The following is a 55,529-nucleotide window of genomic DNA, read 5'->3' on the forward strand; positions in this document are numbered from 1 at the left end:
TCGATGAAGAGCGCGATCGTCTCGGCGTCCGGCGCGAGCATGGGATCGGCGGTCGGGGCTGCATCGTTGAAGTCCCGCCAGGCATCGATGCGCACGACGTTGCCGGTCGAGGCGTCGTCCCCGCTCATCCTGGCAACCTCCAGCAGCGTTCGGCCCAAGGGCAGAAGCGGCATTCGTGATGGGCGGGATCATGCGCGACACGCGGCAACAGCTCGTGGACGTCGGTGGCGCGCAGGATGCGCACGGCACGATCGCTCGCGGCTTGCGCGCGAGCAGCGTCGAAGGGCACGAGTTCATGGTGAAGCTCGGCCGTGTCTTTGTTGATCGCAGTGAAGAGCGCCGGATGCTCCGAGACGCCCGGCAGCGCCGGTTCCATATAGGCTTGGTAGAGCGCGATCTGGACGGCATAGATCGGCTTCGCCAGGACGACGCCCTTGGCGACGGTCTCCCGCCACGCCTTGGCGTTCATGGTCTTGCATTCCCAGATCGCCGGGGCCTGAAGAGCCGGGAAGCCCGGTGCGCCGAAAACGACGCCGTCGACGTGACCGCGGATTCGGCCGCTCGCCACCGAAAAACCGATCTGCCCGCCGTCCTTCGTGCGGGTGACGAGATCGAGACCGGCCGCGTGCAGCCAACGGATCGCCACATCTTCGAGCACATGACCGATCTCGAAGATCCTGAGCGTCCGACCATCGAGGTCCGCCCCCGCATCGCGCGGCGTGTCCGTGAATTCGAACTGCAGCGCGCGATCGCAGGGGACGCCGAGACGGGAAGCGCCGAGATAGGTGCGCGCCGATGTCGCCCCGCGCTCGGCTGCGAGCGCGGCATCGATGCGCTGGTTCAGGTGATCGGCGATGCTGGCGCGATGGTTGAAGTTGAGCATCAGAACGGAATCTCCGTGCTCGCACGCGCAGCGCTCGCCGCCATCGCTTCCTGGAAGGCGCCGACGGCCGCTTCGATCAGCGTGAGCACCTGCGCTTCCGATAGGCCGGCGAGTGGCGTCGCCCAGCCGATCTCCTCCATGAGTTCGGCGACGGGTTTCAGCGCCGCGCGCATGGCCGCGCGTTCCTGTTCGGTGAGGTCAACCACGGAACGCCTCCGTGCCGACGAGGACCAGAAGGCCTGACAGGTGATCGAGCAGAACCAGCGATCCGGGCGCGGCCGACTGGAACGGAAGGGCTCGCGCCAGCCAAAGCCACGCGCCGGTCGCCAGCAGACGGCGCAGGGGATCCCGCGCGGGTGCCAGAGCCGCTCGCGGGTCGAGGGGAGCGTCGACGTCATGGAGCTGGTCCGCCATCACGCGGCCCTCGCCAGAGCGTTGCGGTCGGCGCCGAACACGAGCCTGCGGATTGCAGCCTTGTTGAACTGGAAGGCGATCAGCGCCGAGGCCTGGTAGCGGGTGAGCCCGAAATCCTGCCGATACTCCGCCGGCAGAAGCGCGAGCTGCCTGTCGGTAGGCGGCTGCGAAAGCCAGCGGCGGGTCTTGTGCGCGCTCTCGTCGCTCTCGTGCTCGTTGAGCCAGTCATCGGCCGCCGCGAGGCACACCATGCGCTCGCCCGCGCCGACGAGCGTGGTCGGCTGTCCTTGCCGACCGCCAACCGCATACCAGCGCCCGTTGAGGAAGAAGACGCCTGCCCAGGCGGTGAAGCCGGTGGCGACCAGAGCAGCGTCGTCCCCGAAGAGATCACACCACTTGAAGCTCGACCGTTTGAGCAGATCGATCTCGCTCATCACGAAATCGCCGAGGGGCTGCGGCTCATCACCCCCGTCGTCGCAGGCGAAGGCGTGACCGCAAAGCGGGCATTCCCGCGACGAGAGGGGAATGATCGCCTCGCAGGACGGGCAGGTTTTGGTTGGCGCGTCCCCGGACAGCTCGCGCCCGTCGAGATCGACGTCCTGCTCCAGCGAGCCGTGCAGGAGCGTCGAGGTCCCGAAATCCAACACGATGCAGTCGGTCTTGAGGATGTCCGGATGCTCCTGCGGGTTCGCCGTCCTGAGACCCCGGCCAACCATCTGGACCATGGTCGAGCGATAGGAGCTGGGGCGCAGCAGCACGACGCAGGAGGTCGGCGGGTGGTCCCAGCCCTCGGTGAGCACGGCCACGTTGACGACGACGCGCGCCCGGCCGTCCGCAAAATCGGCGAGCGCGGCCTTGCGTGCGGCATCCGGCATTTCGCCGGTCACGAGCACCGTCGGCACGTCGGCCTGGCGGAAGGCCTGCGCCACCGCGGTCGCATGGGCGACATCGGCGCAGAAGACCACCGTCTGCCGGTCGCCGGCCCTGTCGCGCCAGTGCTGGATCACCGCCTCGGTCACCGGCGTGCGGTTCATCACCTTGGCGACCTCGGTCATGTCGAAGTCGTCGGCGGTCTTGCGCACCTTGCCGAGGTCGGACTGCACGCCGACGTCGATCACGAAGGTCCGCGGCGGCACGAGATGTCCTGAGGCGATCAACTCGCCGATGCGAATCTGATCGGCGACGTTCGAAAAGACCGGGCGCAGCCCCTTGCGATCGCCCCGGTTCGGCGTCGCGGTGACGCCGTAGATGAATGCCTTCGGATTGCGCTCGCGGACCCGGTCGATGATGCGACGATAGCTGTCGGCTGCGGCGTGATGCGCCTCGTCGATGACGAGGAGGTCGAGCGCCGGGATCTGGCCGAGATTGGTTTCCCGCGCGAGCGTTGGCGCCATGGCGAAGGTCGCTCGCCCGCTCCAGGACTTTTCCTTCGCATCGACCACTGAGGTTGAGATTTCCGGATTGACGCGGGCGAATTTGGCGCGGTTCTGCGCGGTCAGCTCGTCGCGATGGGCAAGCATGCAGGCCTTGGCGTCACTGTCCTTCAGGATCTCGCCGGCGACGCCGGAGAGCATGATCGTCTTGCCGGCGCCCGTGGGCGCCACGCCGATCGTGTTGCCATGGAACCGGAGCGCCGAGATGCTGCGGTCCACGAAGAGTTTCTGACGGGGGCGAAGCAGCATGGCATCGCCTCACTGTGCCCAGGAGGGACGCATGCCGGCGGCCGGAGCAGCGGCAGGCTGAGCCGGCGCCTGCGCGCCAGCCGAGCCCTGGAAGCCGAACGACTGGGTCACCGGCCCCATCGCCGCGGCATATTCCTTGTGGTCGGGCGTGACGGCGGTGCGGATTTCGTTCTTCGGATCGCCGTTGGTGTCCGTGCCGATGTCGATCTTAGCGACGAACTCGATGCCATCGAGATCGGCGAAGCCACGGATGCGCCGGGCAGCTTGCGCCTGCGGCGAGACATCCTTGTCGGAGATGCCGCGCGCGGAATTGAGGATCGCGCGGATCAGCGCCCGGCCCATATTGCCCCAGTCGGGACCCTTCGGGCTGTAAAGACCGATCAGCGAGAAGATCTTGCGCCGCGCATACGGGCCTTCAAGGACCGTGAACTCGGCGTTGAGATAGACCGCGCCGGTCGAGCCGCGCGTCGCATATCCGCCGGTCCAGCCCTGGCCGGGATCGTCATAACCGCCGGGGCGGATCGAGAGGCGCACCTTGGCGATGGCGCCTTTCGGGATGACGTTCGTCGGCGTCTTGGCGTCGTTGAAATCGCTCCAATTGGACATGGGGGATCACTCCGTGGTCGTGTCGTTCGAAGAGGTGTCGGGATGGGGGTGGCCCGGCAGGCGGCCGGAGAAGTCGAGGGGCTGGCGTGCAGGCCCGCGGATTTTCGCCATCAGGCGGCCGAGATGCGGTTCCTCGATCATGTCGAGCCGGCCGCTACGGTCCTTTGCCGGGAAGCCGAACGGGTTCAGCGTCTGGCAGATGAAGGCGCGCCGTTTGGTGCCGTCTTCAGCCTTCACCTCCGCCATCGTCAGGACCTCGTCGACGATGCCGGGCAGTTCGAGGCCGGTCTTCGAGCCATCGATCTGGGGCGAGAAGACGCGACGATTGAAGTCGTCGAGACGCTCGTCGAGGATCCCGACGAACCAGACGTTCTTTGCCCGGGCGTGCTGAAGCTGGGTGAGCCAGGCGATCATCTCGCGGCCATGCAGGCCGTAGGCGCCGCGCACGTCGGGCTTGCCGGTCTTCTCCGAAATGGCCTCGGGCTGGCCGCGACACCACTGGAAGCAGAGCCGGCCGGCGACTGTGATCGAGTCGACGAAGATCGTCTCGTAGCGATCGAGGGCGCTCGGCGGGCCGAAGCGTTCAGCCACAGCAGCGAAATGCGCCTCGCCATAGGCTTGGTCCGCGCGCAATGCCGGATTCGGCCCGCCGATGAACACGGCGAGATCGCGGCATTCAGCCCAGGTGCGCGGCCGGAGCGCATCGCCAGTCCAGCCTTCGATGGCGAGATCGCCCGCCTCGAGGTCGATGAAGAGCGTCGTCTGCGGATCGAGGCTCCAGAGCAGCGAGGTCTTGCCGATGCCGGACTTGCCGAAAATGCAGCCCTTGACGCCACGCGCCTCGGCGAGCCGCTGATCCGCGGTGATGATGGGGAGCGCCATGATCAGCGCTCCTTCGTCGCACGGGTCGCGACATCGACGGCGCGATCTGCCCCGAGACCGCCGGCATCCCGCGCGATCTGGCTGAGCTTGCGCAGCGCGTACATCTGATCGATGAGCGCGTTGGACGCAGCCTCCAGCCCACGCAGGGCGAAAGCGATGTCGTCGAGGGTCACCTCGGTGATCGGCTTGGCGTCGATCGCATCCTGGCCCGGCACCGCCGGGACACGGATGGCATCGGGAAGCGTGGCGAGTCCGCAATGCGCATCGCGCAGCGTTTCGAGCGCGGACAGAGATTCTTCGGGCTTGGTCTTGCCGAACGAAAACATCGATTGGTCCTTTCAGTCGCGGAGAAGTCGGAAGGTCGGTTTGCCGGTCTTGAGCGTTCGAGCCGGCTCGAAGGCGCGACGGATCGCGTCCGGCCAGGCGCCGTAGGCGCGCTCGGAAACTTCGAGCCTGATCTCGATGTATTGGGTGGGATCTTCGCCGGAGGCGCGGATCGTCTCGACGAGGGCGGCGAGCCGGCCCTGGTCCCACTCGACCTTCTTCGGCAGGTCGGCCACGATGATGACCGCGCCGTCGCTGAAGCGGACAGTGCCGGTGTCCTTGCCCAGCGTGGCGCGCGCCTGGCGAGCACGCTCGCCGAACTTCAGGGCAATGGCGCCGTCGAGCCAGTCCTTGAGCGTTTTCGCGTTTTTCAGCGCGGCGTCGGCATCCTGCTGCAGGATGGCGAGGACATCGGCCGGCAGAACGGCGATCTCGCCGACCGGCATGGTGCGGATCGCGTCGAGCGTGATGGTGCTGGAAATCATGGCCAGCGCGCCCCCGCCGCCATTTTCGCGGCCGGCTTGTTGGCCGTGCTCGCGCGGATCTGTTCCTTCTCGTATTCCTCGACGTCTTCGAGCCGATAAACGACCCGGCCGCCGATCTTGATGTAGCGGGGTCCTTCCCCCGACCACCGCCACCGTTCGAGGGTGCGGTGGCTGATGTTCCAGCGAGCGGCGAGCTCGATCTGGTTCAAATGCCTGACCGACATCTGCGTCTCCTTCGGTTTCAATCGAAAACCTGCGGAGAGGATGGCGCGGGCGTGGGGAGGAGCCGGGGAGGAGAAAGGAGGGAGCCAGCGGAGGAATCGCAGCTCCGCGGGCTGAAATGAAAAAACCGCCCGAAGGCGGTTTGGACGTGGATCAGGTGGGTATCAAAGATCGATCCGGCACCGTCCGCGCTCTTCCTTGATGAATTCGCGCCAATCGGTGCGTCCCTTGAACGCCTTTCCGAGCGTTCGAACCTGGTCGCCGGAGTCCGCGGCCTCCAGGACGGCAGCGGTCAGACATTCGGGCTCGCCTCGCTGCCATGCCTCGAAGAGGTATCGAATGATCGCGCGCTGTTTCGTGCCGGTGAACGCGTAGGTCTTGCCCCTGACGGTGATCGAACCGCCGTCCGCAGCCATGGACACCGGTTGGCCGTCATCTCGCCGGTGCGACAGGCGCGCAGCCAGGATCTGCGGATCGATGCGGAGCTCTTGGCTTGCGTCGATGACCGATTGCACGGCGATGATCTCGTGCCCACTCACATAATCTTTGGGCAACTTCGCTTCGGGCGTCAGCGACAATACGAGTCGCACGCCCGGAGCCGGTCGCTGCCTAGTCTGTTCAAGAAAAGAAGCCCAGGCCGTCGGCTCCGACAGCCGACGTCCGACCCAAACGGGCACGCGAGCTGCGCGCCCCGGCAGACGCGCGGCGCCGACTTCCCAGATCAATCCGGGCACCAGAGACACAGGGCGTGAGGCGAGAGCACAATCGAGCCCTTCTAGCAGCTTTGGCAGGAGAGCTTCGAAGTCCAGAGCAAAGACAGTCTGTTCGCCGGGTGCCGCCGTCACCCAGCCTGCCTGCGGGCTGAAATAGCCGAACGAACGACCGTCAGGTGATCGCACGAGCGAAATCGGCGAATCGTCATGGTCAGCCATGGACGTCACCGCCGCCTCGTCTCCCACCCGGGTCAGCACACCGAGCGCCTGAAGCTGCGCTCCGACTGCCGGATAATGATTCGTCAGGGCAGCAGCGGTGATGCGCGCATCACGGGTCTGAGCAATCGCGCAGACGAGGGCCAGCGCTTCCTGATCAGAGCTTCGAGGCGATCGCATCATCGGCGAGGATCCCCCAGCGGCGGAGATATTTTTCGCCGATCAGTTGCTCTTCCTCGGTCTGGTCCTTGAGATTGCAGCCGTGCGGCATGGTGATCGTCAGAGGGAGAGTCCGGCCGCGTCTCGCGTCGCCCTTCGGATGGAACTTGATGGTCAGCTTGGCCTGTGTGGCAACCCACCCGCCGTCGATCGGATTGCCCGGCCCGAGCCTCTCCTCCGCCATGCTCCAGATCGTGCGGCCCGCTTTGGCCATGCACTCCAGCGTGACGCGCTCGCCAACAGCGTCGAGCGGCATCAGCCGCAACAGGCGGACGTCTACCCGTTCGATGCCATCATCAAGGTCGGTCGGAAAATCGAATGGCGACAGCAGCACGTCGAGATCGTAGCGACGAACCGGGACCTTCTCGTTCTGGAAATCGACGCCGAGGAGATCGCGCGCCAGGAACAGCGCCATTTCGGCGCGGCTCTCCCGGTCACTCGCGACGACCTCGATGACTCCAGACGCCGGCTCATAGGTCATTGCCGCCTCGAACACCGGACGATAGGCGCGCCGGATAAGTATGCCGCCGTCATCGAAGGCAAGCTGGTCATCCGGCAGGCCTTCCCGGTAGACGGTGATCTGCACAAGGTCGCAGTCTTCTCCCTCAAATGTGGGGCGCACGCGCTCAAAAATATCGACATGGACGTTCGCAGACGCAAAGCGCGTGCGGAGCGACGCCTTGAAAGCCTCGATGGAAATCGGATCGCGACGAACTGTCCCGCCAGCCTCGATGATGAAGCCATCCCAGCTCCGACCACGCCGCTTCTCGTCCGTGAACCGGACTTCCTCGGCGTGACGGAACAGCACCGGGTGATTCAGAAACAGCCAGAGTGAACGAGCATGGCCATTCGCGAGAACGTCGAGGAGCGCTCGATCATCAATCACGCTGTAGAGCGCGGTCTGGCCGGCATCGTCCGCGAGCGCGCCGACGCGCTCGGCATCGTTGATGACGCGGGCGCGGGCCTGCTCATCCATTTCGTCGACCGCCTTGAGCGCGCCGCGAACCACTTCAGGTTCTGCCGCGGACCAGTCGATCGACACGGAACCCAGGATCCCGACCTGAGAAAAATAGGCCTGCAGCGACGAAGCAGGCGTGTTGCGAATGAAGCTCGTCACTGAGGCCATGCCCTATCTCCTTAACCCTTGATGTTGCGCGGGTCGTTCCCGTGCGAATCGGACTGGCCGATGCGGCCGTCGCGGTTGTGGATCTTGAATTCCGTGCCGGCGTTGCGGCTGATCTCGCGGCCGCGGTCGACCGCCTCCTGCTTGGCGTCGAAGTGCCCGCTGGCGCGATCAGCACCGCCGCGGCGGACGTCCCAGCCTCCACCCGAGTTCGGAACAACGTGATGGGTCCCAGACCCCTTACCCTTGGCCATGTTGGTCTCCTGTGTTTCGCAATTGCGAGAAGTTAAGTTCGTTATCACGAACTTCTGCGCAAGATAGGTGTTGCGAGTATGGCGTGTCAAGGACTAGGGGTATCGCGAAAACGAACCACGCACAGGCAGGAGAATGTTCAATGCCAACCCCCTTGGGTGAACGAGTTCGAGAGCAACGGCGCAAACGTGGCCTTACACTCGAGGCGCTGGCCGAAAAGGTCGGGTCCAGCAAAAGCTACATGTGGGAGATAGAGAACAAAGAGGTTGCGCGCCCTTCGGCGGAGAAGCTCGCACAAATAGCTGCGGCGCTGGAAACCACGGTTGAGTATCTGCTGGAAGGCGACGGCGCCAACGAAGCGGAGGACGCTACAGACATCGCCTTCTACCGCAAGTATAAGAAGCTCGATGCACCCGTGAAGGAACGGCTGCGCAAGATGCTCGATATCTTGGATGACGATTGATGGTCGAAGGGGCTGCGAAGTCACCAAGGAAAGAAGCCATCCGGCTTTCCAAGCTGCTGGAGATCAGCCTCGGAGCCGACCGCTTTCCCGTCGACGTCGCCAGCCTCGCAAGAGAAATTTCGCGCAACTACGGCGATCCTATCGACAAGATTGTCGGCGATGAACTGCCAGGGTTCGAGGGCATGCTTCGGCCGCACAAGAAGCGCCCAGCCTGGCACATCGTCTATTCGACCAATCCGCAATATCGCGGGCGCGAGCGTTTCACGATCGCGCATGAGTTCGGGCATTATATGCTCCACCGGCCCGAACTGTCGGCGGCGGATTATCGGGACGGCTTGCTGACGAAGGAATGCGGCTTCGAGTGCTTGCCACTGCAGTCGAACGAGTGGAAGCAGGCCGAACGGGAGCGCGAGGAAGAAGCCGACACATTCGCCTCATATCTTCTGATGCCGATCGACGACTATCGTGTGCAGGTCGGCCGGAATGAAATGTCGCGCGAGCTTCTCGCACACATCACGCGCAGATATGGCGTTTCTCTCTTGGCCGCGGTCCGGAAGTGGATCGAATTCACCGACACGCGCGCCGCCATGGTGGTGGCCTACGACGGCTACGCCCGTTGGGGGCGCGCGAGCGACACCGCGCTCAAGACCGGGATCTTCATTCCGTCGGGCATGCCGATTCCGGAGGCCTCCGTCGCGGGAATGGGACCGTCGGCATTGAAAGACCAGGATCGAGCAGTGCAGTTGCCCGCGGGCATCTGGACATTTCGCCGGGGTTCAGAGCCGGTGCGGGAACTCACGATTTTTTCCGAGCGCCTGGGACTGTCCGTCACACTGCTGATGTTTGATCGGGCCCCTTTTGGCGTTTCGCTCGCCGAAGAGCATATTCCGGACACCTACGACCAGTTTGTCCAGAGCGGACAGGTGTGATTCGTCTCCGCATTGGGTGAGCGATTCGCTCGCGTGGTGGTTTCCAAACGGATTGAAGCCGAGACTACGCCTCTCCGGCCTTTCGAATGTTTTTGATCGGGCACGCAGAAACTTGATAACAATCTGATTTTGCTTGTTTTATTTGGATGCTTGCCTAGCGTTTCCTTCATGCGAAACGCTTTCGATCTTGGTCCCCTGGGGGCTGGCCCCAACGCCCTGCGCCCCGACCTGATGAGCGATGCCGAGCGGCTTCAGGAGGCCGGTGAGATCCTCGCGCGCGGCGTGGTCCGGCTTCGGCGGCGATGCGAGGGACGCCCCACACCTTTATCTCGCGAGCCCGGAGAGAGTTGGCTGGACTTGTCCGCCAGCCAACGCGGTCATGCCGAAGACGAAGTCGACGGAGACCGACAATGAATGATCCCGTGCTGGCGCGAGTCGCCGCTATCAAAACCATGCCGACGCCCGCCCTGAAAGCGATGTGGCGCGATCTCTATGGAACGGAAGCGCCGCCCTACAATCGGCGCTTCCTTGAAAGCCGGTTGGCCTATCGCGTCCAGGAACTCGCCTATGGTGGGCTGAAGCCAGAAACCGTGAAGCGGCTCGACGCGCTCGCCCGCGGCGTCGAGGATATCAACCCGAAGACCCGCCGCATTCGCACCGATCGGAAGCCAATCGCAGGGACGCGGCTGCTGCGCGAATTCAACGGCGTCGAACACGTCGTGACGGTCACCCTCGAGGGGTACGAGTATCAGGGCAGGCCCTACAAATCACTCTCGGCGATCGCGCGCGCCATCACCGGCGTCAAATGGAACGGCTGGGTCTTCTTCGGACTGAAAAGCCCGAGGAGCGGCGCATGACCCGTACAACGCCCGCCATCAAACATCCCGCGACAAAGGTCACGCCGAAAATCCGGTGCGCGATCTACACGCGCAAATCGTCGGAGGAAGGGCTCGACATGGAGTTCAACAGCCTCGACGCCCAGCGCGAGGCATGCGCCGCCTACATCATGAGCCAGAAGCCGGAGGGCTGGGTTCTGGTGCCCGATCACTATGATGACGGCGGGATCTCGGGTGGAACGCTGGAGCGCCCGGCGCTGAAGCGCCTCATCGCCGACATCGAATTCGGCAAGGTCGACGTCGTGGTCGTCTACAAGATCGACCGTCTGTCCCGCTCATTGATGGATTTCGCCAAGCTCGTCGAGGTGTTCGAGCGTCACAGCGTCACCTTCGTCAGCGTCACGCAGTCGTTCAACACGACAACGTCGATGGGGCGGCTGACACTCAACATCCTGCTCTCCTTTGCCCAGTTCGAGCGTGAGGTGATCGGCGAGCGCATCCGCGACAAGGTCGCGGCCTCGCGCAAGAAGGGCATGTGGATGGGCGGCTATGTGCCCCTCGGCTATCGGGTCGAGAACCGCAAGCTTGTGATCAGCGGGGAGGAGGCGGTCACCGTTCGCCGCATCTTCGAGGGCTTCGTGAAGCTCGGATCGATCAAGCTGCTCATGCGGGAACTCGAGGAAGCCGATATCCGTAGCCGGCGTGGCAACCCGCTCGACAAGGGCGCGCTCTACAAGCTGCTGAACAATCGGGTCTATATCGGCGATGCGGTCCACAAGGGTGTTGCCTATCCCGGCGAGCACGAGGCCATCATCGACATCGCTCTCTGGAACCGCGCTCACGGCATTATGGGCGAAAGCCCGCGCACACGCGCCAATAAAACTCGTCTGTCCGGGCCGGCGCTTCTGCGCGGCCTGATCTTCTCCCCAAATGGGGACGCCATGTCGCCGAGTCACACCCGAAAAGGGGATCGGCTCTACCGTTACTACGTCACCCAGTCTGTGTTGAAGCGCGGGCCGGAAACCTGCCCGGTCCGGCGTGTTCCTGCCGCCGAGATCGAGGCGACGGTGGTCGAGCAGCTTCGTGGAATTCTGCGCGCGCCGGAACTGATCGTCCGGACATGGATGACAGCAACGGTACATGACGACCGCATCACAGAATCGGAGGTGCGCGAGGCCTTCGAGCGGCTCGATCCCGTATGGGACGAGCTGTTCCCTGCCGAGCAGGCGCGTCTCGTCCAGCTTTTGATCGAGCGGGTCGATATAAAACTCGACGGCATTGCAATCCAGCTCCGCATCGGAGGTCTCACTGCACTGCTCGCCGAGCTTCAATCGATCACCGGACGGCAGGAGGCAGCCTGATGGCGAAAGGCACGATCCTTCACGACACGGACACGCTTACCGTCACCGTGCCGATGACCTTCAAGAAGCGTGGTGGGCGAAAGCTCGTCATCGCTCCAAACGGCGCCGATGCCTGGGCGCCGCCGCGGGCACGCATCGACAATACGATGGTGAAGGCGCTCGCTCGCGCCCATCGATGGAAGAAGCTGCTTGACACCGGCGACTATCCGACTGTCCAGGACCTCGCCGGGGCCGAGAAGATCAACCCGTCCTATATCGCCCGCATCCTGCGTCTGACCCTGCTCGCTCCCGACATCGTCGAGGCCATCCTCAACGGGCGGCAGCCGGCGGGGCTTCAGTTGGACGACCTGCTCGCGCCGTTCCCAGTGGAGTGGGAGAGGCAGAAAGAGCGTTTCATGCGCCTCGACACCCACAAAGGTCGTGGAGGACGCTAGCCTTCTCAGGCGCATTCTGGCATCCTTTACCAACCCTTGACCTGAGGCTTGGCGGATGCCCGATGAAATTCTGACATTGCCGGAAGTGGCTGTCCTGCTGAAGGTCGCGGAGAAGACCGTCTACACGATGGCTCAACGCGCCGAAATTCCGGCGTTCAAGGTGAGAGGGCAGTGGAGGTTCAAGCGGGTGGATCTCGATAGCTGGATCGAGGCGCAGAAGGCCTCACTAAATCCAGCAACGGCTCAGAATGAGACGCCGCCTTCCGATGCGGCGGCGACGGAGCGTGGTGGCGGGAGGCAGGATGATCACTGACTTCCACGCAAAGTATATTGCCCACGAACTCACTAAACGATGTGCTCCTGATAGTTCCGAGCGTTTGGCGGGCGCGGTCGCTGGCGCCCAGGTCGATTTGAATCCGCATCAGGTTGATGCGGCTCTGTTTGCCTTCGCGTCGCCCCTTTCAAAGGGTGCGCTGCTTGCCGATGAAGTCGGCCTTGGAAAGACGATCGAAGCCGGGCTTGTCATCTCCCAACGATGGGCGGAGCGGAAGCGCCGTATTCTGGTGATCGCGCCATCGAATTTGCGCAAGCAATGGCATCAGGAGTTGAACGAAAAGTTCCTGCTTCCTTGTATTATACTGGAATCGAAATCCTACAACCAATCCATCCGCGAGGGGAGCTTCCAGCCATTCGACGTCAAGGATGCGATCGTAATTTGCTCATATCAGTTCGCTCGGTCGAAAGCATCGGACGTCCATAGGGTCCCCTGGGACTTGGTCGTCATCGACGAGGCTCACAGACTTAGAAATGTGTACAAGCCATCGAATGTGATTGCGAATACACTAAAAAATGCACTCGCCCAGAAAAATAAACTGCTCCTGACCGCAACTCCGCTCCAGAACTCACTCTTGGAGCTGTATGGCCTCGTCAGTTTCATTGATGAGCACGCTTTCGGCGATGTCAAAAGTTTCCGCGAGCAATTCGCAAACCCGGGTGACAAACGCAATTTCGAGGCGCTGAAGGAGCGTCTGAAGCCCATTTGCCACCGCACCCTTAGGCGCCAGGTAACCGCATACATCCCCTACACACGCCGTCTTCCCCTGGTCGAGGAATTCACACCGGCCGACGGTGAGGACCGCCTCTATCAGCTCGTCTCCGACTATCTGCAGCGTGACAATCTGCAGGCCTTGCCGTCCGGGCAACGCTCGCTGATGACGCTCGTTTTGCGGAAGCTCCTGGCATCCTCGACATTTGCGATCGCCGGCGCCTTGAACTCGATTTCGCAACGGCTGAAGGCGAAGTTGGACGCTCATCCGGTTGCGACACCTTTGGAGGATGAGCTTTCCGAGGATTTCGAGGCTCTCGAAACGACAGCGGAGGAATGGCCCGAGGATGCGGATGACGAACCGCTGACCGATGCCGACCGGAAAGCCATCGAAGCGGAAATTGCTGATCTCGAATCCTTCGCCAAATTGGCGACTTCGATCGAGCACAACGCCAAAGGCAAGGCTCTGTTGAAGGCGCTGGATGTGGCGTTTGCAAAGGCGCGCGAACTCGGTGGCGCCGAGAAGGCAATCATCTTCACCGAGTCGCGGAAAACACAGGAATACCTTCAGCGGGTTCTCGCCAGCAGCCCCTATGCGGGCGGCATCGTCTTGTTCAACGGCACGAACACCGATCCCCTATCCCGCGAAATCTATGCGCGCTGGGTCGAGAAGCATGCCGGATCGGACCGGGTCACGGGGTCGAGAACCGCAGACATGAGGTCTGCGCTGGTCGACTATTTCCGCGACGAGGGCCAGATCATGATCGCGACGGAGGCCGGCGCCGAGGGCATCAACCTCCAATTCTGCTCGCTCGTCGTGAACTACGACCTGCCGTGGAATCCACAGCGCGTGGAGCAGCGCATCGGCCGCTGCCATCGCTACGGCCAGAAGCACGACGTGGTCGTCGTCAACTTCATCAATCGGAAAAACGAGGCGGATCAGCGCGTCTATCAACTCCTGTCCGAGAAATTTCGTCTCTTCGAAGGGGTGTTCGGCGCCAGCGACGAGGTCTTGGGCGCGATAGAGTCCGGCGTCGATTTCGAGAAGAGAATTGCCGGCATCTACCAGGAGTGCCGTCAACCCGAACAAATCCGGGCGGCCTTCGACCAGTTGCAATTGGAGCTAAGCCTCGAAATCGATGAGGCGATGAGCCAGACGCGGCAGAAGCTTCTCGAAAAATTCGATGATGAGGTCCGGGAGAAACTCCGGATTCGAGACGAGGACGCGAAGGTTCATCTCGATCGTCATGAGCAGTGGTTGATGCGTCTGACGCGCCACGAACTCGACGGGCTGGCGGTGTTTCACAACAGTTCGTCGTTTACCTTGCCCACACGGCCTCAATGGGCGAATGGCACCGCCATTCCGCTCGGGCTTTATGAGCTGCCGCGACGGTCCGGCGAGGCGCACACCTATCGGCTCAATCACCCCCTCGGTGAAGCCGTTGTCGCGCGCGCGAAGGAACGCCCGCTCACCCCGGCAGAGGTGCATTTCGACTACGCCAATCATTCTGGCAAGATCAGCATTCTGGAGCCGCTCATTGGCAAGGCCGGCTGGCTGGTCGCCTCGCTGATGACGGCCGAAGCTCTCGACGAGGCGGAGGACCACATCCTCCTGGCAGGGATCATGGACGAAGGGGAGCTGCTGACCCGCGAAGTTTGCGATCGACTCCTGACGATTCATGGCGCGTGTGGACGGGAGGTCACCCCCGATCCCGGCGCCATGACGCGTCTCGAAAAGTCCTTGAGCGAAAGCCAAGCGCTGGTCCGGAGGGCCGTATCGGAGCGAAACGCACGGTTCTTCGAAGCCGAAGCCGATAAGCTCGATGGCTGGGCGGACGACCTGAAGGTTGGGCTGGAGCGCGAGATCAAGGAAATCGACAGGCTCATCAAGGAAGCTCGCCGCGCTGCCACAACCGCGTTGACCCTCGAAGAAAAGCTCGCGGGGCAGAAACAGATCAAAACACTCGAAGCGACGCGCAATCAGAAGCGCCGAACGCTCTTCGACGCGCAAGACCAGATCGACCGGCAGCGGGCAGAACTGATCGCCCAGATCGAATCCAAGCTCGAACAGAAGGTCGAGGTCTCGCCCCTTTTCACCATCCGTTGGACATTGGGTTGAGCCATGCCCAGCGCCGCGGAGAAAATCGCTCACATCGAAGCTGCGCTCCGGCGCCGGTTCTTCCCGTTGGTGCCAGAGCGCGCCCAGCGTTGGACAGCGGAGCAACACGATGTTGATCGTTGCTCGCGTTCGCTAGCTGCCTATTCGCTCTGCGGGGCATGCGGGATATCTGATGCCGTTGCCGCAGGTGCACTGGTCGACGGAGGAGATGATGGCGGTATAGACGCTCTCCATTTCGATCGGGCAGGCCAGCGGCTGCTTGTGGTTCAATCCAAGTACAAACGGCCGAACAACGCCGAGAACCCTCAAGGCACAGGGCCCAATCAGGCGGAGACGCTCAAATTCATCAATGGCACGAAAGCGCTCATCGAACGGCGCTTCGACGGGTTCAATGCTGCACTCAGGAATCGGCTGGACGAGATCGAGGAAGCGCTGGACACGCCGGGCGTGAAGATCTGCCTTGTTCTTCCATTCCTTGGCGAAGCGCTGGACGTCCATGCGAAGGCGGACCTCGACGCCTTCGTCACCCAGTGCAACAGCCTTTCGGACTGCATGAGTGCCACCGTTGTCGGCATCACGCAGACCTATGACTGGATGGTTGCAGAGCAGGCAAACCAAGCCGTTGACGTCCGTCTTACGTTGGAAAAATGGTCGAGCGTGTCCGCGCCGCGTAAAGCGGTCTATGGACTGGTGAAGGGCCAGGACCTTGCGGCTCTTGTCACCGAGCATGGAACCGCGCTTTTTGAGCGCAACATCCGGCACTATCTTGGTTCGGTCGGCGTGAATGTCGCGATCGAGGAAACCGTGCGGCGTCGGCCGGAGGAGTTCTTCTACCTGAACAACGGCATCACGGCTGTCACGTCTGCCATAACGCAGGCGCCGGGCTCACCTGATCGCTGTGTGTTCGGGTTGACAGCTTTCTCCATCGTCAATGGCGCCCAGACCGCTGGCTCCATCACGACGGCGTCGCTCGCAGCAGCAATCTCTGAAAACGCGAAGCTACACATCACGATCATCGAGGTTCCGGATCCGGCTGATGATTTCGCCGTGCGCGTGACGCGAGCACGAAACTACCAAAATCAAGTGCGGGGGGTCGACTTCGCAGCACTCGATCCCAATCAGGAGCGTATTCGGCAGGAACTCGCTGCCGTCGGCATTCGCTACCACTATCGGCCGTCTGCAGAATCTCGGATCAGGCAGGACGATGCATTCACGCTTGAAGAGGCGGCGCTCGCGCTGGCCTGCCTCGCGTTCGTCGTTACGGACGGGCAGCGAAGGGGCCACAGGGGGGCGAACGCGGTCGACCTCGTCGTCATCGCTAAGCGCGAGATCGGGCGCCTTTGGGAGCAGGAAGGCGCGATCTACTCCCAGCTCTTCCCGGCATCGATATCCGGCGTGCGGATTTGCCGGCTCGTTCGCATTTATCAGTTCATCGACCGCATTCTGGCCGGGAGTGAACGGGCGGAGACGGCTTACGACCGCCGGATGTTCTTCCGCCACGGCCGCTACTTCATCATGGCGTTCGTCGCCCATCGCCTGCCGAGGCTCGTCGGCAAGGCTGCGCCCGTTCTCACCGCCGAGGAGGAAAGCGAGATATCGCAGGAGATCAATCACCTCTCGGAGGTGATTTTCGCGACCTCGAAGGCCATGCAGGTCGATCGCGGCTTTCTGGCCATCTTCCGAAATCTCACCGATGCGCTGCCGCTCGCAGAGAAGGTCCTCCTTCGTCTGGCCGAGCTGGATGCCGCTCAAAATACACCGGCACCTGCCAGCGCGGCCGCGCCGGCGATCGCCGCAGCCGTAACGGACCAACCATGACGAAAAAAAAGCAAAAACTCGAACTCACCTGGGTAGGCAAGGAGAACCGACCGCGGCTGGAGCCGCGCATTCTCCTGGAGGATCCGGAAAAATCCTATCACGCCAAGCATCGCGTGAGCGACGAGGACATTTTCGACAATCGTCTGATCTTTGGCGACAACCTGCTCGCGCTGAAGGCGCTGGAGCAGGAGTTCGCCGGAATGGTGAAATGCGTCTTCATCGATCCGCCCTACAACACCGGAAGTGCCTTTGAGCACTATAATGACGGGGTAGAGCACTCGATCTGGCTTGAATTGATGCGTGACCGTTTGGAGATCATTCGGCGTTTGCTGGCCGATGACGGCTCGCTTTGGATCACTATAGACGACAACGAAGCTCACTACCTCAAAGTAGTCCTTGACGAAATATTCGGAAGAAATTCATTCATCGCGAACATCGTTTGGCAGAAACGAACCTCAAGAGAGAATAGAGCCGCGATTGGCTCCGCTCACGATCATATTCTTGTGTATTCTCCTCAAGGTCCTCAGAGGTGGAAGGATACGCGCAACCGTCTGGGCGATGAAGGAGGATACACTAATACTGACAACGACCCAAATGGGCCTTGGCGCTCTATTCCGTTTAGCGCTCAAGGTTATCGCGCCAATCAAATGTATGACATCGTGACGCCCTCCGGCGTTGTTGTTCAGCCGCCTACAGGACGGTGTTGGGGAGCGACGGAGCCTGTTTTCCTTCGATATCTATCGGAAGGGCGAGTTTATTTTCCGAATAATGGTTCAGGCAGACCACGCATCAAACAATACAAAGGGGAAGAGGTAGGTTTAGCGCCATGGACATGGTGGGATGCTGCGCTTGCAGGGGATAATCAAGCGGCAAAGAAGGAAATCTTATCCTTATTCGGCGCAGATATATTCGACACGCCCAAGCCAGAGAAGCTCCTCCACGTCATTCTACACATCGCCACCAATCCCGGTGACCTGGTCCTCGACTCCTTCGCTGGCTCCGGCACCACCGGCGCGGTCGCCCACAAGATGGGACGTCGCTGGATCATGGTGGAGCTGGGCGAGCACGCCCACACCCACATCATCCCGCGCCTGACGAAGGTCATCGACGGCGAGGACAAGGGTGGCGTGACCGAAGTGACCGGCTGGCAGGGCGGCGGCGGTTTCCGTTATTTCAAGCTCGCGCCGTCCCTCCTGGAGGTGGACAAGTGGGGACGCGAGGTCATCAGCAAGGCCTATAATGCCGAAATGCTGGCGGAGGCGCTGTGCAAAATCGAGGGCTTCAACTACGCGCCGAGCGACACCGTCTATTGGCAGCAGGGCACTTCCACCGAGCGCGACTTCATCTATGTCACGACCCAGACGCTCTCTCCGGAGCAGCTTGATGCCTTGAGCGAAGAGGTAGGGCCGGACCGCACGCTGCTCGTGCTCTGCTCAGCCTTCCGCGGCAATGCGTCAGCTTGGCCCAATCTGACGGTCAAGAAGATTCCGAACCACATTCGCGAGCGCTGCGAATGGGGGCATGACGACTACAGTCTCAATGTCGAGAACCTGCCCAAGGTGCCGCAGGCTGAAAGAATTTCGCCTACCGCGCCGAAGGCTGCCGACAAGGCATCGCCTCGTTCCGCCTCCCAGCCGGGCCTGTTCGATCTCGCGGGAGACGACCAATGAACCGTCACGTCAACGCCATCGCCGGCCGTCTCAGCCTTCGCGCTCCGCAGCGGCAATCGCTCGAAATCCTCGACCGCGTCACCGAACTCGTGCCGCCGCGCAAGGGCGCCGATCTCGAAGAGGCGCTTGCGGCGATCCGAACCGAATTCCCGAGCGTCACGGATTTCGAGCGCGACTTCCCGAGCCTGTGTTTCGCGCTCGCGACCGGCGTCGGCAAGACCCGGCTCATGGGCGCTTTCATCGCCTATCTGCACCTCGCGCACGGCCTCAACAATTTCTTCGTGCTCGCGCCGAACCTGACGATCTACAACAAGCTGATCACCGACTTCACACCCAACACGCCGAAATATGTGCTGAAAGGCATCGCAGAGTTCGCGATCTCGCCGCCGGTCATCACCACCGGCGACAATTTCGAGCGGCAGATCGCCAGCGGCGGCAATCTGTTTCCGGTCACCATCAACATCTTCAACATCTCCAAGATCAATTCCGAAGTGCGCGGCGGCCGAAGCCCGCGCATCCGCAGCTTCAGGGAGGAGATCGGGGATAGCTATTTCGACTACCTCGCGGCGCAGAAGGACCTCGTCCTAATCATGGACGAATCCCATCGCTATCGTGCGACCGCCGGTGTCCGCGCCATCAACGAGCTGAAACCGGTGGTGGGATTGGAGCTGACGGCCACGCCGTTCGTCGAGACGACGCGCGGCCCGGTGCCCTTCCAGAACGTGATCTTCGACTATCCGCTTGGCCGCGCCATGGCCGACGGCTTCGTCAAGGAGCCGGCCGTCGTCACCCGCGAGAATTTCGTCTCCGCGGGCAAATCGCCGGAGCAGTTGCAGCAGATCAAGCTGGAGGACGGCGTTCGCCTGCATGAAAGCGTCAAGGTCGAACTGGAGACCTATGCGCGCCAGGTCGGCGAGCGAATCGTCAAGCCCTTCATGCTCGTGATCGCCCGCGATACCACGCATGCCGGGGAGCTGATGGCGCTGATCAAATCCAACGCCTTCTTCGAGGGGCGCTATGCGGACAAGGTCATCCAGGTCGATTCCAGCGTGAAGGAAGAGGAGACGGTCGAGAAGCTCTTGAAGGTCGAGAGCCCCGACGAGCCGACCGAGATCGTCATTCACGTCAATATGCTGAAAGAGGGCTGGGACGTCACCAATCTCTACACCATCGTGCCGTTGCGCGCCGCCAACGCACGCACACTCATCGAGCAGTCGATCGGGCGCGGCTTGCGGCTTCCCTATGGCCGACGGACGGGTGTCACCGCCGTCGACCGGCTGAACATCGTGGCCCACGATCGCTTCCAGGAGATCGTCGATGAGGCACGTAAGCCGGACTCGGCGATTCGTCTGCAACAGGTCATCCTCACCGGGGGGCAGTTGCAGCAGAAGACCGTCACGGTCGAATCGCGGCCCCAGCTCGCCGCCAAGCTCGGTCTGCCTTCGGACGCGCCTGCCAATGGGACTTCCGGCTTCGAGGAAGCGCCGGCCGTGTTTACGCCGGAAGAGCAGCAGGTCGCCCGCATCGCCTATGATGTGATCCGGAAGCTGGAGACCGAGCCCTCGCGCTTACCCAGCGTCGCGCATCTGCAAAAGCCGGAGGTGCAGGCCGCCGTTCTACGGGAGGTCCAAAGCCAGTATCGCCCAGCCCAGTTGGAGTTGGACGGAATTGCCAAGCAGCCTGATCTCACGGCCATTGTCGCCAGGACGGTCGAGCTGGTTGTTCAGCAGACGATCGACATCCCCCGCATTCTTGTCATCCCGAAAGGCGAGGTGAAGTCCGGCTTCCGACCCTTCACGCTCGATCTGTCGGGAATGCGCTACGAGGTCCCCAACGAAACGCTGTGGGCCGCACACTTGCGAACGGGGCAAGTCGATCGGATCGGCCTTGGGGCGGGGAACATCGATGAGCAGCGATTGGAAGATTATGTCGTCAGCGGCCTCATCGACTTTGATGACGTGGCCTACGACGAGCATGCCGACCTGCTTTACGACCTTGCGGCCCAGGTGACGGACCACCTCCTGGCGACGCACCCGGAAGACGGCGTTCGGAAGATTCTGAGGCTGCATCAGAAGGAGATTGCTCGCTTTGTGCATGCACAGATGCAGAGCCACTTCTGGCAGGACACTAAGGTCGAGTACGACGTCGTCGTCACGCGCGGCTTCACCGAGTTGCGGAAAAGCGCCTACACCGCGAATGCCGGCGAAGCGCCGCTCGATTTCCGTCAATCACCGGCAGACAAGGCCAACATGGCGCGATATTTGTTCGGCGGTTTCCAGAAATGCTTGTATCCAAATCAGAAATTTCAGTCGGATGCGGAGCGCAAGCTCGCGGTTATTCTCGATCGAGAAGCGCAGAAATGGTTCAAGCCGGCACGCGGGCAGTTCCAGCTCTTCTATCGAAGCGGCGCCGATCTCCAAGAGTATCAGCCGGATTTCGTAGCCGAGACGGCGGACAGCATTTTGATGCTCGAACCCAAGGCCTCTAACCAGATGAACGATCCAGAGGTCTTGGCCAAACGCGATGCGGCTCTTGAGTGGTGCCGACACGCGACCGGCCATGCGTCAAGTTACGGCGGCAAGCCCTGGCGCTACGCTCTCATCCCCCACGACGCGATCGCCGAGAACATGACGCTCGTCGGCCTTCTTCAGCAATTTGAGAGGTGAGATGAGCATCCCTGACTATCAGTCTCTGATGCTTCCGGTGCTGCAAGTCGCATCGAAGGGAGAGACATCGGTGCCGCTGGCGGAGGCCGATATCGCCGCGATGTTCGCTCTCTCCCAGGAAGAGCGCGAGCAGATGCTCCCGAGCGGAAAACAGCGCGTCCTTCACAACCGCATCCATTGGGCAAAATTCTACCTGACGAAGGCCGGGTATCTGGAATCGCCCAAACGCGGCCGATTTGTCATCACTCCGGCCGGAACGGCTCTGCTGGCCAACCCGCCCGCAAAGCTCGACACTCAATACCTCCTGTCCGTTCCAGCATTCCGGGAATTCTACCGTGCCAATCAGCCGGATGAGGCTGCCGGGACGGTAGCGCAGAATGCCGCTCCTGCAGCAACCCCAGAGGAAGTGATCGAGGCAGCGTTCAATGCCACGCAATCAGCGCTTCGGGCGGAACTTCTGGAGCGCATCTTGCAGAATGGCCCGGGCTTTTTCGAGGGCTTGATTGTCGATCTGTTGGTTGCAATGGGCTACGGAGGCTCTCATCGAAACGCTGCCGCCCAGCTCGGACGAACTGGTGACGGTGGCGTCGATGGCGTCATCAATGAGGACGTTCTGGGCCTGGATCGCGTTTATGTGCAGGCCAAACGCTATGGTCCCGGTTCATCCGTTGGTCGACCGGACGTCCAGGCGTTTACCGGTAGCCTCGTAGGGCTTGGTGCAACGAAAGGCGTGTTCGTCACCACTTCGACATTCTCGCCGCAGGCAGTCGAATTTGCCGCCCGGATTCCGCAACGTGTGATCCTGATCGACGGAAAGAGGCTCACCGAACTCATGATCGAGCATGGCGTCGGCGTCCGGCCGAGTCGCATATTGGAGTTCAATCGTATCGACGAGGATTTTTTTGTCGAGGAATGACCGGCATTGTTCGCATGAACGAATAAGGTATCAGGGCGACTGAAATTTGTGCCTTTTCAAGGCTTTGAGCCTCGTATCCCAGCGCCAGAAGTCCACAGGTGCGGAGAAAAACCGGTCGTATGGAGAACGCAGTCCTCCGACGTGCCGCCAGGCAGTGCATAGGTGCAACACTCAAGGTCTTGGAACTGTTTGAGAAATTCCGCCCAATCTCGTCACTGAGAGACACTTCGTCTGGCGGTAATGGCGGAGAGGGTGGGATTCGAACCCACGGTACGCTTGCACGCACAACGGTTTTCGAGACCGCCCCGATCGACCACTCCGGCACCTCTCCGCGCACGAGGCGCGGAAGTCCGTCCGCGCCGTGGAGCGGGGGCTCAATAGCCGAGGTCCGCCGCCCGCACAAGTACCGAGCCGCGCGCCCGGCCACATTCTCCCCGCCCGTACCGCCCGGCCCGCCGGAAGCGCGCGGCAGGGGCGACGGGGAGGAAAGCGACCCGACGCCACGGGGCCGGGCGGCGGGAACCCGCCGGAAATCACGCTTTGCCAGGCTTTTTCTTGACACCGACCCCACCGGCCGCTATGAGCCGGGCGCTGCGTGATGGGTGCCCTGCCTCCGTCGCGCGGCGATCAAACCCAACCGACCGAAAGAAGCCGGTCCGAGCCGAGCGCATGGCGCGAGGCCAGAGACCGGGCTCGAACGAAAGGACAGAACATGTTCGCGGTCATCAAGACGGGTGGCAAGCAGTATCGCGTTGCTCCCGATCAAGTCGTCACCGTCGGCAAGATCGAGGCCGAGGCCGGGTCGTCCGTGACCCTCCCGGTGCTCATGCTGGGCGGCGACAACCCGAAGGTCGGCGCCCCGCTCGTGGACGGCGCCTCCGTCACCGTCGAGGTGGTCAAGCACACCCGCGGCGACAAGGTCATCGCGTTCAAGAAGCGCCGTCGTCAGAATTCGCGTCGCAAGATCGGTCACCGCCAGGACTTCACCGTCGTCCGCGTGACCTCGATCGCCGGCGCCTGAGACCGCCAGCAGGTAAGAACAGGAGAGCACCATGGCTCACAAGAAAGCAGGCGGTTCCTCCCGCAACGGTCGCGACTCGGACGGCCGTCGTCTGGGCGTGAAGAAGTTCGGCAGCGAGAAGGTCGTGGCCGGCAACATTATCGTTCGTCAGCGCGGGACGCAGTGGCATCCCGGCGTCAATGTCGGCATGGGCAAGGACCATACCCTCTTTGCGCTTACCGACGGCCGAGTCGAGTTCCGCACGAAAGCCAACTCCCGAACCTACGTATCCGTCGTCCCGGCCGCCGAGGCCGCCGAATAAGCCGGTGAGATTTCTTGAAATCCCGCCGGTCTCGCCCGACCGGTAGGATTTCTGGAATGCCCATGAGGGCGTCCCGGGTACCCGACAGGGGAGGCGAGGAAACCGCCTCCCCTTCGTCGTTCAGGCCCCCAGGAGACCCTCCATGACCATCGTCGAAGCGCCCCCCGGGTCCGCTCTTGCCGAGAGCAGTATCGCCGTCCTCGAAACCGGCCGCCTCATCCTGCGCGTGCCGCGGATCGAGGACATGACGTGGATCGCCGAGCTCGCCGACAACCGCAAGGTTGCCGAGATGACGGCGAACATTCCCCATCCCTACGGCATGGCGGACGCGGCGGCCTTCGTCGCCAACCTGCCGGGCGGCCCGCAGGCGGCGACCTTCGCCATCTTCCTCAAGAACGACGCCACGCTGCGCGGCGAGGGGGAATCGAGCTTCGGCCCGCCCATTCCCGTCGGCATGTGCGGCTTCGTGCGCCGCGACGAGGATGCGCCGGAGATCGGCTACTGGCTCGGCGAGCCCTACTGGGACCACGGCATCGCCACCGAGGCGACGCGGGCGCTGGTCGACCACGCCTTCGGCGACCGCAAGCTCGAGGCGCTCATCGCCTCTGCCCGCGTCGTCAATCCGGCCTCGCGCCGGGTGCTGGAGAAGTGCGGCTTCCAGTGGACCGGCGTCGGGCTCGCCCGGGTCCGGGCCATCGGCGCCTCGGTGCCGGTCGACCGCTTCCGGCTGGAGCGCCGCCTGTGGACCTCGCTGCGGGCCTGGGGCGCCACCCAGCCGCCGCGCCGGCACGACATCGACACCACCCGGCACTGATCGGTGATCTTGTGCCGGTGATTTTTGCTATCCTGAACGGGCTCCCGCACGGGCGGGGGCCCAAGCTTGAGCGTCCGACCGATGAAATTCCTCGACCAGGCCAAGATCTATGTCCGCTCCGGTGACGGCGGGGCGGGCTGCCTCTCGTTCCGGCGCGAGAAGTTCATCGAGTTCGGCGGGCCGGACGGCGGCGACGGCGGGCGCGGCGGCGATGTGTGGATCGAGTGCGTCGACGGCCTCAACACGCTCATCGACTACCGCTACCAGCAGCACTTCAAGGCCAAGAAGGGCGGCTTCGGCATGGGTGCCAACCGCTCCGGCGCCAAGGGCGACGACGTGGTGCTGAGGGTGCCGGCCGGCACCGAGGTGCTGGACGAGGACGACGAGACCGTGCTCGCCGACCTCACCGAGGTCGGCCAGAAGGTCCGGCTGCTCTCGGGCGGCAATGGCGGCTTCGGCAACGCGCATTTCAAGACCTCGACCAACCAGGCCCCGCGCCGCGCCAACCCCGGCCTGCCGGGCGAGGAGCGCTGGATCTGGCTGCGGCTGAAGCTCATCGCCGATGCCGGCCTGGTCGGGCTGCCGAACGCCGGCAAGTCCACCTTCCTCGCCGCCACCACGGCCGCCAAGCCGAAGGTCGCCGACTACCCCTTCACCACGCTGCATCCTGGGCTCGGCGTGGTGAAGGTGGACGGGCGCGAATTCGTGCTGGCGGACATTCCCGGCCTCATCGAGGGCGCGCATGAGGGCGTGGGGCTGGGCGACCGCTTCCTCGCCCATATCGAGCGCTGCCGCGTGCTGCTGCACCTCGTCGACGGCACCAGCGAGCATGCCGGCCAGACCTACAAGACCGTGCGCGCCGAGCTGGAAGCCTATGGCCACGAGCTGGCCGAGAAGCCCGAGATCGTCGCGCTGTCGAAGATCGATTCGCTCGACGAGGAGACGCTGAAGACCCAGCTCGCCCGGCTGCAGCGCGCGGCGAAGAAGAAGCCGCTGGCGCTTTCCGCCCAGTCGGGCGAGGGCGTGCGCGAGGCGCTGCGCGCGCTGATGGCGATCATCGACGAGGGCCGCGCCGAGGAAGTCGCGAAGGAAGTCGCCGAACCCTGGCGGCCGTGAGGTCGCGTCGCAAGGGAGCCTGTTCTTCCCGGCGCCGAACGGTGGACGCCCCGGCGGGGATAGCGGCCGCCTGCTCCCTCTCCCCGTGGGGGGAGAGGGTCGGGGTGAGGGGACTGGCTGAACGGCTCCCGGCACAGGCGAAGGCGTGGATGCCCGGGCCGGGCCCGGGCATGACGGGGCTTTGCTTCACATCCCAGCCGCGACGCGCGCCCGCATCCACGGCCTTGCGCCGGGCGCATCGCCCAAAGGCGGCACGATGCTCCGCCAGCTCTGCTGCGTGAAATTCCCGCGCGCGCGGCGGCAAATCGGCGTATGAAGCGCGCCAGCGCCCCATGGCCCTCTCCCCTTCCGCAACCCGAAGCCGCCGCCCGATGAACCGCCCCGCCTCGCCGCTCGAAGCCGCCCTGCACGCCGCCGCCGATGCCGCCGGCGCGCCGGCGCCGCAGCTTTCCTCCTTCCGCCGCATCGTGGTGAAGGTCGGCTCGGCGCTGCTGGTGGATTCCACGCGCGGGGCGCTGCGCCATGCGTGGCTGGCGGCGCTGGCCGAGGACGTGGCGAACCTGCACCGCGAGGGCAAGCAGGTGCTGGTGGTCTCCTCCGGCGCCATCGCGCTGGGGCGCAACGTGCTGAAGCTGCCGAAGCGGCCGCTGAAGCTGGAGGAAAGCCAGGCCGCCGCCGCCGTGGGGCAGATCGCCCTCGGCCGCGCCTGGTCGGAGGCGCTGGCGCATGAGGGCGTCACCGCCGGGCAGATCCTCATCACGCTCGGCGACACCGAGGAGCGCCGGCGCTATCTCAACGCCCGCTCCACCATCGCCAAGCTGCTGGAGCTGAAGGTCGTTCCCGTCATCAACGAGAACGACACGGTGGCGACCTCGGAGATCCGCTACGGCGACAATGACCGGCTCGCCGCCCGCGTCGCCGGCATGACCAGCGCGGACCTGCTCGTGCTGCTCTCCGACATTGACGGGCTCTACACCGCCCCGCCGAACGACGACCCCTCGGCCGACTTCATCCCCGTGGTGCCGCGCATCTCGGCGGAGATCGAGGCGATGGCCGGCGGCGCCGGCACGGAGCTGTCGCGCGGCGGCATGAAGACCAAGATCGAGGCGGCCAAGATCGCCACCACGGCGGGCGCGCACATGGTGATCGCCTCCGGCAAGGTGAAGAACCCGATCCGCGCCGTCGAGACGGGAGCCCGCTGCACCTGGTTCCTCGCCCCGGCCAACCCGGTGGCCTCGCGCAAGCGGTGGATCGCCGGGGCGCTGGAGCCGCGCGGCGTGCTGCACCTCGACGCCGGCGCGGTCGCCGCGCTGCGCCGTGGCTCCTCGCTGCTGCCGGCGGGGGTGAAGCGGGTGGAAGGCGATTTCCAGCGCGGCGACGCCGTGGTGCTGCGCGGCCCCGACGGCGCCGAGATCGGCCGCGGGCTCGTGGCCTACGACCACGACTACGCGGAGAAGATCAAGGGCCGCTCATCCGACGAGATCGCCGAACTGATCGGCTTCGAGGGACGGACGGCGATGGTGCACCGGGACGATCTGGTGATCGCGGGTGGGGGTGGCTAGTCGCGCCCGCACCGATTAGCTTACGTATAAACCGGTCGCGGGCTATACGGCAAGGATGGCAATCGCTCGCTTATGATAAAAAGAAAGCCCCGCCGTCTCACTGGACGGCAGGGTCGAATTAGTTGAGAATTCTGTGAGTTGGTGGGTGACTACAACAACCGGGTCGCCTGCCACACGACGCACCTCCTTATCTCCATCGGGCTAAACGATGGATTCGAGAGAGACGGCGCCGGTTAGGGGTCGCTGTCCTGCGAGCAAAGCTAAGCAGCGACCCCGACTATCTTAGTCTGGCTCAGCACGCCGTCCGGCGGAGCATGTGAGCCCTTTCCATCCAAGATCATGCGACTCTCCAAGCGGCGCGCGAATGCCGCCGAGGGGTACCATGGATGAGCGCCTCGACTTGGTCAAGCCTAGTCTGCCGAGCGGCGTTAAAATTTAACGTGCCTGACGTCTAATATGGTGATATTTATACGAATGTCTTCCGTACCAGGCGCGCGGGGCGAAGAGAGCTCAAATGGAACAACGTGTTAGAAGCCCGAGGTATCCGTCCATCAGTCTCGACTCGGCTGAGTCGCTGATTCAGAAGCTATTTAACGGCGACGGCATGAACACCGTGGACCGTGAGGTTGCAGTGGAGCATATGGGGTATAAGAGCCTCAATGGCGCATCAGCTCAGATTCTTGGATCTCTTGCTCAATACGGACTTCTGGAGAATATGGGTAAGGGGCAGGTGAGGCTTACCTCCCTTGCTCTAGATATAATTTTACCAGAGAACAGCGACAAAAGGGCGGAGGCGCTACGCCAAGCGGCGTTTACTCCTAAGCTTTTCGCGGAGCTTGCTGAGCGGTTCGCGACTTCGACTCCTTCGGAATCCAATCTGCGAGCATATCTGGTTAGGCAACAGTTCCAGCCGTCAGCGCTCAAAGCCGTAACCTCTGCCTATCTGCAGACATGCGACTACCTAGAACATGAGTCGCTGTCGTCCGCGCGCGCGACTGGAACCGCTCTTGCTGTTTCTGCCGCGAACTCGCGAACGGCTGAGCCAACTGATGAAGGGCAGATGCCGCGCCCTGTTAGCAAAGCCTCACCTGTAGGAATAGGGGAGCCAATGGGGGAGGGCCGACGAGAGGTTTTCGGTCTTGAGGAAGGAGAAGTTGTGATGACGCTTCCGGCTAGACTTTCTCTAGACAGCATCGATGAAATTGAGGCCTGGCTATCAATCGTTACGAAGAAGCTTAGGCGCATTGCGATGTCAGCAAGTTCCGCCAAACCAGGTAGCTCTCATTCAAGCGGCGACATCTTCAGCTAAGGCCAAGCCCTTCCCACCATCGTGACCCCACCTCTCGCCGTCCTTCCCTATCCTCCCCTGCATGCACCGCCGTTCCCTGCTTGCCGCTCCGCTCCTGCTGCTGACCCCGCGCCTCGGCTTCACGCAAGGTGCGGCGGCTGAGAACCCCTCCGCGACCGCTCCGCCCGCCGGAGCGCCTGAAGCCCAAGCTGCCCCGGCGGATGCCCTCGCCCCCATCCTCGACCGCGCCGCCGCGCTCGAACCGCTGCGCACCGTGCTCGTCATCAAGGACGGGCGCCGGCTCATCGCGCGGGGCTATCGCGGGGCCTCGGTGGAACGCCCGGCCAACATCAAGTCGGCCTCCAAGAGCATCCTCGCCATGCTGGTCGGCATCGCCATCGACAGGGGCGTGCTGGAGGGGACGGACCAGAAGATCGCCCCGCTGCTGAAGGCCGACCTGCCGGATAATCCCGATCCGCGCCTCCACGCGATCACGCTCGGCAACCTGCTCTCCATGCAGGCGGGGCTGGAGCGGACCTCCGGGCCCTATTACGGCCAGTGGATCGCCTCGCGGAACTGGGTGCGGGCGGCGCTGGCGCGGCCTTTCGTCGACGAGCCGGGCGGGCAGATGCTCTATTCCACCGGCTCGACGCATCTCGTCTCGGCCATCCTCACCCGCGCGACGAAGCGCTCGACGCTGGCTCTGGCGCGCGACTGGCTCGGTCCCATCGAGGGATTTTCCATCGCGAGCTGGGAGCGCGACCCGCAGGGCCTCTATTTCGGCGGCAACCAGATGGCGATGACGCCCGCCTCGCTGCTCGCCTTCGCCGAATGCACCCGCAATGGCGGGCGCAACCGCGCCGGCCGCCAGGTGATCCCGCAAGAGTGGATCGCGCAATGCTGGCAGGTGCGCACCCGCTCGCGCTTCACCGGCGACGGCTACGGCTATGGCTGGTTCACCCGCGACATCGCCGGGGTGACGACGCATTACGGCTGGGGCTATGGCGGGCAGATGCTGTATGTGGTGCCGGCGCGGGGGATGTCGCTGGTCATGACCTCCGACGCCGGCGCGCCCGCCGGCCGCACCGGCCACCGCGACGAGCTGCACCGCCTCGCCGGGGAGATCGTCGCCGCGCTCGGCTGAGCAGGGGCGGCGGGGGCTGCCGAGGCGCGAATGAAAGCCGGCGGCTTTCGTGGGAGAGCGAACCGCGCCCGATCCGCGTGCATCGCGGCGATGCAGCGTGATCAAAACGGCGCCAGAGGACGGCGCGCGAACCCTTTCCGCGCCTGGAGCCGGGCCGCCCTGTCGCCTCGGTCCAAGCGATCCGTCGCCTTTGTGCAACGCAGCAGCGCGGCGGCGGCGCTGGCATGCTTCCTGCTCGATTTCCCCCCGATCCGACCGCCCGCAGATCCCAAGCCACCGGGGCGGCATTCACGAGGGGACAGCCGTGACGAAGAAGCCAGACGCTCCGAACTCGTCGATCGAAACCCTGCTCGCCGCCCGCAGCTTCACGCGCCGCGTGCTGTTCAAGGGCGCCCTCGCCGCGGGCACCATGGCCGCCGCCGGCCCCTATCTGGTGCGCGACGCCTTCTCCTCCTCGGGCGAACTGAACATCCTCAACTGGGCGGACGAGCTGCCCGAGCCGGTGATCCCCGAATTCACCAAGAAGACCGGCATCAAGGTCAATTCCACCCCGTTCTCGCAGAACGAGGAGCAGATCAACAAGCTGCAGGCGACCGAGGGCGAGGGCTTCGACCTGTGCGCCCCCACCCGCGACCGCGCCCCGCAATTCCAGGAGCTCGGCGTGCTCGCGCCCTACGACACGGCGAAGCTGAAGCTCGACAACGTGCTGCCGGCGATGCTCGAGGGTTCCACCAGCGTGTGGACCTGGGACGGCGGGCTCTACCACGTGCCGCATTGCTGGGGCTCGGAGGCCATCGCCTGGCGCACCGACCTCGCGCCCGGCCTGACCTACGACAAGCTCTCCTACGGCACGCTGTGGGCGCCGGAGTTCAAGGGCAAGATGCAGGGCCGCCCGCACTCGCTGCTGCTCGGCATCGGCCTGTGGTGGGACAAGACCGGCAAGCTGCCCTCCAACCGTATGCTCGACGCCTTCAAGGACGAGGCGACGATGAAGAAGATCTACGACCCGATCCTCGAATTCGCCATCGCCAACAAGGGACAGGTCAAGCAGTTCTGGGATTCGGCTGATAACACCAAGTCCGGCTTCATGGAGAATGGCTGCGTCATCGGCCAGACCTGGGACGGCCCGCCGCTGTCGCTGAAGAAGGACGGCAAGCCCGTCGCCTACATGGCACCGCAGGAAGGCGCGGTGGCCTGGATCGACGGCTGGTCGCTGCTCAAGGCGGCGAAGAACACGGCGCAGGCCTACGAGTTCATCAACTTCATCCACACGCCGGAAATCTCGGCGATGGTCGCCAACGGCTCGGGCTACAACCCGGTGGTGAAGGGCGCGGACGCCTTCCTCTCCGAGGTCGCCAAGAAGAACTTCGCCGAAGCCTATCCCGGCAACGCGCTCGACAACCTCTGGAACCGCCCGCCGGAGCCGTCGTGGTACGCCGAGCTGCGCACCCAGTACGCCGAGAAGTTCAAGGCGGCGTGATATTTTGCCGGCTTAATATGCGACCATCGAGCGGACGGCACGCCGCCCGCTCGCCTGTTCCCCGGTATTGAGGAAACCGCATGGCCGCTGCCGTCGAGCTTGAGGGCGTCAACATCACCTTCGGCGAGTTCGTCGCGGTGAAGGACGCCAACCTCACCATCGAACCGGGCGAGTTCTTCTCCTTCCTCGGGCCGTCCGGCTGCGGCAAGACCACGCTCCTGCGCACCATCTCCGGCTTCATCGAGCCCACGCGCGGGCGGGTGAAGATCGCCGGGCAGGACATGAAGGGCATCGGCCCCAACAAGCGACCCACCGCCCTGATCTTCCAGAACCTCGCGCTGTTCCCGATGATGACGGTGGCCGAGAACATCGGCTACGGGCTGCGGGTGCGCGGCGTGGCCCGGCACGAGCGCGACGAGAAGGTGAAGAACCTGCTCATCCAGGTCGCGCTCGCCGAGCACGGGCACAAGAAGGTCTCCGAACTCTCCGGCGGCCAGAAGCAGCGCGTCGCCATCGCCCGCGCGCTGGCCGTGGAGCCGTCGGTATTGCTTCTGGACGAGCCGCTCTCGGCGCTCGACCTCAAGCTGCGCCAGCACATGCGCACCGAGCTGCGCGCCATCCAGAAGCGGGTCGGCATTACCTTCATCTACATCACCCACGACCAGGGCGAAGCGCTCACCATGTCCGACCGCATCGCGGTGATGAATGCCGGGGTGATCGAACAGGTGGGCGACGGGCGGGCCGTCTATGCCGAGCCGCGCACGCCGTTCGTCGCCTCCTTCGTGGGCGAGAACAACCGGATCCGCGGGCGCATCACCGCCGCGGAGGAGGGGCTGGCGACGCTGGACACGCCGCTCGGCACGCTCAGGGGCCGCAATCCCGTCGGCCTCGCGGTCGGCGAGGAAGCGCTGCTGTTCGTCCGCCCGGAAGCGCTGACGCTGCACGACAACGGTTCCACGATCGGCTTCGAGGGTGAGACGCTGGACGTCGCCTATGAAGGCAGCGTCACCCACGTCACGCTCCGGGCACGGACCGGCCAGAAGATGACGGCGAGCATCGGCGCCAGCACCGGCGTCGCGCTGCCGGTGGCGGGCGAGAGGCTGAATGTCGGCTTCCGGCCCGAGGACGGGCTGCTGCTCGCGCATCCCGGGAGGCACTGAGATGAGCGGCAGCCTCGCCTTCGTCCTCGGCCTGCCCCTCGCCGTCGCGCTCGCCTTCTTCGCGCTCGCCGCCCATGAGCGGCGCACCGGCACCGCCACCGGGCCGGGCTTCTTCCAGCGCAACGGGCTCGGCGTCGGCCTCTACCTCATCATCGCGGTCGGCTTCTGGGCCTTCTTCATCATCCTGCTGCCGCAGCTCGCCATGGTGGACATGTCGTTCCGCCCGAAGCTGCCGCCGGCGCAGATGGGCGGGCCGAAGGACGTCTACACGCTGGAGAACTACCGCTATTTCCTGTTCGGCTCGACCACCTCGACCGACGCGTGGAACTGGCTGCACATCAAGGCCTTCCTGCTCACCATCGGGGTGAGCATCGCCATCACCGTGCTCAATTTCGCCATCTGCTACCCGCTCGCCTTCCACATGGCGCAGTCGGCCACGGCGGCACGGCTGCGCATCCTGCTGCTGTTGCTCATCCTGCCCTACTGGGTGAACGAGATCCTGCGCGCCTTCGCCTTCCGCGTGCTGCTCTCCTCGGGCGGCATCATCAACCAGATGCTGATGGGGCTGGGGCTGACGAGCGAGCCGGTCGATTTCCTCGGCGCCGATATCGGCCTCTATATGGGCCTCAGCTACGCCTACCTGCTGATGATGATCTTCCCGCTCTACAACGCCATCGAAAGCCTCGACAAGAATCAGGTCGAGGCGGCGCGGGACCTCGGGGCGCCGTGGTGGCACATCCACGCCTTCATCGTCATGCCGCACGCCAAGCCGGGCATCGCCTCGGGCTGCACGCTGGTGTTCATGCTCACCGCCGGCGCGCTGGCCGCGCCGCTGGTGCTGGGCGGGCCGCGCACGCTGTGGTTCACGCCCATCGTCTATGACCGCTTCTACCAGGCCTTCAACTGGCCGCAGGGCGCGGCCTACGCCTTCATCCTGCTCGTCACCTGCATCGTCTTCGTGCTGCTGGTGCTCAAGGCGTTCCGTCTCAGCCTCGGAGAGATCACGCGATGATGGAAATGACGCGATGACGGAGATCACGCGATGAAAGCCGACCCGTTCCAGCGCGTCCTGTTCACGGTCTATATCGTGGTCTTCTTCCTGTACCTGCTCGGCCCGCTGGCGGTGATGGGCGTCTCCGCCTTCAACACCCCGCAATACCCGCAGGTCTGGCCGATCGAGGGTGTGACGCTGGACTGGTTCGCCATGCTGTTCGCCGACCAGGACATGATGACCGGCCTGCGCATGAGTATCTGGATCGGCCTGCTGGTGGTCGCCATCTCCGTGCCCATCGGGCTCGCCGGCGCCATCGTGATGACGCAGATCCAGGCGCGGGTGCGCTCGGCCTATTATCTCGTCGTGGTCTCGCCGGTGCTCACGCCGGGCATCATCATCGGCATCTCCACCGTGGTGTTCTGGCGCCAGTTCACCGGGCAAACCGGCACGCGCTTCCTCTATGACGGCGTGGTGCTCACCGTCCTGGGACAGGCGAGCTTCATCTCCGCCTATTGCATGCTGATCATCCTCGCCCGCCTGCAGCGCTTCGACCGCGCGCAGGAGGAGGCGGCGCTCGATCTCGGCGCCACCTACCCGCAGGTGTTCCGGCACATCTTGCTGCCGTTCCTGAAACCTGCGCTGGCCTCGGCGGCGGTGCTGGCGTTCCTGTCCTCCTTCGAGAACTACAACACCACCACCTTCTCCATCCTCTCGGACAAGACGCTGACGACGGTGCTGGCCGGGCGCGTGCGGCAGGGCTCGACGCCGGCGATCTCGGCGCTCGCCGTCATCATCGTCGCCGCGACGATCCTCGGCGCCATCGCCTACGAGGTCTACAAGCGGCGGGCCGACGCGGCGGCCGCGCGCCGCCAGCGCGCGGCGCTGGCGGAGGAGGAGGCCGAGCTTTCCGGCACGCCGGCGCCGGCCATGGGCTGAGACGGGAAATCGTCCGCCCCAGCCCGTTCCCCGTTCCCCGTCAGCCCTGCCAGCCGTCGTAATCGGCCCGCGCCATCATCGCCGCGAGCTCGCGGACGGTCACCTTCGGCTGCCAGCCGAGCGTGCCGCGCGCCTTGCTGGAATCGCCGAGCAGCAGATCGACCTCGGCGGGACGGTGGAATTTCGGGTTCACCCGCACCGCCACCTTGCCGCTCCTGCGGTCGACGGCCATCTCCGTCATCTCCTCGCCGGACCATTCGAGGTCGAGATCCAGCGCCTCGGCGGCGAAGCGCACGAAGTCGCGGATCGTGGTGGTGACGCCGGTGGCGAGCACGTAGTCGTCGGCCTTGTCCTGCTGGAGCATGCGCCACATGCCCTCGACATAGTCGCCGGCGAAGCCCCAGTCGCGCTGCGCGTTGAGATTGCCGAGATCCACCGGCACATGCTCGCCGCGCGCGAAGCGGGCGAGGGCGAGGGTGATCTTGCGGGTGACGAATTCCGGCCCCCGCAGCGGGCTTTCATGGTTGAACAGGATGCCCGACGAGGCGTGCAGCCCGAAGGATTCGCGGTAGTTCACCGTGATGAAGTGCCCGTAGACCTTCGCCACGCCATAGGGCGAGCGCGGGTGGAAGGGCGTCGTCTCGCTCTGCGGGACCTCGCGCACCAGGCCGAACATCTCGGAGGTCGAGGCCTGGTAGAAGCGCGCCTGCGGCGTATAGGTGCGGATGCAATCGAGAAGGCGGGCGACGCCGAGCCCGTTGACGTCGGCGGCGTAGATCGGCTGCTCCCAGGAGGAGCCGACGAAGCTCTGCGCCGCGAGATTGTAGATCTCGTCGAAGGCGGTGCCGCGGATGAGCCGCGTGATGTTGTTGATCTCGCCGAGCTCGAAATCGACGAAGGTGATGTCGTCGGCGATGCCGAGCCGCTGCAGGCGCGCGATTTCCGTCTGGGAATTACGCCGGACCGCGCCGGTAACGCGGTAGCCCTTCTCGAGCAGAAGCTTCGCGAGATAGGAGCCGTCCTGGCCCGTAATCCCCGTAATCAATGCACTTTTCACGGGAGAACTCCGTCGTAACCGTGCCCACCTAGGTGGTCGCAAGCTACCGACAGAAGTCCTCCCGATAAAGGCGCTTGATCAAACCGGCGTTCAGGCCCCGCTCTCGGCGCGGATGAGGTCGGTCAGGTCCGCCACCCGCCGCTCGATCGCGCCGTCCTGCGAACGGGCCTCGACGTTCAGGCGCAGCAGCGGCTCGGTGTTCGACTTGCGCAGGTTCAGCCGCCAGTCGGTGAAGGCCAGCGACAGGCCGTCGGTCTCGTCGCGGGCGGGGTTCTGGCCGGAGAGCGCGGCCTCGACCCGCGCGATGGCGGCCTCGGGATTGGCGATGCGGAAGTTGATCTCGCCGGAGGACGGGAAGGCCGCCATGCGGTCCGACACCAGCTCCGACAGGCTCTTGCCGGTGCGTCCCATGAGCTCGGCCACCAGCAGCCACGGGATCATGCCGGAATCGCAGGCCATGAAGTCGCGGAAATAATGGTGCGCCGACATCTCGCCGCCATAGATGGCGCCGGTGTCGCGCAGCGCCTGCTTGAGGAAGGCGTGGCCGGTACGGGCCTGCACGGCGTGCCCGCCGGCGCGCGCCACCACGTGCTGCGTGTTCCACACGACGCGCGGATCGTGAACGATGGTCGCGCCGGGTTCCTTGGTGAGGAAGACCTCGGCCAGCAGCCCCACAATGTACTCGCCGGGAATGAAGCGGCCATTGTGGTCGAACAGGAAGCAGCGGTCGAAATCGCCGTCCCAGGCGACGCCCATGTCGGCGCCCGCCTCGACCACCGCCCGCCCGGTGACCGGCTGGTTCTCCGGCAGGAGCGGATTGGGAATGCCGTTCGGGAAGCTGCCGTCCGGCTCGTGATGCAGGCGCAGGAAGGTCAGCGGCGCCCCGCGCTCGGCGAGTGCCGCGGCGATGGCGTCGAAGGTCGGCCCGGCCGCGCCGTTGCCGGCATTGACCAGGATGGTCAGCGGGCGGAGCTGCGTCTGGTCGACGAAGGACAGCACCCGCTCGACATAGGCCGCGCGCGCGCCCTCGGCCGGCACCACCGTTCCGCCGGGCACCGACGCCAGCTCCGGCCCTTCCGCCAGCGCGCGGATCGCCGCCAGCCCGGTCGCGGTGTCGAGCGGGGCGGAACCCTTCCGCACCAGCTTCATGCCGTTATAGTCCATGGGGTTGTGGGAGGCCGTCACCTCGATGCCGCCATCGGCGCCGAAATGCGTCACGGCGAAATACATTTCCTCGGTGCCGCACAGGCCGAGGTCGAGCACCTCGACGCCGCCGGCGGTGAGGCCCTCGATGCAGGCCGCCGCCAGCGATTCGGAGGAGGCGCGGCAGTCGCGGCCGATGACGACCCGCCGGGCCGACAGCGCCTCGACGAAGGCGCGCCCGATCCTGCGGGCGATGTCCTCGTTCAGTTCTTCTCCAAGACGACCGCGAATGTCGTAGGCCTTGAAGCAGGTAAGCATAGGCATCGCACTCCATCGAGCCAGTGGTGTGATCTGGATTTTTTGCAGTGCACCCTGTCGTTTGATTGTGGTCAAGCCATGATGTTTGGCTTGCCTTTATTCATAACGACATTAGAGATAAATTCGACTTATCGCAGCGGTAGCAAATCACCGGCGCATCATGCCCCATCTCTATCCCGTTCTTCTGTGCGGCGGCTCCGGCACGCGGCTCTGGCCGCTTTCCCGCAAGAGCTACCCGAAGCAGTTCGTCAAGCTCGGGGACGGCGAGACGCTGTTCCAGGCCGCCGCGCAGCGGATCGCCGGGCCGGACGTGATGGCGCCCGTCATCATCACCAATTCGGATTTCCGCTTCATCGTCACCGAGCAGCTGGCGGAAGCGGGCATCGATCCCGGCGCAATCCTCATCGAGCCGAGCCCGCGCAACACGGCACCCGCCATTCTCGCGGCGGTGCAGTTCCTGGCGGCGCGTGACCCCGAAGCCCTCCTGCTGGTGATGCCCTCCGATCAGGTCATGCCCGACCGCGCGGCCTTCTCCGCCGCCGTGCGCGCCGGCCTTCCCGCCGCGGCCGACGGCCAGATCGTCACCTTCGGCATCCGCCCGACGCGGCCGGAGACCGGCTATGGCTGGCTGGAGCTGGCCCATCCGCCGGAAGAGGCCCGGCCGGCCGCCATTCCGCTCCGGCGCTTCGTCGAGAAGCCGGCGGCCGAGCGCGCCGCCACCATGCTGGCGGACGGGCGCTACCTGTGGAACGCCGGCATCGTCCTGATGTCGGTGAGGACGGCGCTCGCCGCCTTCGAGGCGCATGCCCCGCAGATGGTCACGCCGGTGCGCCGCGCGGTCGAGGAGGCCCGCACCGATCTCGGCTTCCTGCGGCTGGCGGAAGAGCCGTGGCGGCTGGCGGAGGAGATCTCCGTCGACTACGCGATCATGGAGCGCTCCTCCAACCTGCAGGTCGTGCCGTTCGGCGGCGACTGGTCGGACCTCGGCGACTGGGCCTCGGTGCTGCGCGAGGGCGAGCCGGACGCGCGCGGCGTGGCGACGCATGGCCCCGTGACCGCCATCGACTGCGAGGACACGCTGCTGCGCTCGGAAGCCGACAATCTGGAACTCGTCGGCATCGGCCTGAAGGAGCTGATCGTCGTCGCCATGCCGGACGCCGTGCTGGTGGCGGACCGCGACCGGGCGCAGGACGTCAAACAGGCGGTGACGGCGCTCAAGGCGAAGGGCGTGCGGCAGGCCGAGAATTTTCCGCGCGACCACCGGCCCTGGGGCTGGTTCGAGACGCTGGTCCTCGGCGAGCGCTTCCAGGTGAAGCGCATCGTCGTGCATCCCGGCGCCGCGCTGTCGCTGCAGAGCCATTTCCACCGCTCCGAGCACTGGATCGTGGTCTCCGGCACCGCGCAGGTCACGGTGGACGGCGAGGTGCGGCTGCTGACCGAGAACCAGTCCGTCTATGTTCCCCTCGGCGCGATCCACCGGATGGAGAATCCCGGCAAGGTTCCCATGGTGTTGATCGAGGTCCAAACCGGCACCTATCTGGGCGACGACGACATCATCCGCTATGAAGACGTGTACGCGCGGGGCCAGGGGGCAAAAGGCTGACCGACTGCGAAGACGGGCCATCGCCCGTATCGTGTCTGCATGCCGGACTGACCGGGTAACAGAATGACGGACGGTGCAGTTTCCGATGTCGTCGCCGGCCGCCAGCAGGATGATTCACCGCCCCATGAGCCCGACGCCGTGCGTCAGGCGTCCGCCTCGGACGCTTTGCCGGGAGCCGGCAAGGGTGCGCCGGGCTTCGGTTTCGACGTCGTCGGCTATCTTCTCTCCGAAATAGGGCTCGGCGAAGCCACGCGACTGCTCGTCGCCGCGCTCGACGCCGCGGACATACCCACCGCCCTCATCAATGCGCCGCTGCCCGGACGGGAGAGCGACGAAAGGCTGCTCGACCGCCTGACGGATGCCGGACGGCACGACATCGCGCTGTCGGTCTTCGGCCTGCTCGACGTCGGCATCTTCGCGGCGCGCTCGTCCCGAAACCGCATCAGGATCGGCTACCCGTTCTGGGAACTGCCGACCGCGCCGGCCTCGATACGCCCGGACATCGAACGTTTCGACGCCTATTGGGCGCCGAGCACCTTCATCCGCGACATGCTGGCGCGCGAGCAGAACCGGCCGGTGCATCTCGTCCGCCAGCCCGTCCGCCTTCCGCCGCCGCCGCCGGCCGCGCCGGTCTTCGAAGGCCCCCTCCGGATCCTGAGCTTCTTCGACTACGACTCGGTCATGGCGCGGAAGAATCCGCTCGGGGCCGTGCGCGCCTTCCTCTCCGCCTTTCCCGCGGGAAGCGAGGACGTGCAGCTCGTCATCAAGGCCCGTGGTGCTCCGCAACCGGAGGCCGCGCAGCAGCTCCGGGCGCTCACGGCGGGGGACCGCCGCATCACGATCATCGACGAGACGATCTCACGCACGCGAATGGACGGGCTGATCGCCGGCTGCCACGTGTTCCTGTCGCTGCACCGCTCGGAAGGATTCGGTCTCGGCTGTGCGGAGGCGCTGGCGAGCGGCAAGATCGTGGTCGCCACCGATTTCGGCGGCACCCGCGATTTCATCACGCCGATCACCGGTTATCCCGTGGCCTATCATCGGGTCCGGCTGTCCGCCGGCGACTATCCGGATGCGGCGGGAAGCTATTGGGCGGAGCCGGATGTCTCGCACGCGGCGCTGATCCTGCGCAGCATCTATGACCGGCCCGACGACGCGGCGGCCCGGATCGGCGCCGGCCATGCCCATCTCAAGGCCCATCATTCCTTCGAGGCGGTGGGAGCAAGGCTCCGCGAGCTCCGGCAGGAGATGTGCTAGGAGCGCTGGCTAATACGCCGGGAGCCATGGATCTTCGGGGTCAGAAGGAAAAGCCACGGCCTCGGCCATGGTGCGGGTGGTCGGACTCGAACCGACACTCTGTCACCAGAAACGGATTTTGAGTCCGTCGCGTCTACCAGTTCCGCCACACCCGCGCCGCCGGTCCGGTCCTTCCGGTGGCGCGCTGCTGGCGCGCCGGCGAAGCGCGCGGACTATAGCGGCCCGCGCGCCATGGGCAAGTCCGACCCGGCCTTCACGGGGCGATGCACGACGCGGCCGAGGCCCCGCCGGTCGCCCCGCTCGGCAGGCGCCGCTCAGGGCGCCGGCTTGCAGGTGCCGAAGGCGCTCAGCACCTTGCCGCCGGCAAGGGTGGTCAGCGTCACTTCCGACTTGGAGCGCGAAAGCTGGATGGCCCAGGCCGACAGATGATCGTTGCCGTCGACGATGATCGTGTCGCCCTCGCCGATGATGCTCTGGATCGGGCTGATATGCGGCAGGTCGTCATCGGAGACGCTGGCGATGACCTGCTCGCCATAATGCACGAGGAAGCGGGCCGGCAGATCGATGGTGCCGAGCTCCTTGGACGGCGCGCAACCGCCGGAAGCGTCGCAGACGAACACCTTGTCGAAGGTGCAGTCGGCGTTCGGCGGCAGGGCCTCGGCGGCGCCCGGCGCGGCCGCCTGCGCCGCATCGGCGGCGGGAGCCGGCGCGGCGTCCTGCGCCTGTGCGGTGGCAACGCCCAGCATCAGGCAAAGGGCGGTAGCTGTCGTCTTGAACATCGGATGACCCTGGCACGTGACCGAAGGATGGAAGGGCAGGTCTCAGTAGACCGGCGTGCGGCACGGCGGATAGGGCGGCGCGCCGCAATAGCCGGGGCCGTAAGCCGGCACCGGACGCGCCGGCACATAATAGGCCGGGGGCGGCGGCGGGGGCGCGTAGTAGTAGGTCCGGGGCGGCTGCGTCGCGGCGGTGGCGACCGAGCCGATCAGCGCGCCGGCGACCAGGCCGCCGATCAGCGCACCCGTCGAGTTGTGGGCATAGACCGGCTGGCTCACCGCCAACGCCGGCAGGACAACGGCGAGGACCAGCCCCGCACGCATCGTCGTCGCGAATTTGCTCATATCCGACCTCTTGCGAATCGTCGCCCGACTATTGCCCGTCGACCTGCCGGGGACAAGCCGCACCTTGTCCCTTTACCGCCGCGGCATGGTGCCTGGACACCGAACGCCGGAATAGAAGGGTGCGATAATGATACCCGCCATTTTCCCGCGAACGGCCCGCCGGCGAGCGTCGGCGGTGCCCAATTCCGGCACGATGGTGCCCCATCATGGCCGCGATTGCGCGCCAGCGTGGCAGGTGGTCGGCAAACCAAACCGCACGCGACGCGTTGTCGTGGCGGGCCCGGCTCCTTTCCGGAGCGGGACGATAGTGGAGGTTGAAGTGGACAGACGTGGCTTTCTGCTCGGTCTTGCCGGCGCTCTCGGTGCCGGCGTTGCCGCCGGGGCTATGCTTTCGCCGGCCCAGGCCACCGTCCTTGGCCAGCTCAAGGACCTGACGCCGGAAGATGGGCTCGGCGACGCCGCCGTCGAGGCGGCCGGTACGACCCCCGACGGCACGCCCGTCGAGACGACCCAGTATTGGGGCCCTCCCGGCGCCTATCGGCGTCAGCGCCGTCGCCGGCGGCGGCGCGTGTGCGGCTGGCGCCGTGACCGCTGGGGCCGCCCGGTGCGTCGCTGCTGGTACGTCTGGCGCTGACGCGGCGCGAGCCATCCGGATCGAAGAGGGCGCGGACCGGTTCCGCGCCCTTGTCTTACGTATGGCCATCCGAAGCCAAGTCGAGGAAGGCCTGCGTCGCCTTGGTGGCGTAGCGCTCGCGGTGGCGCAGGGCCAGGAAGCGGCGCGAGGGAACGGGAAACTCGATCAGCGCCATCGTCCCGGCGCGAATCGATCCCTCGACCACGCGATGCGAGATGACGGTGACGCCGCTGCCGGCTTCCACCGCCGCCCGCACCGCCTCGTTGGACGGATATTCCAGCACCACGCGCAGGGCCTGCGGCGCCACGCCGAGGCCCTGCAGATGCGCCTCGAAGATCGCCCGCGTGCCCGAGCCCGGCTCGCGCAGCACCCACGGCCCTTCCGCCAGCTGCCCGGCATCGCGCGGCGCGCGCCATGCCCAGGGATGGGTGACCGGCGCCACCAGCACCATCTCGTCCTCCGCCACCGCCGTCGCGGTGAGCACCGGCGCGTCCACCTCGCCTTCGACGAAGCCGAGATCGGCCGCCCCGTCGCGCACGCAGGCGGCGACGAAATCGGTGTTGCCAATCACCAGGCTGGTCGCGATGCCGGGATAGCGCGCGCGGAAACGCTCGATCAGCGGCGGCAGCCAGTAGTTGGCGACGGTCTGGCTGCCCGCGAGCGCCAGCGTGCCGTGCGCGAGGCCGGCGAGATCGGCGAGAACCTTCTCCGCCGCCGCGGCGCGGGCGAGCACGGCGCGGGCCTCGTCGAGGAACAGCCGGCCCGCCTGCGTCAGCACGATGCCGCGGCCCACGCGGTCGAACAGTCGGGTGGCGTGGCGCGCCTCCAGTGCCGCCACCGCCGCACTGGTCGCCGACTGGGTCAGGTTGAGATCGCGCGCCGCCAGGGTGACGTGCTCGCGCTCGGCGACGGCGACGAAGATACGCAACTGCTCGAGCGTCATGGGTCTCCCGGCCGGTCGTTCATGCGGTCATCTTCACCAGCATCAGGCTGAAGGCGGCGATGAAGAGGAAGGCGGCGAAGCCGAGCAGGAAGGGCCTCATACCCTTGGCGCGCAGCTTGCCGATATCCGTCTCCAGCCCCATCGCCGCCAGCGCCATGGAAAGCAGGAAGGTGGTGACGAGCACGATGACGGACTTCAGCTCCGCCGGCATCGTCATCACGCTGTTGACCGCGACCATGCCGAGGAAGCCGAGCACGAACCACGGCATGGGCGGACGGGCGCGGCCCGCGCCATGGCCGCGCCGCGCCGCGCGCCGGGTCGCCATCAGTCCGAGCACGATGACCACCGGCGCCAGCAGCATGACGCGCGAGAGCTTGGCGACGGTGCCGAAATCGCCGGCCGCCGGGCCGTCCTGATAGGCGGCGGCGACCACCTGCGCGATCTCGTGGATCGAGGCGCCGGCCCAGAGCCCGTAAGCATGCGGGGCGAGGTCCAGCACCTGCGGCAGCAGCGGATAGAGGAACATCGCCACCGAGCCGAAGACGGTGACGCAGGCCACCGCATAGGCGACATCCTCGTCCGGCGCCCGCGTCACCGTGTTGGTGGCGATCACCGCCGAGGCGCCGCAGATCGAGGTGCCCGCCGCGATCAGCTCGGCGAGGCCGCGCTCGACGCCCATCAGCCGGCCGAGCCAGGTGGTGAACAGGAAGGTGGCCGCAAGGGTGAGCGCGATGACGGCGAGGCCGCTCGCCCCGACCTCCGCCACCTGCGCCGCCGTGAGCTGGAGCCCCAGCAGCACGATGGCCGCCCGCAGCACCCGCCGCATCGCAAAGACCACGCCCTCGCGGGCCCGGACCGGGGTGCCGATGAGATTGTGGAAACCGATGCCGATCATGATCGCCAGGATCATCGGGCTGAGGACGCCGACGAACGGAATCTGCCGCAGGCCGTAGGCCGCGCCGGCGATCGCCGCCGTGAGGGCGATGCCGGGCCAGATGCCGTAATGACGGGGCTTGGAAGCCTTGCGAGCATCGGCGAAATCCGCATCCGCAACATCGACATGGGCGACCATGACCGTCCCTCCTGGGTGACGGTCCTTGATCGCAAGCGCCGATCATTCGATCCAACGGATAATATCGCACAAATCGTTCGGTAAAAACGAATGGTTTGTGCGTGCCTTCGCTCGCGGACGGAACGGAAACGCCGGACGTCGTGACGATGGGGGAGAGGAATTCAGGGGAAGGAGCCGGGGCCCGTGGCCGCGCCGGAACGGTGGATGGTGCCGCTTGTCAGACTCGAACTGACGACCTCCGCATTACGAATGCGATGCTCTACCAACTGAGCTAAAGCGGCACGCGCGGCTCTGATAGCCGCGACGCCCCTTTTTTTCAAGCGTCGCCTGATGCGGGGCGGTCTTTGCCCGGCGCCTTCCCGGAATCCGTCAGCCCCACGGGCCGCGCCGGCCACCGTCCCCGGCGCCGCGCCCCCAGGGATCCGACGACCGATCCGACGACCGATCCGCCGCCGGTCGGGGAGCCTGCGGCGCGCCGCCGGCCCACGCGCCGGAAGAGCCCGGCTGGGAAAAGCCGCCGCCCATCTCCTGCGCCAGCGCTTCCAGCGCCGCGATGCGGTTCTCGGTGTTGGGATGGGTGGAGAACAGGCTGTCCATCCGCTCGCCCGACAGCGGGTTGATGATGAACATATGCGCCGTCGCCGGATTGTGCTCGGCCGGCATGTTGGGGATGCGGTGGGCGGCATTGGCGATCTTGCCCAGCGCCGAGGCGAGCCACAGCGGCTGGCCGCAGATCTGCGCGCCGAGCCGGTCGGCCACATATTCGCGCGAACGCGAGACCGCCATCTGCACCACCATGGCGGCGAGCGGGGCGAGGATCATCATCGCGATGGTGCCGATGACGCCGAAGGGATTGTTGTTGTTGCGGTTGCCGCCGAAGAACATGGCGAAGTTGGCGAGCATGGAGATGGCACCCGCCAGCGTGGCGGTGATCGTCATGGTCAGCGTGTCGTAGTTCTTCACATGCGCCAGCTCGTGCGCCATCACGCCGGCCACCTCCTCCCGCGAGAGCGCGTTGAGCAGGCCGGTGGTGGCGGCCACGGCGGCGTTCTGCGGGTTGCGGCCGGTGGCGAAGGCGTTGGGCTGGGGATTGTCGATGAGATAGACGCGCGGCATGGGCAGGCCCGCCCGCGCCGCCAGCGCCTCCACCATGTTGTAGAAGTCCGGCGCGCTGGAGCGGTCGACCTCGCGGGCACCGTACATCGACAGCACCATACGGTCGGAATTCCAGTAGCTGAACAGGTTCGTGCCGGCGGCGAAGAGCAGCGCGATCATCATGCCGCCGCGCCCGCCCAGCATGTAGCCGACGGCCATGAACAGCGCGGTCATGCCCGCGAGCAGGATCGCCGTACGGAAATAGTTCATCGGACCCTCTTAACCGTGCCGCCGTCTCCTCTGTCGGCCGGCGGCTGCCGTAGGGATAGAATGGGAGGCGCCGCCGATGCCCGCAAGATCGTTCGGGAAGGACGGCACGCTTGACGCGGTGCGCCCGCCGGTGGTTCCAATGTCGCCATGACCCGTCCCGATCCCGCTTCCGGCGACACGCCGGCCGCTCCGTCGCAGCCGGCCGCCCGCCCGCTTACGCCCGCCGCCGAGCGGGCGCTGGCCGAGGCCGCCGCCCGGCGCGCCGCCGCGCAGCCTTTCACCGGCCCGAAGGAAATCGACGGCCGCGACGGCCCCGAGCCCGTGCGCTATGGCGACTGGGAAGTGAAGGGCATCGCCTCGGATTTCTGACGCCGACGGGCTTCGCCCCCGGTCAGTCGCCGCCCGTTCCCGGCTTGTCGCGCCGCATCGCCTTCACGCCGGCGCGCCGCGCCTTGCCCTCGAGCCGCCGCAGCTTCGAGCCGAGCGTCGGGCGTGTCAGGCGGCGCGTGACCGGCACCACCGCCGCCTCGCGCACCATCTCGACCAGCCGGGCGACCGCGTCGGCGCGGTTCTGTTCCTGCGTGCGGTAGCGCTGCGCCACCAGCACAATCACCCCTTCCTTGGTGAGCCGCCGGCCGGCGAGGCGTTCCAGCCGCTCCTTCACCGCGTCGGGCAGCGTCTTCGAGCCGCGCACGTCGAAGCGCAGCTGCACCGCCGTCGAGACCTTGTTGACGTTCTGCCCGCCGGGACCGGAGGCACGCACGAAGCTCTCGACGATCTCGTCCTCGTCGAGCCAGACGCGCGGGGCGACGGGAATCATGCGGGAATCGCGAACGGCGCGAAGGCCGGGACCGCATCAGCGATGTGCCGCCACCCGGTCATGGACGCGGCTCGCCGTCGATCGCCTCCAGCCGCTGGCGCACCTTGTCGAGCTCGGCCAGCGTGGTGCCGAGCTGCGCGCTGAGCTCGCGCGTCAGCCGCCGGGCGGCGTCGGGGTAGCCTTCCAGCGTGCGCAGGAACACCATGCGGGGGATGCGCATCACTTCCGCATCTTCCAGCGCCGTGGCGGTGGCGGGCCGCTTGGTGTCGGTGAGCAGGGCCATCTCGCCCAGAAGGGCGGTGGGACCCACCTGCACCGCCTGGCCGGGCCGGCGGGCCAGGGCGGGATCCGCGCGGGTGATGGCGAAACTGCCGCGATGCACGACATAGGCGCAATCGGCCGGATCGCCCTCGCGGAACAGCGCCTGTCCGCGCGCCACGGAATAGTGCTCCAGGCTGATGGCGATCACCCGCAGAGCCTCACGGCCGATCAGCGTCAGCGTCGGCACACGTTCCAGAAAGGCGATGTCGTCCTCGATGGACATTCGGCAGGCGAAACTCCACGGCGGGACGAATCAATCGTCCCGCTCAGGGCAGCAATTTGTAGCCTCCAGCCTCCGTGGCAAGGAGATTGGGGTGCGAGGGGTCCTTTTCGATCTTCTGGCGCAGGCGATAGATGTGGGTTTCCAGCGTGTGCGTGGTGACGCCGGAATTATAGCCCCACACTTCCTGCAGCAGGATTTCGCGCGCCACCGGCTTCTTTCCGGCCCGGTAGAGATAGCGCAGGATCGCCGTCTCCTTCTCGGTGAGCCGGATTTTCGAGTTGCGCTCGGTCACCAGCATCTTGGCGCCGGGACGGAACGTGTACGGGCCGATGGTGAAGATCGCGTCCTCGCTCGCCTCGTGCGAGCGCATCTGGGCGCGGATGCGGGCCAGCAGCACCGCGAAGCGGAACGGCTTGGCCACATAGTCGTTGGCGCCCGCTTCCAGCCCCATGATGGTGTCGCTGTCGGTGTCGTGCCCGGTGAGCATGATCACCGGCGCCTTGAAGCCGCCCTCGCGCATCACGCGCACGGCCTCACGCCCGTCCTTGTCCGGCAGGCCGACATCCATCAGCACGAGATCGACGCGCTGCGCCTCGACCTCGTTGATGGCGGCCTGGGCGGTATCGACGGCGACCACCTCGAACTCGTCATAGAGCGAGAGCTGCTCGACCAGCGCCTCGCGCAGGTCCTTGTCGTCGTCGACCACCAAAACTCGTTGAGCGTTCGCCATGTCGCGTTCCCGAATGTCCGCTTTCCGAATATCCGCGTTTCCGCAAGGCCGCCGACGGAAGCACTTGTTCGTGGCACGCCGCGCGTCCACTTTGCGCAGCGTCGGATGGATGCCCCACGTCCCGGAGTAGGCAGGCGGGGCGCGTTCGGCAAGAGTCGGCCGGCCCGCAGATCGACGTAGGAGCGGGTTCGTGACGTGATCGTGAACGGAAAACGCGTGAAGAAGAAGCCCCTTCGCAAAGAAACCCGCAGGAATTTGCCGCTCGCGCGCTCCCGCGCCGCCCGTCTGCGGGTGGTCGCGCGTCCGGGGGCGGAGCCGCGGGATCGCCAGCGGGGCTGGCTGTTTCTCGACGGCCGCGCCATTCCCGTCGCGCTCGGCCGTTCCGGCGTCCGCGCCGACAAGCGCGAGGGCGACGGCGCCACGCCGCGGGGCGTCTGGCATCCGCGCGAGGTGCGCTACCGCGCCGATCACGGCCCGCGCCCGGTCACCGGCCTGCCGGTCCGCCGTACCCGGCCCGACGACGGCTGGTGCGACGATCCCGGCGACGGGCGCTACAACCGCCCGATCCGCCGGCCGTTCAAGGCCTCGCATGAGGAGATGTGGCGGACCGACGGGCTCTACGACCTGGTGATCGTCCTCGACCACAACGCCCGCCCGCGCCGGGCGCGGCGCGGCTCCGCCGTCTTCCTGCATCTGGCGCGCGGCGCCTTCGAGCCCACCGCCGGCTGCATCGCCTTCCGCCGCGCCGATCTCCGGCGCCTGCTCGCCCGCATGTCGCCGCGCACGGCGATCGAAGTGGTGTAGAGGCGCGCCTCAGCGCCCGCCGAAGATGGCGCTGCCCACCCGCACATAGGTGGCGCCGAGCGCGATGGCGGTCTCATAGTCGCCGCTCATGCCCATGGAGAGCGTGGACAGGCCGTTGCGGCGGGCGATCTTGGCGAGCAGGGCGAAGTGCGGCGCGGCGGGCTCGTCCGCCGGAGGGATGCACATCAGCCCGTCGATCGCCAGCCCGTGGACGTCGCGGCATTCGGCGATGAAGGCGTCGGCCTCCTGCGGCACGACGCCCGCCTTCTGCGGCTCCTCGCCGGTGTTGACCTGCACCAGAAGGCGCGGCGCCGGGCGCCCGTCGAGCTTCGCGAACTCCTTGGCCAGCGCCGCCGCCAGCGAGGGACGGTCGAGCGTGTGGATGACGTCGAACAGGCCGAGCGCCTCGCGCACCTTGTTGGTCTGCAACGGGCCGATCAGATGCAGTTCCAGATCGGGGAAACGGGCCCGCAATTCCGGCCACTTGGCCTTGGATTCCTGCACCCGGTTCTCGCCGAACAGGCGCTGGCCCGCCTCGAGGACCGGCAGGATATGCTCCGGACCGAAGGTCTTGGAAACCGCGACCAGATGGACCTGCGCCGGATCGCGGCCGGCATCGCGGCACGCCTGCGCGATCCGCTCCCGCACCTCGCCGAGCCGGCTCGACACTTCCATTGACAGATCGCCCGTCATCGCCACCACCTATCGTGGAGGGAGGCATGGCCGGGCCGCACCGATGCTGTCAATAGAGGTGCCCGAAACAGGCGATCCGGAACAGATGTCCCGAGGCCCCGCAGCGGCTACCGCCTGCCCTTGCGGCAGCGACGGCTGGCCGATAACGTCCGCAGCCACATAAAGCACGCCGCGAGAACAACTTGACCAGCGATCGGGGTCCGACCCCCGTTTCCGACCCTTCCGCTCCGCCGCCCCGGCTCGCTCCTCCGGCAGGGGGACAGAGGCCACGGCCGCGGACAGTGAGCCTGCGGATCCGGCTGGCGGTCTTCGCGCTGCTGGTCATGACCATCGTCGCGAGCGAGCGCACCTACAGCATCGTCCGGCTGCACATGGACAATCTCGCCGCGGCGGAAAGCCACGTGACGGACCTGCTGGAGCGCGGCGTCGGCCAGTTCAGCGCCGCCGTGTCCAGCGCCCACGCCGTGCTCTCCACCCTCGCCGCGACGCCCGGCACGGTGCCGGTGGACAACGCGCTCTACACCGCCACGCCGTCGGACCAGACGCCATCGGTGCCCGATCCGGGCATGACGCCAGACGCACCCTCGCACTGCCAGGCGCTGCGACCGGTGCTCGAAAGCTCGCCCTCCATCGCATCGCTGACCATCGTGGCGCCGAACGGGATCGTTCGTTGCGGCACGGCGAACGGCGCGGTCGGCCTCGACCTGTCGACCCGCGACTATTTCCGCATCGCGATGCGCGGCATCCCGTCCCTCGAATCGGTATCGGTCAGCTACGTCACCGGCACGCCCAGCCTCTATGCCGCCCAGCCGGTCATCGGGGAAAACGGCGACGTCGTCGCGGTGCTCGTCGCCCGTATCGAGCTGAGCGACCTGCTGCCGCGCGAATTCCTGTCCGACCTCGGACCGACGGCGCAGGTCATCATCGTCGACCCCGCCGGCGCGCTGGTCATGACCTATCCGGACGGCCTGCCGGTCACGGCCCGCATGGACCTGTCGGACACCGCGCCGGTGGCCCGCGCCATGAGCCGCACGCGCGGCACCATCCTCGCCGAAGGGCCGGACGGCGTGCGCCTCTACGCCTTCACGCGCCTGCCCGCCACCAATCTGCACCTGCTCGTCGGCGTCGACGAGGCGATCATCCTGAAGCCGGTCGAGCGGGCCACCTGGTCCGCGGGCCTGATGCTGCTCGTGCTCAGCGGCATCATCCTGTGCACCTTCTGGCTCGCCGGCGAACGGCTCATCGTCGCCCCCGTGCAGGCGCTCGCCAACCGCCTCGTCCGTTTCGGCCGCGGCGAGACCGAGGAGGCGCCGACCGCCCACCTGCTGATCACCGAGCTCCAGCCGCTGGTGGTGGCCTTCGAGCACATGGCGGGCGAGCTCACCCGCCGGGAATCGGCCCTGCGCAACGCCAACCGTCGCCTCAACTCGCTCGCCAGCCTCGACCCGCTGACCGGCATCGCCAACCGCCGCAGCTTCGACGCCGCGCTCGCCCTGCAGTGGAACACGGCGACGCGGCTCGGCATGCTCATGATCGACATCGACAAGTTCAAGGCGTTCAACGACCACCACGGCCACCAGGAAGGCGACCACTGTATCCGCCTCGTCGCCCAGACCATCGCCTCGACGATCCGCAGCTCGGACATGGTCGCCCGCGTCGGCGGCGAGGAATTCGCCGTGCTGATGCCTGGCGCCACCCTCGCCGCCGCAACGGAGGTCGGGCAGAGGCTGCGCCGGGCGATCGAGAGCCTCGCCATCGAGCATCCCACCGGCGTGACCGGCGTGGTCACGGTCAGCATCGGCTGCGCCGCCTGCGATCCGGGGCCGGCACTGGCGGTCGGCGATCTGGTGGCGGCGGCCGACAAGGCGCTCTACGAGGCGAAGGCCGCCGGCCGCAACGAGGTGCGCAGCGCGAAGACGGTCGGCGCCGGCACCGCAGACGACGCCCGCCGCGCCGCCGAGGGCTGAGCCGAAGGTTGACCGGGCGCACGACTTGGTGCCTAGTCCGGCGCCATTATCCGCAAGCGGTCATCCTCGCGACGTCCGCCATTTCAACAGCCTGCCCATATAGAAGCCTGCCATGACCACCGAGCGTTACAATGCCCGCGAGGCCGAGCCCCGCTGGCAGAAGATCTGGGACGAACGCGGCATCTTCCGCACCCGCAACGACGATCCGCGTCCCAAATACTACGTGCTCGAGATGTTCCCCTATCCTTCCGGGCGCATCCATATCGGCCATGGCCGCAACTATGTGATGGGCGATGTCGTCGCGCGCTTCAAGCGCATGAAGGGCTTCAACGTCCTGCACCCCATGGGCTGGGACGCCTTCGGCCTGCCGGCGGAGAACGCCGCGATCGAGCGCAAGACCCATCCGGGCAAGTGGACCTACGAGAACATCGCCACCATGCGCGACCAGCTCAAGCTGCTGGGACTGTCGCTGGACTGGTCGCGCGAGATCGCCACCTGCGACCCGGAATATTACGGCGAGCAGCAGCGCATCTTCCTCGAATTCCTCAAGGGCGGCTTCGTCTACCGCCGCGAGAGCGAAGTGAACTGGGACCCGGTCGACAACACCGTGCTCGCCAATGAGCAGGTGATCGACGGCCGCGGCTGGCGCTCCGGCGCGCTGGTCGAGCGCCGCAAGCTCGCCCAGTGGTTCTTCCGCATCACCGCGCTGGCGCAGGAGCTGCTCGACGGCCTCGACACGCTGGACCGCTGGCCGGACAAGGTGCGCCTCATGCAGCGCAACTGGATCGGCCGTTCAGAGGGCCTCCACGTGCGCTTCGCGCTGGAGAACGCGCCGGCCGACCTGCCCCGCGAGATCAAGGTCTACACGACCCGCCCGGACACGCTGTTCGGCGCCTCCTTCCTCGCGCTCTCCCCCGGCCATCCGCTGACCGAGACACTTGCCGCCGGCAATCCGGCGCTTGCCGCCTTCGTCGAGGAATGCCGCCGCGGCGGCACCTCGACGGCGGAGATCGAGACGCAGGAGAAGATGGGCTTCGACACCGGACTGAAGGTGCGCCATCCGCTCGGCGGTCCCGATCTGCCGGTCTACGTCGCCAATTTCGTGCTGATGGAATACGGCACCGGCGCCATCTTCGGCTGCCCGGCGCACGACCAGCGCGACTTCGACTTCGCCAGCAAATACGGCCTGCCGATCACCCCGGTGGTGCTGCCGCCGGACGCCGACCCCGCGACCTTCTCGGTCGCCGACGGCCCCTATGAGGGCGACGGCACGCTCTATAATTCCCGCTTCCTCGACGGCCTCGCGGTTCCCGAGGCGAAGGAAGCCGTCGCCGCGAGGCTCGAGAACGACGTTCTCGGCAACGCGCCGGTCGGCGAGCGGACAGTGAATTTCCGCCTGCGCGACTGGGGCATCTCGCGCCAGCGCTATTGGGGCTGCCCGATCCCGATCATCCATTGCGACGCCTGCGGCCCGGTTCCCGTTCCCGAGGACCAGCTGCCGGTGCGCCTGCCGGACGACGTGACCTTCGACCAGCCCGGCAACCCGCTCGATCGCCATCCGACGTGGAAGCATGTCGACTGCCCGCAATGCGGCGCCCCGGCCCGGCGCGAGACCGACACCATGGACACCTTCGTGGATTCGTCCTGGTACTTCGCGCGCTTCGCCTCGGAGCCCGGCACCGCGCCGCTGCAGAAGGCCGCCGCCGACAAGTGGCTGCCGGTCGACCAGTATATCGGCGGCATCGAGCACGCGATCCTGCACCTGCTCTATTCGCGCTTCTTCATCCGCACGCTGAAGAAGCTCGGCCGGGTGTCGGTGGAGGAGCCCTTCGCCGGCCTCTTCACCCAGGGCATGATCGTCCACGAGACCTACAAGGACGCGGAAGGACGCTGGCTGTTCCCCGAGGAGGTCGAGCGCGACGCCGAAGGGCAGCCGGTGAAGGTGGGAACGGGCGAGCCCGTGACCATCGGCGCGCCCGAGAAAATGTCGAAGTCCAAGAAGAACGTGGTGCCGCCGGAGATCGTCGCCGACACCTACGGCGTCGACTGCGCGCGCTGGTTCATGCTGGCCGACACCCCGCCCGAGCGCGACAGCGAATGGACCAGCGCCGGCATCGAGGGCGCCTGGCGCTTCGTGCAGCGCATCTGGCGCCTCGTCGGCGACGCCCTCGCCCTGGCGCCTGAAGACGTCGCCCGGCCGGCTGATTTCGGCTCCGAATCGATTGCGCTGCGCCGTGCCGCGCACAAGCTCGCTGCGCAGGTCGAGGACGATGTAGAGCGCCTGCGCTTCAACGTCGCCGTCGCCCGCGTGCACAGCTTCGCCAACGTGTTCGGCGATGCGCTGGTCGCGGCCCGCAAGGGCGGCGACGTGCCGGCCGATCTCGCCTTCGCCCTGCGCGAGGCGGCGGCCTTCCTCGTTGCCGTGGTCGCGCCGATGGTGCCTCATCTCGCCGAGGAATGCTGGCAGGTGCTGGGCGCTGCCGGCCTCGCCGCCGAGGCGCGGTGGCCGGCCGTCGAGCCCGCCCTGCTCGCCGAGGACACCGTTACGCTGCCGATTCAGATCAACGGCAAGCGCCGCGGGGAGATCGTCGTGCCGAAGGACGCCGCGCCCGGCGAGGTCGAGAAGGCGGTGCTTGCCCTCGATGTCGTCACGCAGGCACTCGACGGACGCGCGCCGAAGCGTATCATCGTGGTGCCGCAGAGGATTGTGAATGTCGTCGCCTGACCGGATGAACCCGATGCCCTCCCGCCGCCGCCTGCTCAGTCTCGCCTGCGCGTGGCTGCTCGCCGCTTCCACCGCCGGCTGCTTCCAGCCCATGTATGCCGAGACGACGCCGGGCCAGGGATCGGCGCTGGCCGAGAACCTCAGCCAGGTCGAGGTCGCCTTCGCCGGCGGCCGCGTCGGCAACGAGGTCCGCAACGACCTGATCTTCGAGCTGACCGGCGGCGCCGGGAACCCGGTGGGCGCTCCCTACCGGCTGATCCTCAAGGTCCGCAACTCGACCACCGAGGCGGCCGTGGTGAGCCCGCTCACCGGCCTGCCGGAAGTCGAACTGGTGACCGTCGACGTCGACTGGCAGCTCTTCGATGTCGGCGACCTGAAGACCCCGCTGAAGACCGGCAACGCCTTCGGCAAGGCCTCGCTGGACAGCGGCTATCAGCGCTTCGCCCGCGCCCGCGCCATCCGCGATGCGGAGAACCGCTCGGCTCGTGTCGCCGCCGAATCGATCAAGAGCCAGCTCGCCTCCTTCTTCGTGACGCGCGCGCCCAAGAGCTGAACCGCCATGGTTGCGGTCAGGCCGGGCGACGTCGAGGCGACGCTGACGCGTATCGATCCGCTGCGCCCGGTGCTCCTGCTCTTCGGCCCGGACAGCGGGCTGGTGCGCGAGCGCGCCCGCGCCTATCTCGCCCGCGCCGCCGAAGGCTCGGACGATCCGTTCGGCATCGTCCGCCTGGACGGTGACGAGATCTCCGGCGATCCCGGCCGGCTGGTCGACGAGGCCGGCACGGTCGCGCTGTTCGGCGGTCGGCGCGTGGTCTCGCTGCGGGCAGGCGCGCGCAACATCGTCCCCGCCGTCGAAGCTCTCCTCGCCTCCCCGCCCTCCAATGCCATCGTGGTCATCGAGGCCGGCGACCTCAAGCGCGGCACCGGCCTGCGGGCGCTCTGCGAGGGCTCGCCGCACGCGCTCGCCATCACCTGCTACGCCGACACCGACCGCGACCTCTCCCGGCTGATCGACACCATGACGGCGGAAGCCGGCATCTCCATCGAGCGTGACGCGCGTGCCGAGCTGCTGGGCCTTCTGGGCAGCGACCGGCTGGCCTCACGCGGCGAGATCGCCAAGCTGCTGCTCTATGCCGCCGGCGAGCCGCGCATCACGCCCGAACATGTGCGCGCCATCGTCGGCGACGCCTCGAGCCTCGCGCTCGACGAGATCGCCGACGGCACCTTCGCCGGCCAGCCGGGAGACATGTCGACGGCCTTCGCCAAGGCCATCGGCGAGGGCATGCGGGCGGACATCATCCTCGGCGCGGTGTGCCGTACGGCGCAGTCGCTGCACCAGATGCGTCTCGGCATCGAGACCGGCGGCAGCGTCGAGCGCGCGGTCGAGGGCGCCCGGCCAGCGATCCATTTCCGGCGCAAGCCCCTGGTCGAAAAGGCGCTTCGGAGCTGGACCGCGGCACGGCTGGAGACCGCCCTTCTGGCCCTCGACGACGCGCTGCTGACGGCGCGCCGCAACGCGGCGCTCGGCCCCTCGGTGGCGGAACGGGTTCTTCTGCAGATCGCCGGTCAGGCCCGGCGCGGCTAGCGATTAACGGGCGCCTCAGCCCGCCGCCAGGCGGCGGCACACCTCGTCGAGCTGGTCGAGCGAGGAATAGCGGATGCGGATCTCGCCCGCCTCGCCATCGTGCTTCAACGTCACCTGAAGGCCCAGCTCGTCGGAGAGCTTGCGCTGCAGCGCGGCGGTGTCGGCATCGAGCGCCGGAATCGTCTTCGGCTTGCGCGGCGGCTTGCCGGCGGCTTCCGCCTTGGCGACGTTCAGCTCCTGCGCCAGCGCCTCGATGGCGCGCACGTTCATGCCCTGCTCGACGATGGCCCGGGCAAGCGCTTCCGGATCGTCCTGGGTCAGCAGCGCGCGCGCATGGCCGGCGGAAAGGCGCCCATCCGCCAGATATTCCTTCACCGTCTCCGGCAGGCGCAGCAGGCGCATCGTATTGGCGACGTGGCTGCGGCTCTTGCCGATCACCCGCGCCAGATCGTTCTGCGAATAGCCGAACTGATCGGCGAGCGACTGGTAGCCGGCCGCCTCCTCCAGCGGGTTGAGATCGGCGCGCTGGACGTTCTCGATGATCGCGATCTCGAGCGCTTCGCGGTCGTTCACCTCGACGACGACGATCGGCACCTCGTGGACGCCGGCGCGCTGGGCGGCCCGCCAGCGGCGCTCGCCGGCGACGATCTCATAGGCATCGCGCTCGCCGGCCACCTGCCGGACCACGATCGGCTGGATGATGCCGCGCTCATGGATCGAGGCGGCGAGGTCTTCCAGATCCTCCTCGGCGAACGTACGGCGGGGGTTGCGCGGGTTCGGGCGCAGGAAGGCGAGCGGCACCTTGCGGGCGCCGCCGCCCGACCGGCCGCGATCGTTCGCCGCGCCGCTGTCGTCGCCCATATCGCCGATCAGCGCCGCGAGGCCGCGCCCGAGCCGCGAACGTCCGCCGTCTTCCGCCATCGCCATTACGCCCTCCTCACGCTGCCGCCGTTGCGCGCAAGGTCCGCTCGCGCTGGATTATTTCGGATGCGAGACGAAGATAGGCCTGCGATCCGACGCATTTGAGATCGTAGAGCAGCACCGGCTTCCCGTA

Annotated in this window: 56 protein-coding genes and 3 tRNA genes (2 of these 59 running past the window's edge); 31 read left to right on the forward strand and 28 right to left on the reverse strand. The window is 66.0% G+C overall.

The genetic code is table 11. The features are described 5' to 3' along the window. The 12 genes from FO470_RS02310 to FO470_RS02370 all read right to left on the reverse strand — a co-directional run. Positions 1-173, reverse strand: partial view of an AAA family ATPase gene (locus tag FO470_RS02310; protein WP_144341303.1) — the start only. 2,164 nt of this gene lie to the left of the window's left edge; the window shows 173 of its 2,337 coding nt (coding positions 1-173); the start codon lies at positions 171-173; its stop codon lies beyond the left edge, outside the window. Next, positions 125-883 carry a PD-(D/E)XK nuclease family protein gene (locus FO470_RS02315; RefSeq protein ID WP_144341304.1) on the reverse strand — a complete coding sequence of 253 codons (759 nt, stop codon included), beginning with the start codon at positions 881-883 and terminating at the stop codon, positions 125-127. The genes FO470_RS02310 and FO470_RS02315 overlap by 49 nt, the downstream gene beginning before the upstream one ends. Next, a complete protein-coding gene (locus FO470_RS19615; protein WP_210244890.1) occupies positions 883-1,281 on the reverse strand; it encodes a DUF6511 domain-containing protein in 399 nt (132 codons plus the stop codon). Before FO470_RS19615 ends, FO470_RS02315 begins: the two co-directional genes overlap by 1 nt. A gap of 15 nt (positions 1,282-1,296) precedes the next feature. Continuing rightward, positions 1,297-2,979, reverse strand: a complete 1,683-nt coding sequence (locus FO470_RS02330; RefSeq protein WP_144341307.1) for a DEAD/DEAH box helicase — start codon at positions 2,977-2,979, stop codon at positions 1,297-1,299. Positions 2,980-2,988: 9 nt separating this feature from the next. Further along, complete coding sequence (locus FO470_RS02335) at positions 2,989-3,585, reverse strand: hypothetical protein (protein ID WP_144341308.1); 597 nt, start codon at positions 3,583-3,585, stop codon at positions 2,989-2,991. A gap of 6 nt (positions 3,586-3,591) precedes the next feature. Further along, positions 3,592-4,467 (reverse strand): ATP-binding protein, encoded by an 876-nt coding sequence (locus tag FO470_RS02340; protein ID WP_144341309.1) that lies wholly within the window; start codon positions 4,465-4,467, stop codon positions 3,592-3,594. Between the two features lie 2 nt (positions 4,468-4,469). Beyond that, the gene (locus FO470_RS02345; protein WP_210244891.1) at positions 4,470-4,793 is read right to left on the reverse strand and encodes a hypothetical protein; all 324 of its coding nucleotides are present in this window, start codon (positions 4,791-4,793) and stop codon (positions 4,470-4,472) included. Positions 4,794-4,805: 12 nt separating this feature from the next. Further along, positions 4,806-5,276, reverse strand: coding sequence for a hypothetical protein (locus tag FO470_RS02350; RefSeq protein ID WP_144341310.1), 471 nt, complete (start codon positions 5,274-5,276; stop codon positions 4,806-4,808). Continuing rightward, positions 5,273-5,500, reverse strand: coding sequence for a helix-turn-helix transcriptional regulator (locus FO470_RS02355; RefSeq protein ID WP_144341311.1), 228 nt, complete (start codon positions 5,498-5,500; stop codon positions 5,273-5,275). The genes FO470_RS02350 and FO470_RS02355 overlap by 4 nt, the downstream gene beginning before the upstream one ends. A 162-nt stretch (positions 5,501-5,662) precedes the next feature. After that, on the reverse strand, positions 5,663-6,610 hold the full coding sequence (locus FO470_RS02360) for a hypothetical protein (protein ID WP_246659447.1): 948 nt from the start codon (positions 6,608-6,610) through the stop codon (positions 5,663-5,665). Then, a complete protein-coding gene (locus tag FO470_RS02365) occupies positions 6,585-7,772 on the reverse strand; it encodes a hypothetical protein (RefSeq protein ID WP_144341312.1) in 1,188 nt (395 codons plus the stop codon). The genes FO470_RS02360 and FO470_RS02365 overlap by 26 nt, the downstream gene beginning before the upstream one ends. Before the next feature lie 11 nt (positions 7,773-7,783). Then, the gene (locus FO470_RS02370) at positions 7,784-8,023 is read right to left on the reverse strand and encodes a DUF2188 domain-containing protein (RefSeq protein WP_144341313.1); all 240 of its coding nucleotides are present in this window, start codon (positions 8,021-8,023) and stop codon (positions 7,784-7,786) included. A 140-nt stretch (positions 8,024-8,163) separates the two neighbouring features. Here FO470_RS02370 and FO470_RS02375 point away from each other — a divergent pair, with 140 nt between their 5' ends. From FO470_RS02375 to FO470_RS02425, 11 genes are all read left to right on the forward strand, one after another. Then, a complete protein-coding gene (locus tag FO470_RS02375; protein ID WP_144341314.1) occupies positions 8,164-8,484 on the forward strand; it encodes a helix-turn-helix domain-containing protein in 321 nt (106 codons plus the stop codon). Then, positions 8,484-9,413 (forward strand): ImmA/IrrE family metallo-endopeptidase, encoded by a 930-nt coding sequence (locus FO470_RS02380; protein ID WP_144341315.1) that lies wholly within the window; start codon positions 8,484-8,486, stop codon positions 9,411-9,413. Before FO470_RS02375 ends, FO470_RS02380 begins: the two co-directional genes overlap by 1 nt. A gap of 410 nt (positions 9,414-9,823) precedes the next feature. Further along, positions 9,824-10,270, forward strand: coding sequence for a DUF2924 domain-containing protein (locus tag FO470_RS02385; protein ID WP_144341316.1), 447 nt, complete (start codon positions 9,824-9,826; stop codon positions 10,268-10,270). Beyond that, positions 10,267-11,610 (forward strand): recombinase family protein, encoded by a 1,344-nt coding sequence (locus FO470_RS02390; protein ID WP_144341317.1) that lies wholly within the window; start codon positions 10,267-10,269, stop codon positions 11,608-11,610. The genes FO470_RS02385 and FO470_RS02390 overlap by 4 nt, the downstream gene beginning before the upstream one ends. Further along, positions 11,610-12,044: a hypothetical protein gene (locus tag FO470_RS02395; protein ID WP_144341318.1), complete on the forward strand. Its 435-nt coding sequence runs from the start codon at positions 11,610-11,612 to the stop codon at positions 12,042-12,044. The genes FO470_RS02390 and FO470_RS02395 overlap by 1 nt, the downstream gene beginning before the upstream one ends. A 55-nt stretch (positions 12,045-12,099) precedes the next feature. Then, positions 12,100-12,357 carry a methylation-associated defense system helix-turn-helix domain-containing protein MAD1 gene (gene mads1 / locus FO470_RS02400; RefSeq protein ID WP_144341319.1) on the forward strand — a complete coding sequence of 86 codons (258 nt, stop codon included), beginning with the start codon at positions 12,100-12,102 and terminating at the stop codon, positions 12,355-12,357. Next, on the forward strand, positions 12,347-15,208 hold the full coding sequence (locus FO470_RS02405) for an SNF2-related protein (protein WP_144341320.1): 2,862 nt from the start codon (positions 12,347-12,349) through the stop codon (positions 15,206-15,208). Before mads1 ends, FO470_RS02405 begins: the two co-directional genes overlap by 11 nt. Positions 15,209-15,211: 3 nt before the next feature. Then, on the forward strand, positions 15,212-17,026 hold the full coding sequence (locus FO470_RS02410; protein ID WP_144341321.1) for an AIPR family protein: 1,815 nt from the start codon (positions 15,212-15,214) through the stop codon (positions 17,024-17,026). Continuing rightward, on the forward strand, positions 17,023-18,696 hold the full coding sequence (locus tag FO470_RS02415; RefSeq protein WP_144341322.1) for a site-specific DNA-methyltransferase: 1,674 nt from the start codon (positions 17,023-17,025) through the stop codon (positions 18,694-18,696). Before FO470_RS02410 ends, FO470_RS02415 begins: the two co-directional genes overlap by 4 nt. Then, the gene (locus FO470_RS02420) at positions 18,693-21,362 is read left to right on the forward strand and encodes a DEAD/DEAH box helicase (protein WP_144341323.1); all 2,670 of its coding nucleotides are present in this window, start codon (positions 18,693-18,695) and stop codon (positions 21,360-21,362) included. The genes FO470_RS02415 and FO470_RS02420 overlap by 4 nt, the downstream gene beginning before the upstream one ends. 1 nt (position 21,363) lies before the next feature. Continuing rightward, positions 21,364-22,278 (forward strand): restriction endonuclease, encoded by a 915-nt coding sequence (locus FO470_RS02425; RefSeq protein ID WP_144341324.1) that lies wholly within the window; start codon positions 21,364-21,366, stop codon positions 22,276-22,278. Between the two features lie 241 nt (positions 22,279-22,519). Here FO470_RS02425 and FO470_RS02430 read toward each other — a convergent pair. Then, a tRNA-Ser gene (locus FO470_RS02430) sits at positions 22,520-22,609 on the reverse strand. Positions 22,610-22,990: 381 nt separating this feature from the next. On the opposite strand from FO470_RS02430, the gene rplU reads away from it, so the two are divergent. The 11 genes from rplU (at position 22,991) to FO470_RS02485 (ending at position 34,094) form a co-directional block, all read left to right on the forward strand. Continuing rightward, positions 22,991-23,299 (forward strand): 50S ribosomal protein L21, encoded by a 309-nt coding sequence (gene rplU / locus FO470_RS02435; RefSeq protein ID WP_144341325.1) that lies wholly within the window; start codon positions 22,991-22,993, stop codon positions 23,297-23,299. A 31-nt stretch (positions 23,300-23,330) separates the two neighbouring features. Continuing rightward, positions 23,331-23,600 carry a 50S ribosomal protein L27 gene (rpmA, locus tag FO470_RS02440; RefSeq protein ID WP_144341326.1) on the forward strand — a complete coding sequence of 90 codons (270 nt, stop codon included), beginning with the start codon at positions 23,331-23,333 and terminating at the stop codon, positions 23,598-23,600. A gap of 142 nt (positions 23,601-23,742) precedes the next feature. After that, positions 23,743-24,414, forward strand: coding sequence for a GNAT family N-acetyltransferase (locus FO470_RS02445; RefSeq protein ID WP_144341327.1), 672 nt, complete (start codon positions 23,743-23,745; stop codon positions 24,412-24,414). An 81-nt stretch (positions 24,415-24,495) separates the two neighbouring features. Further along, the gene (obgE, locus tag FO470_RS02450) at positions 24,496-25,530 is read left to right on the forward strand and encodes a GTPase ObgE (protein WP_144341328.1); all 1,035 of its coding nucleotides are present in this window, start codon (positions 24,496-24,498) and stop codon (positions 25,528-25,530) included. A 371-nt stretch (positions 25,531-25,901) separates the two neighbouring features. Next, positions 25,902-27,092 carry a glutamate 5-kinase gene (gene proB, locus FO470_RS02455; protein ID WP_144341329.1) on the forward strand — a complete coding sequence of 397 codons (1,191 nt, stop codon included), beginning with the start codon at positions 25,902-25,904 and terminating at the stop codon, positions 27,090-27,092. A 514-nt stretch (positions 27,093-27,606) separates the two neighbouring features. After that, positions 27,607-28,401: a hypothetical protein gene (locus FO470_RS02460; protein WP_144341330.1), complete on the forward strand. Its 795-nt coding sequence runs from the start codon at positions 27,607-27,609 to the stop codon at positions 28,399-28,401. Positions 28,402-28,462: 61 nt separating this feature from the next. Further along, positions 28,463-29,524, forward strand: coding sequence for a serine hydrolase domain-containing protein (locus tag FO470_RS02465; RefSeq protein ID WP_144341331.1), 1,062 nt, complete (start codon positions 28,463-28,465; stop codon positions 29,522-29,524). Between the two features lie 304 nt (positions 29,525-29,828). Then, the gene (locus tag FO470_RS02470) at positions 29,829-31,004 is read left to right on the forward strand and encodes an extracellular solute-binding protein (protein ID WP_246659448.1); all 1,176 of its coding nucleotides are present in this window, start codon (positions 29,829-29,831) and stop codon (positions 31,002-31,004) included. Between the two features lie 80 nt (positions 31,005-31,084). Continuing rightward, positions 31,085-32,164, forward strand: coding sequence for an ABC transporter ATP-binding protein (locus FO470_RS02475; protein ID WP_144341332.1), 1,080 nt, complete (start codon positions 31,085-31,087; stop codon positions 32,162-32,164). Between the two features lies 1 nt (position 32,165). Continuing rightward, on the forward strand, positions 32,166-33,176 hold the full coding sequence (locus FO470_RS02480) for an ABC transporter permease (RefSeq protein WP_144341333.1): 1,011 nt from the start codon (positions 32,166-32,168) through the stop codon (positions 33,174-33,176). Between the two features lie 30 nt (positions 33,177-33,206). Then, positions 33,207-34,094 (forward strand): ABC transporter permease, encoded by an 888-nt coding sequence (locus FO470_RS02485; protein ID WP_144341334.1) that lies wholly within the window; start codon positions 33,207-33,209, stop codon positions 34,092-34,094. A gap of 40 nt (positions 34,095-34,134) precedes the next feature. Here the strand turns inward: FO470_RS02485 and gmd are convergent, their stop codons facing one another. Then, positions 34,135-35,151, reverse strand: a complete 1,017-nt coding sequence (gene gmd / locus FO470_RS02490; protein WP_144341335.1) for a GDP-mannose 4,6-dehydratase — start codon at positions 35,149-35,151, stop codon at positions 34,135-34,137. A 90-nt stretch (positions 35,152-35,241) separates the two neighbouring features. Beyond that, positions 35,242-36,618, reverse strand: a complete 1,377-nt coding sequence (locus FO470_RS02495; RefSeq protein ID WP_186291808.1) for a phosphohexomutase domain-containing protein — start codon at positions 36,616-36,618, stop codon at positions 35,242-35,244. Positions 36,619-36,772: 154 nt separating this feature from the next. On the opposite strand from FO470_RS02495, the gene FO470_RS02500 reads away from it, so the two are divergent. After that, on the forward strand, positions 36,773-38,215 hold the full coding sequence (locus FO470_RS02500) for a mannose-1-phosphate guanylyltransferase/mannose-6-phosphate isomerase (RefSeq protein WP_144341336.1): 1,443 nt from the start codon (positions 36,773-36,775) through the stop codon (positions 38,213-38,215). Between the two features lie 63 nt (positions 38,216-38,278). Beyond that, positions 38,279-39,472 carry a glycosyltransferase gene (locus FO470_RS02505; RefSeq protein WP_144341337.1) on the forward strand — a complete coding sequence of 398 codons (1,194 nt, stop codon included), beginning with the start codon at positions 38,279-38,281 and terminating at the stop codon, positions 39,470-39,472. Between the two features lie 68 nt (positions 39,473-39,540). Here the strand turns inward: FO470_RS02505 and FO470_RS02510 are convergent. The 3 genes from FO470_RS02510 to FO470_RS02520 form a co-directional block, all read right to left on the reverse strand. After that, positions 39,541-39,627, reverse strand: a tRNA-Leu gene (locus tag FO470_RS02510). Positions 39,628-39,786: 159 nt separating this feature from the next. After that, complete coding sequence (locus FO470_RS02515) at positions 39,787-40,251, reverse strand: hypothetical protein (RefSeq protein ID WP_144341338.1); 465 nt, start codon at positions 40,249-40,251, stop codon at positions 39,787-39,789. Between the two features lie 42 nt (positions 40,252-40,293). Then, the gene (locus FO470_RS02520) at positions 40,294-40,593 is read right to left on the reverse strand and encodes a hypothetical protein (protein WP_144341339.1); all 300 of its coding nucleotides are present in this window, start codon (positions 40,591-40,593) and stop codon (positions 40,294-40,296) included. Between the two features lie 319 nt (positions 40,594-40,912). Here FO470_RS02520 and FO470_RS02525 point away from each other — a divergent pair, with 319 nt between their 5' ends. Further along, positions 40,913-41,227 (forward strand): hypothetical protein, encoded by a 315-nt coding sequence (locus tag FO470_RS02525; RefSeq protein WP_144341340.1) that lies wholly within the window; start codon positions 40,913-40,915, stop codon positions 41,225-41,227. 55 nt (positions 41,228-41,282) lie between these two features. Here FO470_RS02525 and FO470_RS02530 read toward each other — a convergent pair whose 3' ends face one another. From FO470_RS02530 to htpX, 4 genes are all read right to left on the reverse strand, one after another. Then, complete coding sequence (locus FO470_RS02530; RefSeq protein WP_144341341.1) at positions 41,283-42,170, reverse strand: LysR family transcriptional regulator; 888 nt, start codon at positions 42,168-42,170, stop codon at positions 41,283-41,285. A gap of 19 nt (positions 42,171-42,189) precedes the next feature. Next, a complete protein-coding gene (locus FO470_RS02535) occupies positions 42,190-43,242 on the reverse strand; it encodes a YeiH family protein (protein ID WP_144341342.1) in 1,053 nt (350 codons plus the stop codon). A 205-nt stretch (positions 43,243-43,447) separates the two neighbouring features. Next, positions 43,448-43,523 (reverse strand) — tRNA-Thr (locus FO470_RS02540). An 88-nt stretch (positions 43,524-43,611) separates the two neighbouring features. Further along, positions 43,612-44,607, reverse strand: a complete 996-nt coding sequence (gene htpX / locus FO470_RS02545; RefSeq protein ID WP_144341343.1) for a zinc metalloprotease HtpX — start codon at positions 44,605-44,607, stop codon at positions 43,612-43,614. Positions 44,608-44,754: 147 nt separating this feature from the next. Here htpX and FO470_RS02550 point away from each other — a divergent pair, with 147 nt between their 5' ends. Beyond that, entirely contained in the window at positions 44,755-44,976 is a 222-nt protein-coding gene (locus tag FO470_RS02550) for a DUF1674 domain-containing protein (RefSeq protein WP_144341344.1), read from the forward strand. Positions 44,977-44,998: 22 nt separating this feature from the next. On the opposite strand, the gene arfB is transcribed toward FO470_RS02550, so the two are convergent. The 3 genes from arfB to FO470_RS02565 are packed head-to-tail and all read right to left on the reverse strand — an operon-like array spanning position 44,999 to position 46,701. Beyond that, positions 44,999-45,427, reverse strand: a complete 429-nt coding sequence (gene arfB / locus FO470_RS02555; protein WP_144341345.1) for an alternative ribosome rescue aminoacyl-tRNA hydrolase ArfB — start codon at positions 45,425-45,427, stop codon at positions 44,999-45,001. A gap of 58 nt (positions 45,428-45,485) precedes the next feature. After that, positions 45,486-45,971, reverse strand: a complete 486-nt coding sequence (locus FO470_RS02560) for a cyclic nucleotide-binding domain-containing protein (RefSeq protein ID WP_144341346.1) — start codon at positions 45,969-45,971, stop codon at positions 45,486-45,488. Positions 45,972-46,014: 43 nt separating this feature from the next. After that, positions 46,015-46,701: a response regulator transcription factor gene (locus FO470_RS02565; protein WP_144341347.1), complete on the reverse strand. Its 687-nt coding sequence runs from the start codon at positions 46,699-46,701 to the stop codon at positions 46,015-46,017. A gap of 216 nt (positions 46,702-46,917) precedes the next feature. Between FO470_RS02565 and FO470_RS02570 the strand changes: the two genes are divergently transcribed. Next, entirely contained in the window at positions 46,918-47,505 is a 588-nt protein-coding gene (locus FO470_RS02570) for a L,D-transpeptidase family protein (protein WP_246659449.1), read from the forward strand. Between the two features lie 9 nt (positions 47,506-47,514). On the opposite strand, the gene FO470_RS02575 is transcribed toward FO470_RS02570, so the two are convergent. Next, a complete protein-coding gene (locus FO470_RS02575) occupies positions 47,515-48,198 on the reverse strand; it encodes a YggS family pyridoxal phosphate-dependent enzyme (protein ID WP_144341349.1) in 684 nt (227 codons plus the stop codon). 281 nt (positions 48,199-48,479) lie between these two features. Here FO470_RS02575 and FO470_RS02580 point away from each other — a divergent pair, with 281 nt between their 5' ends. The 4 genes from FO470_RS02580 to holA all read left to right on the forward strand — a co-directional run bounded on the left by FO470_RS02580 (position 48,480) and on the right by holA (position 54,475). Beyond that, positions 48,480-50,165 carry a sensor domain-containing diguanylate cyclase gene (locus tag FO470_RS02580; protein WP_144341350.1) on the forward strand — a complete coding sequence of 562 codons (1,686 nt, stop codon included), beginning with the start codon at positions 48,480-48,482 and terminating at the stop codon, positions 50,163-50,165. Between the two features lie 112 nt (positions 50,166-50,277). Beyond that, positions 50,278-52,890, forward strand: coding sequence for a leucine--tRNA ligase (leuS, locus tag FO470_RS02585; RefSeq protein ID WP_144341351.1), 2,613 nt, complete (start codon positions 50,278-50,280; stop codon positions 52,888-52,890). Next, the gene (locus tag FO470_RS02590; protein WP_246659450.1) at positions 52,877-53,443 is read left to right on the forward strand and encodes an LPS assembly lipoprotein LptE; all 567 of its coding nucleotides are present in this window, start codon (positions 52,877-52,879) and stop codon (positions 53,441-53,443) included. Before leuS ends, FO470_RS02590 begins: the two co-directional genes overlap by 14 nt. A gap of 6 nt (positions 53,444-53,449) precedes the next feature. Then, entirely contained in the window at positions 53,450-54,475 is a 1,026-nt protein-coding gene (holA, locus tag FO470_RS02595) for a DNA polymerase III subunit delta (RefSeq protein WP_144341352.1), read from the forward strand. 15 nt (positions 54,476-54,490) lie between these two features. Here the strand turns inward: holA and FO470_RS02600 are convergent, their stop codons facing one another. Both FO470_RS02600 and FO470_RS02605 read right to left on the reverse strand, forming a co-directional pair. Continuing rightward, positions 54,491-55,402 carry a ParB/RepB/Spo0J family partition protein gene (locus tag FO470_RS02600; RefSeq protein ID WP_144341353.1) on the reverse strand — a complete coding sequence of 304 codons (912 nt, stop codon included), beginning with the start codon at positions 55,400-55,402 and terminating at the stop codon, positions 54,491-54,493. A 10-nt stretch (positions 55,403-55,412) separates the two neighbouring features. Further along, on the reverse strand, positions 55,413-55,529 hold the final stretch of the coding sequence (locus FO470_RS02605) for a ParA family protein (protein WP_272482961.1). Its footprint extends 750 nt past the window's final position; 117 of the gene's 867 nt are visible here — the last part of the coding sequence; the start codon falls outside the window, past its right edge — the gene reads right to left on this strand; it ends in the stop codon at positions 55,413-55,415.

Origin of the sequence: Ancylobacter moscoviensis, assembly GCF_007559435.1 — a bacterium.
GTDB classification, from domain to species: Bacteria; Pseudomonadota; Alphaproteobacteria; order Rhizobiales; family Xanthobacteraceae; genus Ancylobacter; species Ancylobacter moscoviensis.

Excerpts from the sequence above, each read along its gene's own strand:
- FO470_RS02315 (WP_144341304.1), bottom strand. The coding sequence starts at position 883 with ATGCTCAACTTCAACCATCGCGCCAGCATCGCCGATCACCTGAACCAG.
- FO470_RS19615 (WP_210244890.1), bottom strand. The coding sequence starts at position 1,281 with ATGACGTCGACGCTCCCCTCGACCCGCGAGCGGCTCTGGCACCCGCGC.
- FO470_RS02330 (WP_144341307.1), bottom strand. The coding sequence starts at position 2,979 with ATGCTGCTTCGCCCCCGTCAGAAACTCTTCGTGGACCGCAGCATCTCG.
- FO470_RS02335 (WP_144341308.1), bottom strand. The coding sequence starts at position 3,585 with ATGTCCAATTGGAGCGATTTCAACGACGCCAAGACGCCGACGAACGTC.
- FO470_RS02340 (WP_144341309.1), bottom strand. The coding sequence starts at position 4,467 with ATGGCGCTCCCCATCATCACCGCGGATCAGCGGCTCGCCGAGGCGCGT.
- FO470_RS02345 (WP_210244891.1), bottom strand. The coding sequence starts at position 4,793 with ATGTTTTCGTTCGGCAAGACCAAGCCCGAAGAATCTCTGTCCGCGCTC.
- FO470_RS02350 (WP_144341310.1), bottom strand. The coding sequence starts at position 5,276 with ATGATTTCCAGCACCATCACGCTCGACGCGATCCGCACCATGCCGGTC.
- FO470_RS02355 (WP_144341311.1), bottom strand. The coding sequence starts at position 5,500 with ATGTCGGTCAGGCATTTGAACCAGATCGAGCTCGCCGCTCGCTGGAAC.
- FO470_RS02360 (WP_246659447.1), bottom strand. The coding sequence starts at position 6,610 with ATGATGCGATCGCCTCGAAGCTCTGATCAGGAAGCGCTGGCCCTCGTC.
- FO470_RS02365 (WP_144341312.1), bottom strand. The coding sequence starts at position 7,772 with ATGGCCTCAGTGACGAGCTTCATTCGCAACACGCCTGCTTCGTCGCTG.
- FO470_RS02370 (WP_144341313.1), bottom strand. The coding sequence starts at position 8,023 with ATGGCCAAGGGTAAGGGGTCTGGGACCCATCACGTTGTTCCGAACTCG.
- FO470_RS02375 (WP_144341314.1), top strand. The coding sequence starts at position 8,164 with ATGCCAACCCCCTTGGGTGAACGAGTTCGAGAGCAACGGCGCAAACGT.
- FO470_RS02380 (WP_144341315.1), top strand. The coding sequence starts at position 8,484 with ATGGTCGAAGGGGCTGCGAAGTCACCAAGGAAAGAAGCCATCCGGCTT.
- FO470_RS02385 (WP_144341316.1), top strand. The coding sequence starts at position 9,824 with ATGAATGATCCCGTGCTGGCGCGAGTCGCCGCTATCAAAACCATGCCG.
- FO470_RS02390 (WP_144341317.1), top strand. The coding sequence starts at position 10,267 with ATGACCCGTACAACGCCCGCCATCAAACATCCCGCGACAAAGGTCACG.
- FO470_RS02395 (WP_144341318.1), top strand. The coding sequence starts at position 11,610 with ATGGCGAAAGGCACGATCCTTCACGACACGGACACGCTTACCGTCACC.
- mads1 (WP_144341319.1), top strand. The coding sequence starts at position 12,100 with ATGCCCGATGAAATTCTGACATTGCCGGAAGTGGCTGTCCTGCTGAAG.
- FO470_RS02405 (WP_144341320.1), top strand. The coding sequence starts at position 12,347 with ATGATCACTGACTTCCACGCAAAGTATATTGCCCACGAACTCACTAAA.
- FO470_RS02410 (WP_144341321.1), top strand. The coding sequence starts at position 15,212 with ATGCCCAGCGCCGCGGAGAAAATCGCTCACATCGAAGCTGCGCTCCGG.
- FO470_RS02415 (WP_144341322.1), top strand. The coding sequence starts at position 17,023 with ATGACGAAAAAAAAGCAAAAACTCGAACTCACCTGGGTAGGCAAGGAG.
- FO470_RS02420 (WP_144341323.1), top strand. The coding sequence starts at position 18,693 with ATGAACCGTCACGTCAACGCCATCGCCGGCCGTCTCAGCCTTCGCGCT.
- FO470_RS02425 (WP_144341324.1), top strand. The coding sequence starts at position 21,364 with ATGAGCATCCCTGACTATCAGTCTCTGATGCTTCCGGTGCTGCAAGTC.
- rplU (WP_144341325.1), top strand. The coding sequence starts at position 22,991 with ATGTTCGCGGTCATCAAGACGGGTGGCAAGCAGTATCGCGTTGCTCCC.
- rpmA (WP_144341326.1), top strand. The coding sequence starts at position 23,331 with ATGGCTCACAAGAAAGCAGGCGGTTCCTCCCGCAACGGTCGCGACTCG.
- FO470_RS02445 (WP_144341327.1), top strand. The coding sequence starts at position 23,743 with ATGACCATCGTCGAAGCGCCCCCCGGGTCCGCTCTTGCCGAGAGCAGT.
- obgE (WP_144341328.1), top strand. The coding sequence starts at position 24,496 with ATGAAATTCCTCGACCAGGCCAAGATCTATGTCCGCTCCGGTGACGGC.
- proB (WP_144341329.1), top strand. The coding sequence starts at position 25,902 with ATGAACCGCCCCGCCTCGCCGCTCGAAGCCGCCCTGCACGCCGCCGCC.
- FO470_RS02460 (WP_144341330.1), top strand. The coding sequence starts at position 27,607 with ATGGAACAACGTGTTAGAAGCCCGAGGTATCCGTCCATCAGTCTCGAC.
- FO470_RS02465 (WP_144341331.1), top strand. The coding sequence starts at position 28,463 with ATGCACCGCCGTTCCCTGCTTGCCGCTCCGCTCCTGCTGCTGACCCCG.
- FO470_RS02475 (WP_144341332.1), top strand. The coding sequence starts at position 31,085 with ATGGCCGCTGCCGTCGAGCTTGAGGGCGTCAACATCACCTTCGGCGAG.
- FO470_RS02480 (WP_144341333.1), top strand. The coding sequence starts at position 32,166 with ATGAGCGGCAGCCTCGCCTTCGTCCTCGGCCTGCCCCTCGCCGTCGCG.
- FO470_RS02485 (WP_144341334.1), top strand. The coding sequence starts at position 33,207 with ATGAAAGCCGACCCGTTCCAGCGCGTCCTGTTCACGGTCTATATCGTG.
- FO470_RS02495 (WP_186291808.1), bottom strand. The coding sequence starts at position 36,618 with ATGCCTATGCTTACCTGCTTCAAGGCCTACGACATTCGCGGTCGTCTT.
- FO470_RS02500 (WP_144341336.1), top strand. The coding sequence starts at position 36,773 with ATGCCCCATCTCTATCCCGTTCTTCTGTGCGGCGGCTCCGGCACGCGG.
- FO470_RS02505 (WP_144341337.1), top strand. The coding sequence starts at position 38,279 with ATGACGGACGGTGCAGTTTCCGATGTCGTCGCCGGCCGCCAGCAGGAT.
- FO470_RS02515 (WP_144341338.1), bottom strand. The coding sequence starts at position 40,251 with ATGTTCAAGACGACAGCTACCGCCCTTTGCCTGATGCTGGGCGTTGCC.
- FO470_RS02520 (WP_144341339.1), bottom strand. The coding sequence starts at position 40,593 with ATGAGCAAATTCGCGACGACGATGCGTGCGGGGCTGGTCCTCGCCGTT.
- FO470_RS02530 (WP_144341341.1), bottom strand. The coding sequence starts at position 42,170 with ATGACGCTCGAGCAGTTGCGTATCTTCGTCGCCGTCGCCGAGCGCGAG.
- FO470_RS02535 (WP_144341342.1), bottom strand. The coding sequence starts at position 43,242 with ATGGTCGCCCATGTCGATGTTGCGGATGCGGATTTCGCCGATGCTCGC.
- htpX (WP_144341343.1), bottom strand. The coding sequence starts at position 44,607 with ATGAACTATTTCCGTACGGCGATCCTGCTCGCGGGCATGACCGCGCTG.
- FO470_RS02550 (WP_144341344.1), top strand. The coding sequence starts at position 44,755 with ATGACCCGTCCCGATCCCGCTTCCGGCGACACGCCGGCCGCTCCGTCG.
- arfB (WP_144341345.1), bottom strand. The coding sequence starts at position 45,427 with ATGATTCCCGTCGCCCCGCGCGTCTGGCTCGACGAGGACGAGATCGTC.
- FO470_RS02560 (WP_144341346.1), bottom strand. The coding sequence starts at position 45,971 with ATGTCCATCGAGGACGACATCGCCTTTCTGGAACGTGTGCCGACGCTG.
- FO470_RS02565 (WP_144341347.1), bottom strand. The coding sequence starts at position 46,701 with ATGGCGAACGCTCAACGAGTTTTGGTGGTCGACGACGACAAGGACCTG.
- FO470_RS02575 (WP_144341349.1), bottom strand. The coding sequence starts at position 48,198 with ATGACGGGCGATCTGTCAATGGAAGTGTCGAGCCGGCTCGGCGAGGTG.
- leuS (WP_144341351.1), top strand. The coding sequence starts at position 50,278 with ATGACCACCGAGCGTTACAATGCCCGCGAGGCCGAGCCCCGCTGGCAG.
- FO470_RS02590 (WP_246659450.1), top strand. The coding sequence starts at position 52,877 with ATGTCGTCGCCTGACCGGATGAACCCGATGCCCTCCCGCCGCCGCCTG.
- holA (WP_144341352.1), top strand. The coding sequence starts at position 53,450 with ATGGTTGCGGTCAGGCCGGGCGACGTCGAGGCGACGCTGACGCGTATC.
- FO470_RS02600 (WP_144341353.1), bottom strand. The coding sequence starts at position 55,402 with ATGGCGATGGCGGAAGACGGCGGACGTTCGCGGCTCGGGCGCGGCCTC.